Origin of the sequence: Opitutus sp., assembly GCA_024998815.1 — a bacterium.
In the GTDB taxonomy this organism is placed as follows: Bacteria; Verrucomicrobiota; Verrucomicrobiia; order Opitutales; family Opitutaceae; genus Rariglobus.
Genome location: JACEUQ010000003.1, coordinates 173,014 through 230,684, shown reverse-complemented (window position 1 = coordinate 230,684; position 57,671 = coordinate 173,014). Strand labels below are relative to the sequence as shown.

32 protein-coding genes (2 of these 32 only partly in view) are annotated in these 57,671 nt (G+C 60.8%); 26 read left to right on the top strand and 6 right to left on the bottom strand.

The window, feature by feature from the left end:
* From H2170_16105 to H2170_16035, 15 genes are all read left to right on the top strand, one after another.
* A protein-coding gene (locus tag H2170_16105; protein ID MCS6301593.1) for a biopolymer transporter ExbD crosses the window boundary here: on the top strand, positions 1-219 show its 3' portion. 180 nt of this gene lie to the left of the window's left edge; the window shows 219 of its 399 coding nt (coding positions 181-399); its start codon lies off the left edge, out of view; its stop codon occupies positions 217-219.
* 5 nt (positions 220-224) lie between these two features.
* Positions 225-929, top strand: coding sequence for a hypothetical protein (locus H2170_16100; protein MCS6301592.1), 705 nt, complete (start codon positions 225-227; stop codon positions 927-929).
* A 1,353-nt stretch (positions 930-2,282) separates the two neighbouring features.
* Positions 2,283-4,061, top strand: coding sequence for a putative porin (locus H2170_16095; protein MCS6301591.1), 1,779 nt, complete (start codon positions 2,283-2,285; stop codon positions 4,059-4,061).
* 4 nt (positions 4,062-4,065) lie between these two features.
* Positions 4,066-4,725 (top strand): phage major capsid protein, encoded by a 660-nt coding sequence (locus tag H2170_16090; protein ID MCS6301590.1) that lies wholly within the window; start codon positions 4,066-4,068, stop codon positions 4,723-4,725.
* An 87-nt stretch (positions 4,726-4,812) separates the two neighbouring features.
* A complete protein-coding gene (locus H2170_16085) occupies positions 4,813-16,056 on the top strand; it encodes a filamentous hemagglutinin family protein (protein ID MCS6301589.1) in 11,244 nt (3,747 codons plus the stop codon).
* Positions 16,057-16,916: 860 nt separating this feature from the next.
* Positions 16,917-18,203 carry a hypothetical protein gene (locus H2170_16080; GenBank protein MCS6301588.1) on the top strand — a complete coding sequence of 429 codons (1,287 nt, stop codon included), beginning with the start codon at positions 16,917-16,919 and terminating at the stop codon, positions 18,201-18,203.
* Positions 18,204-18,247: 44 nt separating this feature from the next.
* Complete coding sequence (locus H2170_16075; GenBank protein MCS6301587.1) at positions 18,248-18,994, top strand: sugar-binding protein; 747 nt, start codon at positions 18,248-18,250, stop codon at positions 18,992-18,994.
* Between the two features lie 6 nt (positions 18,995-19,000).
* A complete protein-coding gene (locus H2170_16070) occupies positions 19,001-26,668 on the top strand; it encodes a hypothetical protein (protein ID MCS6301586.1) in 7,668 nt (2,555 codons plus the stop codon).
* Positions 26,668-27,510, top strand: a complete 843-nt coding sequence (locus tag H2170_16065) for a hypothetical protein (protein MCS6301585.1) — start codon at positions 26,668-26,670, stop codon at positions 27,508-27,510. The genes H2170_16070 and H2170_16065 overlap by 1 nt, the downstream gene beginning before the upstream one ends.
* Before the next feature lie 90 nt (positions 27,511-27,600).
* On the top strand, positions 27,601-28,221 hold the full coding sequence (locus H2170_16060; protein ID MCS6301584.1) for a transposase: 621 nt from the start codon (positions 27,601-27,603) through the stop codon (positions 28,219-28,221).
* Positions 28,222-28,836: 615 nt separating this feature from the next.
* Positions 28,837-29,196, top strand: coding sequence for a hypothetical protein (locus tag H2170_16055; protein ID MCS6301583.1), 360 nt, complete (start codon positions 28,837-28,839; stop codon positions 29,194-29,196).
* Positions 29,193-30,659 (top strand): IS21 family transposase, encoded by a 1,467-nt coding sequence (locus H2170_16050; GenBank protein ID MCS6301582.1) that lies wholly within the window; start codon positions 29,193-29,195, stop codon positions 30,657-30,659. Before H2170_16055 ends, H2170_16050 begins: the two co-directional genes overlap by 4 nt.
* The gene (locus H2170_16045) at positions 30,656-31,423 is read left to right on the top strand and encodes an ATP-binding protein (protein MCS6301581.1); all 768 of its coding nucleotides are present in this window, start codon (positions 30,656-30,658) and stop codon (positions 31,421-31,423) included. Before H2170_16050 ends, H2170_16045 begins: the two co-directional genes overlap by 4 nt.
* Before the next feature lie 104 nt (positions 31,424-31,527).
* Positions 31,528-31,935: a hypothetical protein gene (locus H2170_16040; protein MCS6301580.1), complete on the top strand. Its 408-nt coding sequence runs from the start codon at positions 31,528-31,530 to the stop codon at positions 31,933-31,935.
* Between the two features lie 4 nt (positions 31,936-31,939).
* Complete coding sequence (locus H2170_16035) at positions 31,940-32,323, top strand: filamentous hemagglutinin family protein (GenBank protein MCS6301579.1); 384 nt, start codon at positions 31,940-31,942, stop codon at positions 32,321-32,323.
* A gap of 428 nt (positions 32,324-32,751) precedes the next feature.
* Here H2170_16035 and H2170_16030 read toward each other — a convergent pair whose 3' ends face one another.
* Positions 32,752-33,444 carry a PRC-barrel domain containing protein gene (locus tag H2170_16030; GenBank protein MCS6301578.1) on the bottom strand — a complete coding sequence of 231 codons (693 nt, stop codon included), beginning with the start codon at positions 33,442-33,444 and terminating at the stop codon, positions 32,752-32,754.
* Positions 33,445-34,086: 642 nt separating this feature from the next.
* Between H2170_16030 and H2170_16025 the strand changes: the two genes are divergently transcribed.
* Together H2170_16025 and H2170_16020 are read left to right on the top strand one after the other, a co-directional pair.
* The gene (locus tag H2170_16025; GenBank protein MCS6301577.1) at positions 34,087-36,144 is read left to right on the top strand and encodes a hypothetical protein; all 2,058 of its coding nucleotides are present in this window, start codon (positions 34,087-34,089) and stop codon (positions 36,142-36,144) included.
* Positions 36,145-36,340: 196 nt separating this feature from the next.
* Entirely contained in the window at positions 36,341-37,129 is a 789-nt protein-coding gene (locus H2170_16020; GenBank protein MCS6301576.1) for a hypothetical protein, read from the top strand.
* A gap of 553 nt (positions 37,130-37,682) precedes the next feature.
* Here H2170_16020 and H2170_16015 read toward each other — a convergent pair.
* Positions 37,683-43,661 (bottom strand): M36 family metallopeptidase, encoded by a 5,979-nt coding sequence (locus tag H2170_16015; protein ID MCS6301575.1) that lies wholly within the window; start codon positions 43,659-43,661, stop codon positions 37,683-37,685.
* 658 nt (positions 43,662-44,319) lie between these two features.
* Positions 44,320-45,075 carry a hypothetical protein gene (locus tag H2170_16010; GenBank protein MCS6301574.1) on the bottom strand — a complete coding sequence of 252 codons (756 nt, stop codon included), beginning with the start codon at positions 45,073-45,075 and terminating at the stop codon, positions 44,320-44,322.
* A 135-nt stretch (positions 45,076-45,210) separates the two neighbouring features.
* On the opposite strand from H2170_16010, the gene mutM reads away from it, so the two are divergent.
* The 6 genes from mutM to ftsY all read left to right on the top strand — a co-directional run bounded on the left by mutM (position 45,211) and on the right by ftsY (position 49,642).
* Positions 45,211-46,026: a bifunctional DNA-formamidopyrimidine glycosylase/DNA-(apurinic or apyrimidinic site) lyase gene (gene mutM, locus H2170_16005; GenBank protein ID MCS6301573.1), complete on the top strand. Its 816-nt coding sequence runs from the start codon at positions 45,211-45,213 to the stop codon at positions 46,024-46,026.
* 202 nt (positions 46,027-46,228) lie between these two features.
* Positions 46,229-46,459 (top strand): hypothetical protein, encoded by a 231-nt coding sequence (locus tag H2170_16000; GenBank protein MCS6301572.1) that lies wholly within the window; start codon positions 46,229-46,231, stop codon positions 46,457-46,459.
* A gap of 50 nt (positions 46,460-46,509) precedes the next feature.
* The gene (locus H2170_15995) at positions 46,510-47,499 is read left to right on the top strand and encodes an alpha/beta hydrolase (protein MCS6301571.1); all 990 of its coding nucleotides are present in this window, start codon (positions 46,510-46,512) and stop codon (positions 47,497-47,499) included.
* 245 nt (positions 47,500-47,744) lie between these two features.
* Positions 47,745-48,218, top strand: coding sequence for a 6,7-dimethyl-8-ribityllumazine synthase (locus H2170_15990; GenBank protein MCS6301570.1), 474 nt, complete (start codon positions 47,745-47,747; stop codon positions 48,216-48,218).
* Complete coding sequence (gene nusB / locus H2170_15985) at positions 48,215-48,673, top strand: transcription antitermination factor NusB (GenBank protein MCS6301569.1); 459 nt, start codon at positions 48,215-48,217, stop codon at positions 48,671-48,673. The genes H2170_15990 and nusB overlap by 4 nt, the downstream gene beginning before the upstream one ends.
* A gap of 51 nt (positions 48,674-48,724) precedes the next feature.
* A complete protein-coding gene (gene ftsY / locus H2170_15980; protein MCS6301568.1) occupies positions 48,725-49,642 on the top strand; it encodes a signal recognition particle-docking protein FtsY in 918 nt (305 codons plus the stop codon).
* A 132-nt stretch (positions 49,643-49,774) separates the two neighbouring features.
* Here the strand turns inward: ftsY and zwf are convergent, their stop codons facing one another.
* Together zwf and recA are read right to left on the bottom strand one after the other, a co-directional pair.
* A complete protein-coding gene (gene zwf, locus H2170_15975) occupies positions 49,775-51,709 on the bottom strand; it encodes a glucose-6-phosphate dehydrogenase (GenBank protein ID MCS6301567.1) in 1,935 nt (644 codons plus the stop codon).
* 337 nt (positions 51,710-52,046) lie between these two features.
* A complete protein-coding gene (recA, locus tag H2170_15970; GenBank protein MCS6301566.1) occupies positions 52,047-53,132 on the bottom strand; it encodes a recombinase RecA in 1,086 nt (361 codons plus the stop codon).
* 1,058 nt (positions 53,133-54,190) lie between these two features.
* Between recA and H2170_15965 the strand changes: the two genes are divergently transcribed.
* From H2170_15965 to H2170_15955, 3 genes are all read left to right on the top strand, one after another.
* Positions 54,191-55,147: an SPFH domain-containing protein gene (locus H2170_15965; GenBank protein MCS6301565.1), complete on the top strand. Its 957-nt coding sequence runs from the start codon at positions 54,191-54,193 to the stop codon at positions 55,145-55,147.
* A gap of 19 nt (positions 55,148-55,166) precedes the next feature.
* Positions 55,167-56,039: an SPFH/Band 7/PHB domain protein gene (locus H2170_15960; protein ID MCS6301564.1), complete on the top strand. Its 873-nt coding sequence runs from the start codon at positions 55,167-55,169 to the stop codon at positions 56,037-56,039.
* 491 nt (positions 56,040-56,530) lie between these two features.
* The gene (locus H2170_15955; GenBank protein ID MCS6301563.1) at positions 56,531-57,541 is read left to right on the top strand and encodes a hypothetical protein; all 1,011 of its coding nucleotides are present in this window, start codon (positions 56,531-56,533) and stop codon (positions 57,539-57,541) included.
* On the opposite strand, the gene H2170_15950 is transcribed toward H2170_15955, so the two are convergent.
* Positions 57,499-57,671 carry the end of an ATP-binding protein gene (locus tag H2170_15950; protein ID MCS6301562.1) on the bottom strand. It continues 595 nt past the right edge of the window, so only the last 173 of its 768 coding nucleotides appear in the window; its start codon lies beyond the right edge, outside the window; its stop codon occupies positions 57,499-57,501. The genes H2170_15955 and H2170_15950 overlap by 43 nt on opposite strands.

Below are 57,671 nucleotides of genomic sequence, written 5' to 3'. Positions count from 1 at the left end.
ACGGTGAACAACGAGGGTAAAATCTTCCTGGATACCGTGCCGGTGACGCTCGAGCAGCTCGAACAAAACCTGAACGCGCACAAGACCAAGAGCCCGGATTTCCCTGTGGTCGTGCGAGGCGACCGTGGAACTCAATACCAGGGTATCATGGACGTGCTCGACGTGCTCGGTCGCGTTGGCGTCACCCAAATCGGTCTGGCCACCCAGCCGCCCAAATAACCGCAATGGCGACTGTCTCAAAGAAACGCAAAGGCTCCACCTCCCCGCTCCAGCGCGGGCTGATGGTGGCGGGCGGCTGCGTACTCGTCGGCGGCTTGGTTTACCTCGTTGCCGGTAAAAGCGACGGCGGCAAACGCCGTGCGCCCGCGCCGCAAGTGGTGAATATCACGGTGCCACCGCCTCCGCCACCACCGCCGCCTCCTCCGCGCCCGAAGCCCCCGGAGACGACCCCGCTGCCGGAAACCGCCCAGCAGATGGTTGCCGAGACCGCCGAAGAGCCCACGCCCGCGCCTGCAGCCGCGCCGAGTAACGACGGCCCGCTGGGCACCGGAATCAAAGGCGATGGCGCCGCCGATGGCTTCGGCTTGGGCACCGGCCCGGGCGGCGGCGGCGGCGGGACTGGCACGCGTTTGGCGGCCTCCGGCGGCGGCACGCGCTGGGCGGGGTATTCGGGCACGGTCAAAAAGCGCATCAGCGATGCCATCAGCGCCGACCCGCGCACCCGTTTCGCCGACGGGCGTGTTGAGTTGGGGCTGTGGTTTGATGCGGGCGGCCGCATCACCCGGGTGGCGCTGCGCAAATCCACCCTCGAAGCCGAGGTGGAAGAGGCGATGAAAGCCGACGTGTTGGTGGGCCTGCAAATCCAGCCCCCGCCGAGCGACATGCCCCAGCCCATCTGGATGAGCACCACCCTGCGCCGCGCCAACTGATGTGATGCCCATGAAACGGATAAACCAACAGAAGGCCTGGGCCGACGCCGCATGCATTGGAAGTAGCGCAGACTTCCAGTCTGCATTGGCTTGGGAGAGTAGCGCAGACTTCCAGTCTGCTCCGAAACAACCAACACCGTTTAGCCGCGAAAGAAAGCAAGGAACGCAAAGACCGATCCGACTGTTTTCTATGCGTTCTCTGCGCTCTTTCGCGGCCAAAAGGATCGCTGCTGAGACTGAATACACCGAGGCAGACTTCCAGTCTGCATTGGCTTGGGAGAGTAGCGCAGACTTCCAGTCTGCTCCGAAACAACCAAGGCAGTTTAGCCGCGAAAGAACGCAAGGAACGCAAAGAGACCAATCCGCCTGTATTGCTATGCGTTCTCTGCGCTCTTTCGCGGGCAAAGGGATCGCTGCTGAGACTGAATACACCGAGGCAGACTGGAAGTCTGCGCTACTTTCTGCTCCGAAACAACCAAGGCCGTTTAGCCGCGAAAGAACGCAAGGAACGCAAAGAGACCAATCCGCCTGTATTGCTATGCGTTCTCTGCGCTCTTTCGCGGCCAAAAGGATCGCTGCTGAGACTAAATACACCGAGGCAGACTGGAAGTCTGCGCTACTTTCTGCTCCGAAACAACCAAGGCAGTTTAGCCGCGAAAGAACGCAAGGAACGCAAAGAGACCAATCCGCCTGTATTGCTATGCGTTCTCTGCGCTCTTTCGCGGCCAAAAGGATCGCTGCTGAGACTAAATACACCGAGGCAGACTGGAAGTCTGCGCTACTTTTCGCGCCGAACCAACCAAGGCAGTTTAGCCGCGAAAGAACGCAAGGAACGCAAAGATACCAATCCGCCTGTATTGCTATGCGTTCTCTGCGTTCTTTCGCGGCCAAACGGATCGCTGCTGAGACTGAATACACCGAGGCAGACTGGAAGTCTGCGCTACTTTCTGCTCCGAACCAACCAACACCGTTTAGCCGCGAAAGAACGCAAGGAACGCAAAGAGACCAATCCGCCTGTATTGCTATGCGTTCTCTGCGCTCTTTCGCGGCCAAACGGATCGCTGCTGAGACGGAAGTCACCGAGGCAGACTGGAAGTCTGCGCTACTTTCTGCTCCGAAACAACCAAGGCAGTTTAGCCGCAAAAGAACGCAAGGAGCGCAAAGAGACCAATCCGCCTGTATTGCTATGCGTTCTCTGCGTTCTTTCGCGGCCAAACGGATCGCTGCTGAGACTGAATACACCGAGGCAGACTGGAAGTCTGCGATACTTTTCGCGCCGAGACAGTCCGCACGCAGGTGAATTCTTTCTCGGCCGTTTAAATCAATTTTTTAGCTCAATTTTTTCAACGAACCATGTCCGCATCTCTTAAAAATAAACGCCGCCGCTCGGTAGCTTCTTTGGCCGCCGTCTGCTGCACGCTGGCGGCAACGGCCGCCCTGCACGGCCAGACCGCCGAATCGCAGCCCGCCCCGCTGCCGGGAATCCCGACGGCACCCACGGCCAACGTGACGATTAACCTGATCCGCCTGATGGTGGAGCAGAAGCTGTTGCCCGCCGAGGCCGCCGCGAAGTTGATCGCCCAAGCCGAGGCCGAGGCCGCGCAGGCCAGCGCCGCCCTCGCCGCCGCTGCCGCGCCCAAACCCGCCCCGGCCGCCAGCGAGCTCGCCGCGTCGGCTCCGGCGGGCGCTCCCGGCACGGTGCGTGTGACCTACATCCCGCCGCACGTGCGCCGCCAGATGGTCGAGGAAGTCCGCGCCGAAGTGATGAGCCAAGCCGTCGACGAACGCTGGGCCGACCCGCAGGCGCTGCCCGAGTGGGCCACCCGCTGGAAGTTCAACGGTGACATTCGCCTGCGTTATGAGGCCGTCGCCTTCCCCTCGGGCAACGACACCTCGGGCACTTTTTTGAACTTCACCTCGCTCAATAACGGTAAGGGATTCCAGTCCAATACCTCCGCCACCCCAGACGAGCTGGTTCCTTTTCTCAACGTGGACCAAGACCGTGAACGGCCGCGCCTGCGTGCCCGTTTCGGCACCGACGTGAACTTGGAGGAGGGTTTCACCACCGGAATCCGGCTGGCCACGGGTGAAAGCAATTCACCGATCTCCCAGAACCAAACCCTCGGCGGTGGCACCGGCAATTTCAGTAAGTACTCGGTGTGGATTGATCGCGCCTACCTGCGCCACGACGCCACGGTATCCGATACCCTGCTGACCACCTCCTTGGGCCGATTGAACAATCCGTTCTTCGGCACCCCGATGATCTGGTCCAACGACCTCGGTTTCGACGGCGCGATGGTTCAAGCGCGCCACCGGGCCAGCGAGAGCTTCACGCATTTCGGCACCGCTGGCCTGTTCCCGGTTTACAACACCGCTTTCGACCTCTCCACCAACCAGTCCACTAAAACTGCCAGTGCTGACAAGTGGCTCTACGCCGTCCAGGGCGGCACCGAGTGGAAGATCAACAAGGACTTCGAAGCCAAGTTCGGCCTCGCTTACTACCACTTCCAAAATATCGAGGGTAAAGTTTCCAGCCCGACTAACGGAGAAGCCAACAGCGCCGGTGACACCGATGGCAGTCGCACGCTCTTCACGCAAAAGGGCAATACCATGATGGAGGTGCGCAACCTCACAGCCCCTTCTGTCAGCACGAACAAGCAGTACCAGTACTACGGTCTAGCCACGCCCTTTCGCGAGATCGCCCTCACTGGGCGCCTTGACTACAACCATTTCGATCCGATCCAGATCTCGTTGATTGGCGAGGTGGTGAAAAACATCGCCTTGGATAAGGCCGAGGCAGCGGCCTTAGACTTGGAAACTTCCAATCAATTCAAAGGCGGCGATCTTGGTTTCTACACCGCAGTTCAGGTCGGCCACGCCGCCCTAGCCCAGCGCTGGGATTGGAATGTGAGCCTCGGCTACCGCTATGTGCAGACCGACGCGGTGGTGGACGGGTTTGCCGACTCCGACTTCGGCGGCGGCGGCACCAACGTCAAGGGCTTCACGCTCGGTGGTAATTTTGCACTCTCCAGCCGCGTTTGGATCGGCGCACGCCTGATGAGTTCCGACCAGGTCGATGGACCGACCTACAAAAACGAAACCCTGCAATTCGACATCAACGGCCGCTTCTAATCCCATGACACGTTTCCTTTCACTCACCTTGTTGGCCGGGCTTGTGGCCACGGTTGGCAGCCTCAGCGCTCAAGAAGCCGCCTCACCCGAGGCCCGCCTGCGCGAGACGCTCCGCGCCACCACGCTGCAACTGCGCACCGCCCAGAACGACCTCTCCGCCGCGCAAGCCGCCCGCGATGCCCTCGCCAGCGAAAAAACTGCGGTCGAAGCGGAGTTGGCTAAACTCCAAAAGCAGCTCGTCGCCGATCGCCTCGATAACGACAAAACCATCGCGGGTCAAAAAGCTGTCGCCGCCGCCCAGGCTGCGGATCTCAGCGCCACCCGCGCCGAGCTGGAAAAGACCCGCGCCTCCCTCGCCAAGGTCGTTGACTATGCCCGCAAAACCGAGACCGAGCGCAACGCGCTGACCTCCCGGGTCGCACAGTTGGAAACTCAAGGAGAGGACCAGATCAGCCGTAACATCGCCTTGTACGAGTTGAGCAACGAGATCCTGAACCGCTACGCCAAGTTCGGGCTCGGCCAGGCCATCATCGCCCGCGAGCCGTTCATCGGCACCACGCGCGTGAAATTGGAAAACCAGGTGCAGGACTACGGTGATAGGATCCGCGCCATGCGTATCAAGACGGCCGCCGTCGCTCCCGTGGAAACCACCGCCAATCCGTAAACCACCGTTCGCCTCCTTCCCACGCCGACACCCGTCTGCCGTGCTCCGCCTCCCTCGATCTAGCCGTCTGTTTTAACTGCTTCCGCCATGTCTCGTTCGCTTCCCATGCCGTCCACCGCTCGTTTTGTCCTCACGTCGATCACGGCGGCGGCGGTTTTTTATGCCCCCACCACGGCCTTCGCCGGGTCTTCGGGCGGTACGCGTGCAGCGGTGCAGCACTACATCGCGATTCAGGGCAGCGCGGGGGCTGCAACCGGTACTGAGGCTGGAACGGCCGCATCCAGCGCCGGTTCGCAGGCAGGGGTGCTTGCGACCCAGGCTCGCTCCAGCGTTGCCCGCTATCTCGAGCAGCGTCAGTCCATGCAGGCGCTCCAATCCGCCGCGCGTGCAGCAGCCCAGGCAGCAGCTTCCAATGTGCCCAACGGTCTTGGCGCAGGCGGCCTGTTGGTCGCCCCCGGCGCCACCGTCGGCTCGGCGTTGTGGACCGGTGCCCAGTTGCCCACTCAACAGGTGGCGGTCGGCCTCACCACCGTGACCGTCGAACAGAATGACGCCAAGGCGATGCTCACCTGGCAGAACTTCAACATCGGCCGCGAAACCAAACTGCGTTTTAACCAAGGCGGCGGCGACTGGATCGCGTTTAACCAAATCGTCGATCCGTCGGCCAACCCAACCCGCATCCTCGGCTCCATCGAGGCGCCCGGTCAGGTTTATGTCATCAACCCCAACGGCGTGATTTTTCACGGTACCGCGCAGGTGAACACCCGCACGCTGGTCGCCTCCTCGCTGCCGCTTAACACCAGCTTGGTCGCCCGCGGTGTAACCAACAATCCCGACGGCCAATTCCTGTTTTCCGGTTTGGCCGCGCCCGCCGGTGCCCAGACCAATGCCTTCACCCCGCCCGCGCCGCTGGCCGCAAACAACCGCTACGGCGATGTGCTGGTCGAGGCGGGCGCGATCCTCAACTCGCCCACCAGTGCCGACAAATCCGGTGGCCGCGTCGCCCTCATCGGGCCCAATGTCACCCACGCCGGTTCGATCTCCACGCCTGATGGCCAAACGATCATCGCCGCCGGTCTGCAGGTCGGTTTGGAGGCCAGCGCGGACGCGTCCTTGCGCGGTTTGCTGCCGAGTGTCGGCTCGGTGGGCGATTATGCCGGCACCGTTCTCAACACCGGCCAAATCGACGCGCCCCGGGGTGCCGTGACCGTGATCGGCAAAAACATTAACCAATCCGGCCTGATCGGGTCGACGACCTCGGTTTCGCGTAACGGCCGCATCGACCTGCTCGCCCAGTATGACGCGGTGCCGGTCGGTGATTTCGCCGCATTGCCCGACTTTTTCGCCTCGTCCACGGGTCTGGTAACGTTGGGTGCGGGTAGCAGCACTTCGATTCTGCCCGAGACCAGTAGCAGCGAAAAGGCTGTGGGTGCCGCGCTCGGGATCGGCTCCCAGATCAACTTGCGCGGTCTCGCTCTCCACATGGAGTCCGATGCTTCGGTTTTCGCTCCGTCTGCCGCCGTGAATTTTGACGCCGGGCGCTGGAAGCCCGGCCACATCGGGCTCGGTTCCGCTCAGGCCAAGGCCTTGTTCGTGTATCCGGACGGCCAGATCTATTTGGACTCCGGCGCGTCGATCAACGTCGCCGGTTCCACCGGAGTGACCGCTTCGGTGGCCGACAACATCATCGAGGCCAAACTTATGGGGTCTGAGTTAGCCGATTCGCCGCTCCAGCGCCTCGGCAGCCTCAAGGGCGAAACCATCCGCTTCGATGTGCTGCAGACGGGTACCTTTAACGGTGTGAACTGGGTGGGCACGCCGCTCGCCGATGTCTCTGAATATGTGAACAACATCCAGCGCACCGTGGGCCAGCTCACCACGGGCGGCGGCACGGTCAACTTCACAGCGGGCGATTCCGTAGTGGTGCGCTCCGGTGCATCCATCGACGTCTCGGGCGGTTACATCGACTATGCCGGGGCCAAGGTTGAAACGACCAAGGTGATTTATAAGGGGCGTTACGTGGACATTGCGCAGGCAACACCGGACCTCGTTTACGAAGGCATCTACAACGGCGTGTTCACCCCCGTCACCAATACGGCCAAATGGGGTGAGGCGGCGGCTACCTCGCAGCAGAGCCGCAGCCGGCTTTTTACCGAGCGCTTCGAGCCCGGATACATTCAGGGCGGCGATGCCGGTACGCTCAACATTCAGGCCGCCTCGGTTGCGCTGGATGGCACGTTGACGGGTAAATCGGTCAGTGGCGTGCGCCAGCGGACCACCCCGGCCCAGTCGGGCGGGTTCTCGCTGAGTTTCCAAAACCAAGTGGCCAATGCGGAGGCCACCAATGGGTTTCTTGCCCAGACACCGCGCCCACCCGCGTTGACCTTTACGAAGGCTGCGGGCGCAGGCGCGCCGCCGGCGTTTTCAATCGATGCCACGGGATTGCCCGCCGACATCGGCACCGAGCGCATGTCCAGCGTGGTGCTCTCACCCGAGCTGGTGAGCAAATCCGGCTTTGGCCGTATCACGGTCGACAACCGTGATGGCAATGTGGTGGTCGCTGCCGATGGCGGTCTGGCGCTGCCCGCAGGCGGACAGCTTACCTTAACCGGTAAAAACGTGCTCGTGCTGGCCGACCTGTCGGCGCCGGGCGGCAAGATCGCGCTCACCGCCAACGGGGTTTCCCACGACGAGAGTAACACCTCGGACTTGTTGGGCACCGCACCGGTGTTGGGCGAGAATCGCGGCCTGTTACACGTGGCCTCCGGGGTTACGGTGAGTGCGGCCGGTGTGATCCAAAACGATGCAGTGGGCAGCGCCGAAGATCCGCTGGTGACCAAAGGCGGCACGGTTACGCTGACGGGGTTTGGCTTGGATTTGGAGAGCGGCTCCACGCTCGATGTCTCGGGCGGGGTGTATGCCACGTCGGGGGCGCGTTTGGCCTATGGCAACGGCGGCACGCTGAGCCTGTTCTCGGGCCGCGATGCGACCGAACCCACGGTTCTCGGAGGTTACCTCAATCTAGGCGCAACGCTGAAGGGTTTTTCCGGTGCCAAGGGCGGCTCGCTGGTGCTGATGGCACCCGCGTTGCACATTGGCGGAGGCACGGCGGCGTCCAACGCCACGGTGCTGGACCCTGAATTCTTCCAAACGGGCGGGTTTACCTCGTTTGACCTGCGAGGAATCGGTGGCGTGGCTGATGCTGCCCTGGATCAATACACTTCGGCGGTGCGGGTGAGCGCAGGCACGGTGATCGCGCCCCGGGCTTCGTCCTACTTCGTGCAGGCTGATGCTAATTCAACCGAGCGACTCGGCTTTGGCGTGGGCCTTCTCGACGTCGGCCAGCGCAGCCCCACCAGCCTGAGCCTGACGGCACTGGGCAGTCGCGATGCGTTTAATCTGCATCCGATTCGGGGCGACCTGGCGGTGCGCGGCGACCTCGTTGTTGAGGCGGGCGCTTCGATCACGACCGATCCTGCGGCGAAAATTTCGCTCAGCGGCGACACCGTTTATCTACAAGGCAGTTTGGTGGCCCGCGGTGGGGTGATTAGCTTAAAGGCGGGTAGCGATTCCAATAAGCTGTTCCCCGTGACGAATGACTTACAGCCGCAGACCACGCTCTTCGTGGACTCCGGCGCCCGCATCGACGCCTCGGGTGTGACCGTGCGCCAACCCGACAGCAGCGGGCGCGGCCTGCGTCTCGGCAAGGTGTTGGCCGGTGGCACCGTCAGTCTCACGGGCAACATTGCGGCCGCGCCCGGCGCAGTCATCGACGTGTCCGGTGCAAGCGATACGCTCGATTTGAACCCGGTGTTTTCCGGCCGCGCCTCCCGTTTGGGTGGATTTTCGACCACCCCGACTCAAGTCGACTCAGCCGGCGGCACGCTCACGCTGAGCGGCGGCCAACTATTGATCACCGAAGCCACTTTGCGCGGAGCGTCGGGCGGGGCTTCGGCCGAGGGCGGTAAACTGGTGGTAGGCTCGGGCATTTATCGGTCACCACTGGACACCAACGCGGTGACTCCCGATGAAGTCAGCCTGATCGTGACCCAGTCGACGCCCGCGGAGGATGATTATGATACCGGTCGAGGTAACTTTGCGGTAGATGATTTCACGGCGGGTGGTTTCGATTCGTTGTACCTGCGCGGCGTGGTGCGCTTTGACGGTCCGGTTTCGATCAGCGCCGCCCGCGAATTGAGCGTGGCCAGCGGCGGTGTGTTGTACGGTGACGCAGCGGTGGTCCTCAGTGCCGCCCGTGTGTCGCTCGGCACCGATTTGGTTAAACCGAAGCTCGCCGAGCAGGATGAGCTCCGGGCGTTTAATCTAAACAATGATCCCTACGACGTTGCGCCGGTTTTTGGTACGGGCCGTCTTACGATCAACGCCAGCCAGCTCATCGACGTGGGTAACCTGTCGTTACAGAGCTTCGGTGTGGCAGAGCTGCTTGCGCCCAAGGGCGATATTCGGGGCAGCGGTACGCTCGATGTGGCGGGTTCGCTCAACCTGACTGCGGCGCAAATTTATCCGCCCACCGCCTCCGTGTTTTCGCTGCACGCCTATAATTATGCGGGCGGCACGGGCTCGATCACGGTATCGGCCGGCGCCACGGCACCCGCGCTCCCTCTTTCGGCCGGCGGTACGCTCAACCTGCACGCCAACACCATCAACCAAAACGGCGTGCTGCGCGTGCCCCTCGGTGTGATCAATTTGGGTTGGAACGGCACCGGCACCGCGCCGGTTGATTTAATGACCGGCCAAGCTGTACCGGTGGCCAGCCAGGTTTCGCTCGGCGCGGGCAGCGAGACGTCGGTGTCGGCCATCGACGCCCGCACCGGCCAAGCGGTGATCGTGCCCTACGGCGCGTACGCCAACGGTATTTCGTGGGTGGACCCGCAAGGCCGCGACGTGAGCACCTTGGGGCCGGTGGCCAAACAGGTGAACCTATCCGCCGCCACGGTCAGCAGCGCGGCGGGCGCGCAGGTGGATCTGAACGGCGGCGGCGACCTCCAGGTGGCGAATTTTAAAAAGGGCAACGGCGGCCACACCGACCACCTGGCCTCGACCGGCAGTTTCGCCTTGATGCCCAGTTACAAGGCGGAATTCGCGCCCTTTGCGGCCTACAACGACAGCACCTTTGGCCAGGCGTTGTTGGGCAGCGACATGGGCTACGTTAACTCGACCCTCGCGCTCGGTGATCGCATCTACCTCGACGGCGGATCAGGTCTCGCCGCCGGCTCGTACACCCTGCTGCCCGCACGTTACGCGACGCTGCCGGGAGCTTTTCTGGTGACCCCCAAGTCCGGCTCGCCGTTCGCAACCGCTGCGGTGCAACCCGACCAGTCGGTGCTGGTGTCGGGTTTCCGGTTCAACTCCAACGGCACGACCTCCTCGGCGACTCCCTTGCGCAGCCTGTTCGAGGTCGCGGCTTCCGATGTGGTGGCCAAACGCGCTTTTTATAATACCGCCCTGGGCTCCGAATTTTTCAAAGCCAGTGCGGCGCGTAACTCCGCCTCAGTGCCGCGTCTCTCGCTCGATGCCGGTCAACTGGTGTTCAGCGCCACGCTGGCGATGAATTTGCAGGGTAGCATCACGGCGTTGGCCGCCACCGGCGGACGAGGTGGTCAGGTCGATATCAACAGCCCCGTGGACATCCGTATCGGCGGCGCCTCAACCTCAGCGCTGCCCGGCGAGCTTTTGCTTGATGCCAGCCGCTTGAGTGCGTTTTCCGGAGCCAGTTTGTTGGTTGGTGGTAAACGTGAAACCACGGCAAAGGGTACGCAAATCGAGGTGGCCACGGGGGTAATCACGGTCGACAACGCCGGGACGCCGCTCGCGGGGGCCGAGATCATTCTTGCGGCCAAGAACAACCTGACGGTTGGCGCGGGGGCGGTTATCCGCCAAGAAGGCACCCTTGGGGCTGCGGGAGCGCAGGATTTGGTGCTCGGTGATGCAGCGGTTGTCGGCAGTGGCGACGGCGCGCTGGTGCGCGTGACCAGCGATAGCCAAGCGGGTGTGACCCGCGCCGGCGTGAGCGCCGCTTCAACGGCGAGTTTGGTGATCGCTGCGGGCGCGAGCCTCGACGGCGGAGCCGGTCTGACGCTGGATACCACGGGCACCAATCAGATCGACTCGACGGCGGGCCTGCGGGCCGAGGCTCTCGCGCTGAGCAGTGGGCGCATCAGCCTGCAACTCGACGAGCCCGGTACGCTCGCGGCTAACCCTGGTTTGGTGCTCACCAGCGGCGTACTGGATGGGTTGCAGGTTTCCAGCAACCGCTTGGCCCTGTTGAGCTATTCCAGCATCGATATTTACGGCACGGGCCGGGTCGGTTCCGACACCTTTTCCCAGCTCACTTTGCGCGCACCTGCGCTGCGTGGCTTTAACAACGGCGGAGGCACCGCGACGTTCCAGGCCCAATCGATCCAGCTCGATGGTGGCGCGGGTGGAACGGCACCGGCCGCCGTGGCCGCCGACAGTGGAACCCTGGTGTTCGACGCCCGCTCGCTGCGCCTCGACGCGGGCCAGATGAACGTTTCGCAGTTCGGGCAACTCACTTTATCCGCCAGCGACCGCCTGCTCATGGCCGGCCAAGGCGGCCTCACCGCCACCGGCTCGGTTACGGTGGAAACCCCGCTCATCACCGCCGAAACCGCCGCTGTGCAGCAACTCAACGCGGGCGGTCGTCTCACGTTGGCCAACCCGACCTCGGGCGTGGCGAGCACTCCGGCCTCGGGCTTAGGAGCAAAATTATCCTTCACCGGCGGCACGGGCGTTACGGTGGACACGGCTATTAAGCTTCCGAGCGGCGCACTCGCGCTGCAAGCCACCACGGGCGATCTGGTCATCGGTGAAAGCGGCGCGGCCCGCCTCGACGTGGGTGGCACCAGCCTGAGCCTGCTCAATACGCTGCATTACACCGACGCCGGTTCTATCCGGCTCGGCGCGGGTTCGGGCGATGTACGTATCGGCAGCCAGGGCATCATTGCCGTCTCGGCTGCGGCCGCTGCCGGTGACGCCGGAAGTATCGAAGTATCGGCTGCTAATGGCCGTTTCACCTCCACCGGTTCGCTCTTGGGCGCAGCCGGGGCGAAGGGGCTCGGCGGGCGTTTTTCGGATGATGTTGGCAGTCTGGCGGGCGGCAGTCTCGCGGCGTTGGACCAGATCTTGAATGCGGGAGGCTTTGACGTTTCTCGCACTCACCGCATCCGCACGGGCGACGTGGAGCTCGACGGTCTGGCGGTTGCCCGTTCCTATAAAGTGATCGCCGACACCGGCGCGCTCACCGTGACCGGCACCGTGGACGCCTCCGGGAAAACGGGCGGGTTAATTAACCTCTCTGCTAACGGTGATCTGACTGTGGCCAACGGTGCGCTACTCGATGTTTCGGCTGAAACGTTCGACAGCGCCGGTAAGGGCGGCTCGATCAAGCTGGCGGCCGGTTCTTCGCAGGCTGGCGTGGCCAACACCGCCGCCTCGCTCACCTTGGCGGCGGGGGCGACCTTGGACCTCTCGGTTGACGCCTCAAATGAGCTAACCGACGCCGGCTTGGGCCGCGCCACGGGCGCGCTCCACCTGCGCGCCCCGCGCACGCTGGCCGGCACGGATCTGGCGGTGAACCCGCTGGCTGCGACGATTGTCGATGCCTCCCGCGTCACCCTCGAAGGTTTTAAAGTGCGCGACCTCACGCCGGGCTCCGGCACCAGCGCGACCATCACCAGCACGGTGCGCACCTCGGTGCTGGCCGAGGCGACGACCTTCGGCGACGCCACCGCCGCGATTCTGGCCCGCGTCAGCGGCACGGCGGAAGCCGGCACGGTGCATGTGTTACCCGGCATCGAGATTGTTAATCGCACGGGTGACCTGACGCTCGACGGCATTTGGGATTTGTCGACGTCCCGCTTTGGCCCCGCCACGAGCTTCGCCCAGCGCGAGCCAGGCGTGCTGACGCTGCGCGCTCAAGGCAACATCAGCCTGCCCTACGTTAGCTCGGCCTCCGCCTCGTTGAGCGACGGTTTCGGCACCGGCACCAGTGCGCTTACCACCACGACCGCGCTCTGGAACGCCCCGCTGCTGGCGGCCGGCAGCCGCTCGTGGAGTTACAACCTCGTAGCCGGTTCCGACCTCGGCTCGGCCGGCCTGCTAACGGTGCTCGCCGCCGATACGGCCAGCCCGACGAAGGGATCGTTCCTGTTGGGCGCAGGTGCACCGGCATTTGCGACTACGATCGACACCCGCCAGGCGACCAACGGCGTGACGCAGTTTTACCAAGTCGTGCGCACCGGCACCGGCGATATCGACATCGCCGCGCGCGGTGACATCGAGCTGCGCAACAACCTGGCGACGATCTACACCGTCGGCACCCAGGCTGCTGCGATGGCTGATTTCGATGTGCCCAACGCCAGTTACAACACCGCGTCCACGGACCTGGGCGCGCGGCAGTACTCCACCGCCGCCGGCTACGTTGCCCACTACAGCCACAGCGGCGGCAACGTCGGGCTGTTTGCCCAGAACGATATTTTCCGCACGGTCGCCGGGCTCATCGACTCCAGCAAGCAGATGCCCACCTCGTGGCTCTCGCGGCGCGGCAACGTTGATCAAACCACCGGTGGATTCTCCGCCTATGAGAATTCCACGGCCAACGGCCCCAGGACCCAGCGTAACTCGACGAGCTGGTGGGTGGATTTCAACAACTTCTTCGAGGGCGTCGGTGCCCTCGGTGGCGGCAATGTGAACGTCACCGCCGGTTCCGATGTGGTGAACATCGACGCGGTCGCCCCGACCAATGCGCGCATGCCCTTCGGCACGCCCGATGCCAGCAAGCTGCTCGAACTCGGTGGCGGCGACGTCGAGGTACGTGCGGGCGGTAATATTGATGGCGGTGTGTATTATGTGGAGCGCGGTCGCGGCACGCTCGCGGCGGGCGGCGACATCACCACCAACCACACCCGCACCAGCCTCAAGGTGGCCGACTACACCAGCACCACCTCGACCGCTAGCTCGACCTGGCTGCCGACCACCCTGTTCCTCGGCAAGGGTACCTTCGACCTCAGCGCGGGTGGCGACCTCACCCTCGGCAATGTGGCCAACCCCTTCCTGCTGCCCGGCGGCATCAACAACAGCTACTTCCTGAAGAGCTATTTCAGTACCTACGCGGCCGACAGCGGCGTCGATGCCTTTGCGCTCACTGGCGACCTCACGTTGCGCTCGCGCAACCCGTCCATCGACGGCGGCTCGCTCTACGATTGGTACAACAACGTCCTGCGCCGTAACAAAGCCATCCCGGTATCAACTCTCGCGGGCAAAAACCAGCCGTGGCTGCGCCTCTACGAAACCGATATGACCGAGTTTGCCACCGTAGCCACCCTGATGCCGGGGCGTCTCGATGCCTTCGCCGCCAACGGCGACATTAACCTCGTCGGTGTGTTTAACTTCCTGCCGTCCGCCCAAGGCGGATTGCAACTGACCGCCGCCGAATCGCTCAACGGCCTTCAAGCCGTGGGTTATAACCGCAACACGCGGCTCAACGAATGGGCCAGCGCCGTGGTTAACTTCTCCGACGCCAACCCGGCTCTGTTGCCTTCGGTTGCCACACCCTTGTCGGTGTCCTTCGCCGGCATTTCCAACAGCGCGCTGGTTAACACCGTCACCCGTACCACCGCCGATTTATCGCTCGTGAATGCAGTGTTCGCCGAGTCCGGTTCCTACACCGGTGATGTGTATGGACGCATCCAGACCAAACAAAACCTGCACGCCACCCACTCCGTTCACGCCCTAGCCACGGAGCCGGTGCGGTTCACCGCCGGCAGCGGCGACATCTCGGGGCTCACGCTGTTCTCCGCGAAAAAAAGCGAGGTTCGGGCCGGCCGCGACATTTCCGATGTTGCCCTGTACCTGCAAAATCTGGCGACCACCGACGTGAGTGTGGTGTCGGCTGGCCGCGACCTGTTGCTCTACAACCCGTCGTCGCAGTTGCGGACGCTTGCGGTGACGGCGGGCAACAGCCTGCTTGGCACCAGTGCACGCGGCCCGGTGCCTGCCAGTGGCAATCCCACGGCGGGTGACCTGCAAATCGGCGGCGGCGGCACGCTCTCGGTGCAGGCCGGGCGCGATATCGATTTCGGTGCCACCTTGCCGGCTGACGACGGCATCAGCGGCGGACTCAAATCGCCCGGTGACGGCACTGCGGTCGGTCTCACCAGCATCGGTAACGCCCGCAACCTGAACCTGCCCGACGCGGGGGCCGATGTGGTGATCGGCGTGGGTGTGGGCGACGGCTCGCGGATCGACCGCGCCGCCTTCGACACCGCCTTCCTTAACCCGGCGACTGCCGGGGCCAACGCCACGCGTTACCTGCCGGTGCTCGCCGGGCTCCTCGGCCTGACCGGGGCCGACGACGCCACGGTGTTCGCGGCTTATTCCAATTTCCCGTCCGATGTTCGTGCACAGGTAACCTCGGCCATGTTCAACCAGGTGTTGCGCGACGCCGGACGGGATCACAATGACTCCAGCTCCGCTGGTTTTGGCAGCTACGACGCCGGTTTTGCCGCCATCGCGGCGCTCTTCCCGGGCACCGCGTGGCAGGGCGACCTGCGGTTGTCTTCGCGGGTGTTAACCACCTCCGCCGGTGGTGACATCACGGTGTTCGCCCCGGGTGGCGGCATTAATTTGGGCAACGAAATCACCGCCTCGCAGACCCCGCCCGGTATCATCACCGAGCGCGGTGGCGACATCTCGCTGTTTACTCACAACGACGTGGACATCGGTTCGCAGCGCATTTTCACCCTGCGCGGCGGCGACATTATGATCTGGTCGTCCACCGGTGACATCGCGGCGGGTTCGTCCTCGACCACGGTGCAATCCGCCTCGCCCACCCGCGTTCTCATCGACCCTCAGACGGGTGACGTGAAGACCGACCTCGCCGGTTTGGCCACGGGCGGTGGCATCGGCGTGTTGGCGGCGGTTGAAGGGGTGGCGGCTGGCGACGTGGACCTGATCGCGCCGGTGGGCACGATTGACGCGGGCGACGCCGGTATCCGCTCGTTGGGCAACATCAGCATTGCGGCGCTCACGGTGTTAAATGCCGCAAACATATCCGCCGGTGGCACGACCAGCGGAACGCCGCCGGCGGCGGCGCCTGCGGTTTCGGTCGGAACGGCCACGGCCTCGCCGGATACGGGGGCGAGTTCCACTGTTGCAGAGGTAGCGCAAGCGGGCAGGGGGGCGGCCCAAGTGGCGAAGACCCCGTCCTTTGTTAACATTGAAGTGATGGGTTACGGCGGCGGTGACGGTGAGCAGGATAAGGAGAAGGACAAAACCGCCGACGGCGTCTGAGTGCCGAAAAAGTAGCGCAGACTTCCAGTCTGCTCCGAGACAGGCCAAGGCAGGTTAGCCGCAAAGGAACGCAAAGAGCGCAAAGACCGATCCGATCTGATTTTCTATGCGATCTCTGCGATCTTTCGCGGCCAAACTGCCCGGGTTACGGCCGGAAAAAGTAGCGCAGACTTCCAGTCTGCTCCGAGACAGGCCAAGGCAGTTTGCCGCAAAGGAACGCAAAGAGCGCAAAGCCCGATCCGATCTGATTTTCTATGCGATCTCTGCGATCTTTCGCGGCTAAAATGCCTGGGTTACGGCCGAAAAAGTAGCGCAGACTTCCAGTCTGCTCCGAGACAGGCCAAGGCAGTTTGCCGCAAAGGAACGCAAAGGAGCGCAAAAGCCCGATCCGATCTGATTTTCTATGCGATCTCTGCGATCATTCGCGGCCAAAACTCCTGGATTACGGCCGGAAAAAGTAGCGCAGACTTCCAGTCTGCTCCGGACCCTTTGGCGGCAAATTGCCTTGGGGCGTTTAAGGGAAGGTGTCGTGAAGCCGCCTGTGGTTTTTGTTAAGATCATGTTACGGAGTGAATAAAGGTTGGCCCACGCAGGCACTTGACTGCATCCACCACCACAAACGTCTCCGGTCAATTCACTTTTGGTTTACTCAAACGCACATGAACTTACGTCCATTCCCCCTTTATTTCAGCCTCCTGGTGGGAGCCTGCTCACTCGCCGCGATCGCTTCTGGGCAAGCCCATGCAGCTGCCGCCAGCTTCGGCATCAACCACCCTAATCCTAGCTAACTACGACCAGCCCCTTTAACATTCGGAGTCTATAAATGACTTCCTTAAAGTACACCATTGGACACCAATAATATGACCGCCCTGATTAATCCTCGCGCACACGTTAGTCTACAGCACCCGCCATTTCTTTCCCGGCGCGCCTTTGCTTTTGCCGCTATCGCTCAACTCCTGCTTTTAGGTGCGCACGCCGATGTCACCTTCTCCGGCCCCAACGCTAGCCCAAGCCTGACCGGCAGCAGCCAAACCTTCTCAGGTGAGACCATATTTAGTCAGACCCTTAGTTTTCGATACGAGGACGATAGTACTTCTGAGGTTGGTTATTGGGATGGGGAATCCTTAAGCGGGACCTATAGTTATTTTGGGGATGGGGATTTTTCTAGGGGGTTTTTGCTCAACACAGAGGGTCTTTTCGGGAGCAAGGACGATCTCTATAGAGCTAATGTTGACCTTATTTACAGAGTTTCTGCGGATGGATATTTAGTCGGTTCACTACCAAACGGATTAGATTCTTCCAGTGCCGGTTTATACGGGTCCGGTTCAAGTGCAGGCACATGGTATTCTATTGCTGCATACGATCCGTTTTCGTTCTCACTTTCCGCTCGATCGGATTCGGGGTCGTCGGGAGCAGATTGGATTTTTAGAACCCAACTTAATACCTCAACTACATTACCCGGGGTTAGTTTTTATGTTGATGCCAGTACGGGGGTAGCCTCGGGCACAATCGCTGTTTCGCCGCCTTTCTACACGTGGTACAAATCTACCTCGCTACCCAGCACCAGTAAAACTAGGCGAATAAATCGGCTAAGCACTTTGCAGACCCGTAGCATCCCTGCGATGAGCCTAGGTGGGAGCAGCAATGTCCTCGCGCTTTATGGTACCGCATCTACCACCGTTCCAACCATTGAGCTGAATCCCACAGCTGGCACCATCAAGCTTAAAAACGTCACCATTCAACCCTCCGGCACCGCCAGCCGTACCTTCACCCTGCCCGATAATACAGGTACTATTCTCACCACAAGTTCCTCACTCGACGTCAACAAGCTGTCAAGTGTAGTGCCCACAACTAAACTGCCCACCACCGTCACTTACTTGGGGGCAACAGTAGAACTGAATTCATCCGAGGTGTCCGGCAACCTGCCTTGGTCGAGACTTTCTAGTACCCCGACCACCATCGCTGGCTATGGCATCTACGATGCCGCGATTCCAGGTGCCGCGACGGTTCAGGGCCCTACTACGTTGAAAGGCGCGGTCACCATGACCGCACCCGTTACCGTGAGCAATGTCCTGCGTATTGCACCCGCAGGAGACCTCGACATGGGGGATTTTAAGACAGGTACAGCCGTTGTTTATATACCGTAGTTCTTGTTCAAATTCCGTCGACTCGCCCGCACTCGTCTCTACACGTGAAATCTATCTGTTTGTTGCACGGTTCTCTTTTGGTGGTGCTCGGCCTATCCCAGCATCTAGAGCTTCAGGCCGGACCTGTTCCGGCCAACAAACCCGCCGCCTATCCGGCTTGGTGGTTCGAGCGCGACGTCATTAAACGCCTCCCTGCCGCCGCCAACAAATCCGTCACTGATTGGCTGACGGATTACCCTAAGGCCGACGACTATGCCGCTGTTAATCAAGGTCAGCTTAAAAATATCGCCAAACGTGCTTATGAGGAAATGGGCACCGGTCTTCCTGGCGGGGCGGGCTCTACTTTAGAAGCAATCTGGGCTGATCCTGCTGCCAGCACCGACGATTACCGTGCTCTCAACCTCGGCCAACTGAAGGCCTTGGCTAAACCCTTTTACGCACGCCTCATTAGCCTAGGCCTCACGACTAAGCCTGTATGGTTCGACGGCAATGCCAGCGTGGACAACTATGCTTTAGCCAACATCGGACAGGCTAAAAACCTTTTTTCTTGGGATATAACCGTTTTACCCAATATCAATCGCAATGGCATCCCTGATGCGTGGGAGTATAACTATTTGGGTAAAATGGTGGATGACTCCAAGTTTGATTCAAATAGTAACGGAATGAGTAATATTGCGGAATATATACTCGGCATGCGACCGGATAAGGGAGCAACCATCACCACGGTCGAATCGCTCGCCGACGCCACCCAGGCTAATTCCGCAATTGATGTATTAATTTTTACGCCTTAAAAGTCGATGAACCGTTCGCTTGCCATCTTTCTGTCTGTTCTGAGTTCTTTTGTTTGTTTAATCGTGCCCCATTTCCAGCAGCTTCACGCTGCGGTCGCGGATCAGCCCATTAACGTACCGGTTAAATTTGCTGCTCAGGCAAACGTGCCTGTGGATACGCGGCCTGTTCAAGTTGCCGTAGCGTTCTATTCGTGGACAAATCTCTGTAGGGAATCGAATGGTTATAATAGCATCTTCTACACTGCGTGCAGCATTGAGGCTTCGATAAATGGCAAAAACTCGGGGTTTATTTCCCCGGCTGGAACTACTCGAGTGGGTGATGACATTATGAAAATCATTTCAGGCGGCCCTGTAAATGTAACCTTAAATGCTGGCCAGACTTATGACCTTGTTTTAGATAAAAAGATAGGTTATAGTTATCCGCAATATCGTCTATACAATCCAAGTTCGCAATATGGCGAATATGGAGTTGTTTTTTCTGCTCCGCCAGTTGGGTATCGAATTTTAATAAATGATGTGGAGGCCACTGAGTATAGAGCGCCAAACCTCACTGGGGACTATAAGGGTCGCCCGGCGTCAGTCGCGTCGCAACAAATCGTAACAATAAAGGTACGCCTTGAGCAAATAAACTTTGCCCAAACTAGTGTAACGGTTCCTTTTTATGCGAAAAGCACCCTGCAGACCAAAAACTCGGAACTTCCTTGGGTGGATGGGGATTCGCGTTCCAGAATGGCTTTATTATCACGATTGTCTTTTCAGGGTGCCGCAGGATTTGCCGCCTGTAATAATAGTGTGACGTTGGCGGGGCTAACTACGAATTTATCCATTCCTTCCACCACTAGTCTTAGTGGAGAGCGCGTTTACGTAAGCGCAGCTCAGTCGCCGGCACTGAATGTAAATACTGATTACGTGTTGAGCCTGGCTTCAAGTACTCCGGGCAATACATATTATCCGGGAAGTCATAGCGTGGTATTTACACCACCCCTAGGTTACCGAATTCTAATCAATGGTGTTGCTCAAAACTCGATTAATTATGAAAACACAGCTGGATCGTCCTATACCGTTCGCGTTGAACGAATAAACTTTCTGCAGCCCACCGTAATCGTTCCTTTTTTCGCGCAAAGCACCCTGCAATACAAAAGCTCGGCAGTGCCAACCGCAGGAGGTAGTCCGTCGGGGCGTTCAAGATTAGCCTCACAATTATCTTTCGAAAGACAGTCAGGATTTGCCGCCTGTAATAATAGCGTCTCGCTGGCAGGGCTAACTGCTAACCTATCCATTCCTTCCACCACTAGTACTAGTGTTACTCTCGATTGCGTGAGCCCATCCCAGTCGCCGGCTCTTAATATTAATACTGATTACGTGTTAAACGTGGCTTCAAGTACCCCGGGTAATACTTATTATCCGGGAAATCATTTCGCGGTTTTTACCCCGCCCATAGGTTACCGAATTCTCATCAATGGTGTTACACAAAACTCGATTAATTATGGAAACACCGCAGGATCTTCCTATACAGTGCGCGTGGAGCCTACATCAGGCGAAATTCCCACCCCGTATTACGAGGGCGCGCTCTCCGCTACTTTAAATGGTGTTACCGTGAATGCCGGTGGCAAGACTTCCTCTATAGCCACGGACATGGGCAGTAGCTTTGTCGAAATCGGTCGGCGCTATACATTTAGTTTGGCAGGCACCTCTATCACCGGGGGCGAGGCGCTTCTTTCTCCTCCGCCGGGTTATCGTTTGCAGGTCGACGGTGTTTTGCGTAACGCCATCACCTTCACCGGCACCACTAAGACGGCAACCATCGTTGTCTTACCTCCCGAGGATGGTTTCAGTGGTGCGGCTGGCACCTGCTCCAGCATTCTCGGTGGTCAGGTTAAGTGGAGTATGGCACTGGGTTCGCAAAAAAATGGCACCAGTGCAGGTGCGCTCTCACTCATTGGCGCTGGGCTGAGTGATTGGGCGTATCTCTATACACCCGATGCCCTCTACTACGATCCCGTTGATTCCCAAGAATTGCAGGTGTACCGACCCAATGGCATCACACCCCGGCAGATTCAGGTTAACGAGGCCTTCGTGGACATCGTCACCACCACCGCAACCTCCTATGAAGTCCGCGTATATAGCCCCGCACAGGTGCTGGGAGCGAACTTCCCTAAAACTTTTTCCGGGCAGCCTTTTGTCCTGTATCGAGTAGCGCAGGAGGCGGGGTCCTCCACCAAGCTCAAGATCACTAAAGAGACGCGTGAGTCCGCCACTTCCGTGGAGCCCTGCCGAACCGAATATACCACGATCGAACGCACCGGTACGACGACCACTAACTTTCGTTGGACGGTGACCGACTGGACGCAGGTCGCGCCAGGGATTGTCCCCCTACGGGTAGAAACGCGCCAATGGGGCAGTGATACGAGCAACTCCACGGTGGGCCACACGGAAACGATCGAGACCAAGGATGAGAAAGGAAAAATCGTAGCCTCGGCCAGCCGCGTTCACACCCAGTTCCCTTGGGGGGATACGCCTACCAGCACGACCCTGGGTGATACAGCACCGATCACCACCACGTTTGAATATAATAACTTGTTGCAGTCTCCGGGGAGTTACGGCTTTGCCAGCTCCAAAGTCGTGAGCGGGGGCAACTGGGAATCTTATGCCTATTTCCCGACGACTGATTATAAGCGGGTGGGCACGATTAAGCAGGTATTCAGGCCTTTCGGGGATGCTCCGGCCACGCCAATACAGGATGCTACGCTCTGCTCCGTCACCACCTACGACTATGATGCAGATGCCTTTGGTATGCTAAGGCGGCTTAAGTCTGAGGAAACACGCGTGGCCGGAAATCTTTTGTCCAAATCTTCGGTGGCCTATGCGACGAGTGCCGCCAATGGGATGACGCTCGTCACCGCCACGCGCAGCGCTTGGGCGGACAGTGCGGGGGCAAACCTCGTGAGCGTGACTAAGTATTATCAAGAAGATGTGGCAGACACCTTTTTCCGCAGCCAACCCCATGCCGTGATAAGTCCTGACGGGAGCAAGCAAGCCTACCTGCGGCAGCTCGGTGACTACACCTCGGGTACCTTTACTGCCGGAGGCGGCAAGACCGCCTCCCGGATCGGTGTCATTAACGGTATGAATCAGGCTGTGAGCGGCGGGGCTTTGCTCACCGACTGCTTTGGTTATACCATCGATCCGATTTATGTAGTGACCGACAAAAGCACCCTTTCGCTGACGGTGCGAGATGCCTACGCCCGTGTGGTAAGGGAAGAGACGTACGTCTGGCACGATGGGGGCTGGCAGCTGGTGACTCACCAGACGGTTGAGTACGATTGGGCCAATAAAGTAAAAACGGTTACCAGTAGTAACGGCGAACTGACTGAAGTTCAGTTCCTAGGTGACCTACGGCAATGGGAACGCGATGCCACCGGTATTAAACAAAACTTCAGCTACGATGGGGCCAGCCGCCTGCAAAAGGTGACCAAGGAAAGCGTGGGCGGTCGGGCTAATATCATCACCGAGTATGGTTACGATGCGCTTAATCACGTCACGACGCAGAAAGTCTATGCCCAAGGCAAGTCGGAGGCCGTCACCGCCAGTTGGAGCTATGATCGGGCCGGGCGCCTATCCTCGTCCACGCCTCCCCGCCAGGGCACGACCTTTTACCGCTACGATCCCGCCCAGAGGCAGACCACCACTGAACTCCCCGATCACGCCACGCAGATCGAGACCCGTTATCTGGATGGCAGTCTGAAAAGCATCACCGGCACGGCAGTTGTGGGGAAATTTTATTCTTACGCCGTCCCAGCTACAGGAGGTTTTACTTCCGTTGAACGCATCGCCTCGGCCGATTCGCTGCGGTATACCAAATCCACCGCCGATTTGCTCGGCCGCACGCTCACCGTTGAGCGTCCCGGCCCGCCCAATCAGCCCGTGCAAGTGCTGACCCATTCATACGACAGCAGCACCGGCAAACTGTTTAAAACCGTTACGCCCGGGCAGGCTCCTACCCTGTACACCTACGATGAGCTGGGCGCGCCCGCGCTGAAAGGCCTCGACGTTGACCGCAACGGACAACTCACCGCCGCCAGCACCGACCGCATCTCTGGCGCACGCTCCCGCTTTCAACTGGATGGCGGCAGCTGGTGGGTCGAATCCACGCAGTATGCCTATCTCAAGGCAAGCGACGCCACCGAAGCCATGCTCCAACGTCAGCGCCAGCGGCTGACGGGTTTCCCGGCTGATGGCACGCGTACGCAAAGCGAGAGCTATGACGTGGAGGGTAATAAAACGACCTCCGTCGTTAAGGTAAACCGCGCTACCCAAGAGGTCACCACCACCACCACTCAGGACGGTCTGAGCAATTCCGCCACCACGCTTTACCGCAATGGTTTGCGTATTTCCAGCACAGGCATTGACCAGCTCACCACCACCCTGGGCTATGATGACCTAGAGCGGTTACAGACTGTGACCGACCCCCGCACCGGCAGCACCACGACCACGTATTATGATAATTCTACGCAGGTAAAAGACGTCACAGATGCGGCCAACTATAAAACCTCGTTTGGTTACGACGATCAGGGGCGGCGCAGCTGGACCCAGAATCCCAAGCAGCTCTACACCCGCCAAGACTACACCCCACGCGGCGAAGTATGGCGCCAGTGGGGCGACAGCACCAATCCGGTCGCCTTTGGCTATGATGATTATGGCCAGCAATCGACCCTCACCACGTACCGGGCTGAGCTGGGCTGGACGGCAGCGCAGTGGCCAGCGGGCCCGCTTGCCAGCGGCGATCAGACCTCGTGGAACTTTGACCCTGCCTCTGGCGTCCTCTTGAAAAAGACGGATGCCAAGGGAGTCTTCGTGGAGTTTGATTATGACGCGAATGGCGCCCTCTGGCACCGCTACAGTCCGCGCACCCTGCCCAACTCCACCACCCGCGTACAGACCACCTACGGCTATGATGCCGACACCGGGGAGATTCGCTCCCGCTCCTACAATGACAGCCTGACCACCGCACTGGCCTACACTTATTACCGCACGGGAGAATTGGCCACCGTCACGGATGCCACAGGCCAGCGCACTTTTGGCGATGGCGCTAACACCCCCTGGCGCGAGACCTACGAGGATTTACCGGCATATTACCAAAGCCGCCGCCTCACCGCCCTCTACGAGGAGGCGACTGCCACCGCCACGTCCACCATGAAGGGACGCTCGGCTGGTTTCTCCCTCGGCACCTCCGCATCCCCGGCCTCATTGCTCACGCAGAGCTACAAATTTAATTCTTACGCACGGCTGGAGCAGGTGGGCCTCGCGACAGGCACGGCTGCCGCTCAATGGCTCAAGTATCAGTATGAGCCGAAAAGCCCCATGATCCGCTCCGTACAGGCGGTGGGTACGGACTACACTCACACCCGCACCTATGAACCGAATCGCGACCTGTTGGCCAGCATCACCACGCAGTGGGGCGCCGCCACTCGGACCAAGCACAGTTATGCCAACAACTCCCTCGGCCAACGCGACTCCGTGCTGCAAGACGGCGATGCCTTTGCCGATTATGGCGCGACCACCCACCGTGATTTCAAGTACGGCGACCGCGGCGAGCTGAAAAGCGCCACCGACTACCTAGGCGCGCTCACCGATCTCTCCCGCCCCTTCTCCGCCCGCAAGTTTTCCTACGAGCACGATGCCGCCGGCAACCGCACCGCCGATCAACGCACGGCCGATGCCAGCACCCGCTCTAACTACCAAGTTAACTCGCTCAACCAGCTCGATCAACGCACCACACCCGGCCTCGCCTACCTCAGCGGTACGGCCGCTCTCGGGGCACCGCTCGTCCTCGGCGATACCGCCCCGATGCGCCAGGGCCGCTACTGGGAGGGACTGTTCCCCCTCGCTAATCAAAGCGGACCGGTTGTCACCACGGTGCCCGTGCGCACCGCTCAGATCGGCCAAGCTGTTGGGGGCGGGGACCTCGTCACCGTGCAAAACAAAGCGGTGTCCCTCGCGCCCGCCGCCGAGGTCATTCAGTACGACGCCGCAGGCAATCTCTGGTCCGACGGTCGATGGGACTACACTTGGGATGCCGAGGACCGGCTTGCAGCTCAGCAGACCAACACCCTCTGGGCACTAGCTGCGGGCGGGGCGGCCACCCGGCTGGAATACACCTATGATTATCAAAGCCGCCGAGTCGGGAAAAAGGTCTACCGCCGTGCCTCCAGTAGCGCGGTCTGGCAGCTCACCCGCGAACTGCGCTTCATTTATTTGGGATGGAAACTGGTAGCCGAAACTGACGCCGCCGGGGCGCTGCAACGCAGCTATGGCTGGGGACTAGATTTCAGTGCATCCCTCGCCGATGGTGGCCCGGGCGCACTCCTGCAGATCACCGATCACACCACCGCCCAGCCACGCGCTTATCTACCCGCCCATGACGGCAATGGCAACGTGAGCGCCCTCCTCGCTCGCGACGATGGCAGCGTTGCCGCCTCCTATGAGTACAGCCCGGCGGGTGGGCTCGAACGCGCCACCGGCAGCTATGCGCTGAGTAACCCCTTCCGTTTCGCAGGGCAATACATGGATGACGAGACCGGCCTGCTTTACTACGGCTATCGCTACTACGACAGCCGTAACGGACGCTTTATCAACCGCGACCCCGCAGGTGAGGCGGGCGGCTTAAATCTCCATGGCATTGCTGGCGGAGACACCGTTAATGGCGGCGACAGCCTCGGACTGGCAGGTTGGTACCCTTCGACCGTTACTCTTCCCCCTTTATACATCAATGCGAAACCTCTACCGTTCTATATACCACCACCACCACCGCGGCCGACCTATACTTACAAGCCGTACATTCCCAATATATCTAACGCACTGGCCAACCAGAACCGCCCGGCAGCGGCTAGCGGTGGAGGTACAGGACTCGGCTCACTCGTCACGAATGGGGCCAGTGTATCCTCAGCAAATGCTTCAACTGCAGCGGTGGCCCCCGCCACTCCAGCCCAGCCCTACACCCAGACGGCCCAAGCTCCGCAGACTATAGATACATCGAGCGGCCAGCTGGGTTCTGCCCCAAACAATTTTTCGGATCATAATGCGTTTGGCAACTCTCCCGTTCACCATACTTATCACTCGTTATTGATTGAAGACTCCGATGGTCGAGGCTCTCGAATGGCCTCGAGGTTGTTTCAGGCTTTGCGAACATTTGAGTTTTTTAATAAAGGTGATATCGCTAAAGTAGCGCTAAATGCTAGCGGTAGCCGCGCCTTTTTTTCTCCTAACGGCACCTTAAAAGAATTTGGGTTGAAGCTAGGGGGCAAGCTAGGGGGCTTTGGTGCGGTATCACCAGTTAGTCTTTCGGTCGATTCTGACTCGATGAGCATTCGGGCTGAAACCCAGAATGGGCATTTCTTGGTTGGTGTTAGGCATTGGGGGGTCGAAGTTCTAAATGAGCGTTCTCCCGCCAGGGTTCGAATTTATAGCGAGGCATACGAGCAAATCATGTTTCCTGCATCTTTTATGGAAGGTGCTTTCAAAAAAGATCAAATGGCAGTATGGAGAGACTATCTTATAAATACTGCGATAGGTTCTGGTTTCGGACCTAATTTGTTTTCATCTCAAGGTGTCGCGCAACAACACGAAATAGAGGGGTCTGGCCTAAATCCATTCTTTGCCAGAGGCGATCAATAATGAAAATTTATTTCTTTCTTTTACTTTGTCTTGCTCTTGTAGAGACTGCGTGTTCCGACGAGAAAAAAATGGCTCCACAAATGCACTCTGTAGCACAAATAAAATCGCTACGCGAAACCTACGTTCTAACCGGTGACGCGACATATCTCGAAGCTATTTTGAATGCGGTCAAGTCTGATAATAAAGAGGCCGTGTTCGAGGCGCTCTTTTCACTTCAAATTCTTGCTCCGAAACATCGTGATAAAATTGGAAATGAGGTTATTATAGTGATCGGACCATTTTTGAAGACGGATGATGCGGCACTACTCCATAGTGTGACAGCCACGGTAAAAGCATATGGCCCCTTTGCCTTGCCTGTATTGAATGACTTGGTTGCAATCATTAAGCGTGATGCGTCCGGGGCGGCCGCTTTCTCAGCCGAAACTATTGGTGAGATTGGCGTTAAAGCTAATGCGGCTCAAGATGTATTGGTTGATGCTCTATATGCGAGCACGTTGACAAAAGAAGCTGCAATTAAATCACTGAGCGAAGTTGGGAAGCTCAGTCCGAATAACATTGATCGATTACGGGAACTTATTCGCTCCTCCCAAGAGGAGCTTAACTTTAAATTAAGAGTTGCTAAAGCACTATTAAAAAATGAGTCGAATAATTCAGAGGCAAAAAAAATACTTGAGGTTGCATTTAGAGACGTGCGTTCATTAGTAAAATTCGAGGCGCTTCATATCATTGAGGATTTGGGATTGGCCAAATTTCCGTGGGCTATTCCACTCGTTGAGAATCTCGCACTTGCTGACGCAGATCGAAATGTTAGAGCCGCTGCTGCGGGATTGCTTGATAAATAAAGTCGGGCCGGAGAGCGATCCGAAGGGGTCAGGCCGCTGATTGTTGATTTTTGGCTTGAGTGAAGCCGGCCCGAAAACCTTGCTGCGCATATGGCCAGAAAACTTCGCGTGCAGTTCCCGGGGGCACTTTACCATGTCGTTAATCGAGGTAATTACCGGAGGGATGTGTTTGAATCGGCCGGAGCAGCCCAGGCATTTGTCACCGCGCTGGAAGAGGCCACCCCGGCGTTCGGTTGGCGGGTGCATGCGTATGTCGTGATGCGCAATCACTATCACTTCGTAGTCGAAACGCCCAAGCCGAACCTGGTTTCAGGCATGCACTGGCTACAATCGACCCTCGCCACGCGCTTTAATCGACTCCGCACCGAGCGCGGGCACCTGTTTCAGGGGCGGTATCATGCAGGGCTGATCGAAGATTTTCGCGTCCTCGAACACGTGGTTGACTATGTCCACCTTAACCCGGTGCGCGCAGGCATCGTGCCCGTCGAGAATGCCGCGCAGTTTCGCTGGAGCAGTCTCGGGCGACTTATTCGCGGATCTCCTTTCACCGGACTGGTTGCTGGGGACTGGCTGCAGGCTCGCTTTGGATCGGATGCGGCGGCGGCCTGGCCCCGGTATCTGGAGCATTTGGCTGTGAGCGGCGAGCGGGAAAGCGTCTATTTCTGGCGGTTAGGAATGCACTTCTTCTTCGGTGGATCTTCTTCCCCTTAAAAAGAGTAATACTCTTCTTCCGTGGGTGGGTTTTCTTCCCTGTCCGGCTGGGGATATGAGGGGTGCGAATGGGTGGAGATTGAACCGGCGGGACGCTTGGCGGATGCACAGCGATGCATCCAACCGGTTCACGCAAGTGTTTGCACTGTGTCGATTTCTTTCTGCCCGACGCGCATAACCGCGAGCGTCAGCGCTACTGCGGGAAGCCGGGATGCCGACGGGCGAGCCGGGCGGCCAGTCAGGCCAAATGGTTGGCGAAGCCGGAGAACCTCGACCACTGGAAAGGCCCAGAAAATGTCCAACGGGTGCAGGAGTGGCGGAAGGCCAATCCGGGGTACTCAAGGCGGAGGGGGCCGCGACGGCGGGTGGCGTTACAAGACATCCCAACTACGCAATCCGTTGTGCACCAGCCTAAAGCCGAGCCGGTCGCCGAGGTGGCGTTACCGAATCCCTGCGTGCCGTTACAAGACAGATGGGAGTCGCAAAACCCTGTGCTCGTGGGGCTTATCGCGCAGTTCGCCGGAGTGACGTTACAAGAGGACCTCGAACCCATGCTGCGACACCTGCAATCCCGGGGGCGGGTGATCCTGGGCATCGACGTCCAGCCGCCCGATTATGCAAAAACAACCGATCGATCGCGAACAACTCCGGCGCACGCCGGCCCAGTTTAGCTGGCTGGACCACCGGCTGGTGCGGGGCAATTACCTGGGGCGGGCCAGTGCCCCCGCCTGGGGCCTCTATCTGGTCCTGGTCACCGTGGGCGACGCCGACGGGCTGAGTTACTACGCCACGCGCACCCTGGCCCGGCTGCTCACGCTCAGCGAGGACGGCCTGGTCGAGGCGCGCCGGCAGTTAATCGAGGCCGGGGTGATCGCCTACGCCGCGCCACTTTACCAGGTGCTCTCCTTGGACCGGGGCAGGCCAACGCACACGCTGGCGGCAACGCCGCCGCCGAGCCGGGAGGTGGGCGCGTGATCGATTACGAACTGTATTGCCGGATAAAACAGGCGGAGGCGGCCGGTCACAGTGCGCCGCAAATCGCCCGCTCGCTCCAGTTGCACGTGCAGACGGTGAGGCGCTGGCAGGCGCAGGAAAAGTACGTGCGCAGCCAGGCCGCGCAGGTGCCTAGGCCAAGCAAGCTCGACGTGCACAAGCCGGCGATCGCGCGCTGGCTGGAGGCCCATCCGTTCACCGCCATGCAGCTCTGGCAAAAGGTGCGCGAGCGGGGGTACACGGGCGGGTATTCAATTTTGAAAGACTACGTGCGGCGGGTGCGGCCGAGGAACCTGGAGGCGTTTCTTACCCTCAAGTTTGCCCCCGGCCAGACCGCGCAGGTGGACTGGGGCAGTTTTGGCGCGGTGGAGGTGGACGGCACCCGGCGGGCTTTAAGTTTTTTCGTCATGGTTTTGGGGTACAGCCGGTTCCTGCATGTGGAATTTACCCTCGGGCAGGGCCAGGAGTGGTGGCTGGGCTGTCACCGGCGCGCCTTTGAAAAACTCGGCGGGGTGCCGCGCGAGGTGATGGTGGACAACTGCAAGACGGCCGTCCTCTCGCATGTGCCCGGGACCGACCCGGTGTACAACGCCCAGTACCTGGACTTTGCCCGGCACTACGGGTTTACGATAAAAGCGTGCGGGCCGGGGCATCCGCAGTCCAAGGGCATGGTGGAAAACGCGGTGGGTTACGTGAAAAAAAGCTTCCTTGGCGGGCGGCAGATGAACGGGTTTACCGAGCTGGGGCCGGCCGCCAGCTTGTGGCTGGAAACGGTGGCCAACGTGCGCGTTCACGCTGAAACCCAGGGCCGGCCGGTGGACCGGCTGCCCGAGGAGCGCGCTGCGCTCCTGCCGCTTAACCCGGTGGCCAGTCCGGCGGTGCGCACCTTAAGCGTGCGGGCGTCGCGGCGGTGCCGGGTGAGTATCGAAACGAACCGCTACTCGGTGCCCACGAAGTTTGCCGGGGCGCTACTCACCGCGCAGATCGAGGGGGCGCAGGTGAGGTTTTATGCGGACCGCACCCTGGTGGCCGAGCATGCCCGCAGTTTTGCCCGCCGCGCCGATGTGGAAAACCCCGAGCATGTGCGCGAACTCGAGGAGCGCAAACGGCAGGGGGCGCGGCAGCGCCTGCGGCTACGGTTTTTGGAACTGAGCCCGGCGGCACCCGCCTACCAACGGGGGCTGGAGGAGCGCCGGCTCAACGCGGGACACCACCTGGCGACTATCGTGGGTTTGGTGGCCCTGTATGGAACGGAGGCAGTCGGCCGGGCGATCGAAAGCGCCCATGAACTCGGCGCCTACTCCAGCGATTACATCCTCAACTTGCTCGAACAACGCGCGCGGGCCTTGCCGCAAGCCGGGCCGATCCACCTCACCCGCGCCGACGCGTTGGCCGCACTGGAACTCGAACTGCGTCCCCCGGATTTAAGCCCCTATACCCAATGAAAACAGAACCCGAAAAACCCGATTTATTAAAAGACCAGCTCAAGTATCTGAAACTCGGTTACCTGTTGCGTCACCACGGCGAACTGACCGCCGAGGCGGCCAAGGCGCGCTGTTCGCACGCCGAATTTTTACGCCGACTGGTGCAGGCCGAGACCCAGGACCGCCAGATCCGGGCGCTGGAGCGGCGTATCCAGGCGGCGCGCTTCCCGGTCAAGAAAACCGTCGACCAGTTCCAGTGGGACTGGCCCAAGGAGTTGAACGAAGCGCAGGTGCGGCACCTCTTCGAACTGGGCTTTGTCAAGGAGCGCACCAACGCGGTGTTTTGCGGTGGTGTGGGGCTTGGGAAGACACATCTCGCGAGCGCGTTGGGCTACGCGGCCTGCCAGGCGGGTTACACGGTGCTGTTTACGACGGCGGTGGACGCGATCAACGCTTTGGTCACCGCCCAGTCCCTGCACCGGTTGCAAGCCGAGTTGAAGCGTTACATGACCCCTGCGGTGCTCGTGCTCGATGAGGTCGGCTACCTGCCGCTCGACAAGTCGGGGGCCGACCTGCTCTTCCAGATCGTCAGCCAACGCTACGAACGCGGCTCGCTGATCGTCACCACCAACAAGGCCTACAAACACTGGGCAGGGATCTTTAACAACGACGCTGGCATCACCGCGGCGATCCTGGACCGCCTGCTGCACCGCGCTCAGACCGTCGTCATCGAGGGCAAATCCTACCGCATGAAAGACCGCCTGGCCGACGAACCTGCAAGCTGACCGGGCCTGATGATCGGCCCCTGGCGGGGCCGGTCATCGGCTTTTACGACAGGTGATTTTGTAACCGCCAGAAATAGACGGTGTTCGCGCCGCCGCTCACACATTTGGCCGAACTGTTCGGCAATCTCGAAGAACAAAAACGGCTGGGCTGGGAGGGTTTTTCATGTGGCTGGGCTTTGGGTTCTGCGGAATGGAGCCGCGCCGTCGCCAAAGACCACACTCAACTCACCCTCGCGCCGGGCATCGAAGCCGCCGCCGCACGGGCTTTGCGTGAGGCGGAATGGAATAACCAACTTGATGCCGCGCTTACCCTTCTCAAGCGTTCACGAGAGGACCTTTTGAGTGAACGCAAGGGGCGGCCATGGAAGGTCAAACTCGCCGTCCAGCTCCAACGTGATCACGGGGCCGCAGTCGCTTGGCTTGCGTACAACCTTCACCTGGGCACCCCAAGCGCGGCGCGTAGCCTGATCTGCCGCTCTAAATCCATAGAAAATCAACATTCAGCGGCCTGACCCCTTGGCTCCCCTTGTTGAAGGGGTGGCGGCTGGCGACGTGGATCTGATCGCGCCGGTGGGCACGATTGACGCGGGCGACGCGGGCATTCGTTCGTTGGGCAACATCAGCATTGCGGCGCTCACGGTGTTGAATTCGGCAAACATATCCGCCGGTGGCACGACCAGCGGAACGCCGCCGGCGGCGGCGCCTGCGGTTTCGGTCGGAACGGCCACGGCCTCGCCGGATACGGGGGCGAGTTCCACTGTTGCAGAGGTAGCGCAAGCGGGCAGGGGGGCGGCCCAAGTGGCGAAGACCCCGTCCTTTGTTAACATTGAGGTGATGGGTTACGGCGGCGGTGACGGTGAGCAGGATAAGGAGAAGGACAAAACCGCCGACGGCGTCTGAGTGCCGAAAAAGTAGCGCAGACTTCCAGTCTGCTCCGAGACAGGCCAAGGCAGGTTAGCCGCAAAGGAACGCAAAGAGCGCAAAGACCGATCCGATCTGATTTTCTATGCGATCTGTGCGATCATTCGCGGCCAAACTGCCTGGGTTACGGCCGAAAAAGTAGCGCAGACTTCCAGTCTGCTCCGAGACAGGCCAAGGCAGGTTAGCCGCAAAGGAACGCAAAGAGCGCAAAGACCGATCCGATCTGATTTTCTATGCGATCTCTGCGATCTTTCGCGGCCAAACTGCCTGGGTTACGGCCGGAAAAAGTAGCGCAGACTTCCAGTCTGCTTTGGGTGGGCTTGTCTTCGGTCCGAGCAGACTGGAAGTCTGCGCTACTTCCCGCGCCTCAAACCGCCCAGACCGACTGGGCGGTGGTAACGGCGATTTTACGCACCGGCATGCACGACACCGTGCTCAGCGGTTTTACGGATGTCTTCCTTGCTGACGCGCACGAAGACCTTGGATTCCTCGTAGTTGATCCGATCCACCTCTTGCGGGGAGATCAGTACTTCCTTGCCCGAATACCAATGGCCGGCTTCGACGATGATTTCGTTTATAGCCCAGCTGCGATCATCGACCATGAAATCGGCCACATGGCCGAGCGGGCCGTCCAGCGCTTCGATGTGGAAGTCGGTCACGGCCTTTGCGCTGCGTAGATCCGCATCGTTGGGGTGGACGAAATCCATGCGGTCTTCGAACTGCTCCGGCGCCGGTACTAGGGCCGGGGTGCCGCCCATACCCCAGAGGCCGCCACCGCTCCAATAAGGCGGATATCCGTAGTAGGTGTAGTAATCGGTTTCGAATTGGCGGGTAACCGGTTTAGCCGAGTCGATCGAGGGACTCATCTCGATTTGATTTTTGGAGAGCCTAACCGTGATGCTTTTTTCATCATCGTCGATGGACCCAACCGCGTGCGGCGAGATCAGCAGAAGCCGGCCGGTAAGCCATGAGCCGGTGTCCACCACCAGGTAACGAACACCCCAGGAGTGGTCGTCGAACAAGAAATCTTTGACATAGCCGATATCGCCATCCGAGGCAGCGAGGGTGTAGCCGTGGAGTTTTTTTAGGTTATGATTCATAGCCGATTTTCTTTGATGTTTTTCGGTTCACCAAGGGAGGGAGCGTTAAGCTCGTGGTGGGTGCCGACTGCACAGCGGTGGCTGATCGCCCACAGTTTACGCCCAACCCGAGCGTACGGCTATGGAGTCAAACCCGCGAAGTGCAGGGGCGGGGCAGGTGGTGAAGGGCAAAATAGCCGACGGCGTTTGAGGGCCAAAAAAGTAGCGCAGACTTCCAGTCTGCTCCTAAACGCGAAATCCGAAGTTCAAACCAACCACAGATTACACAGATCGCACAGATACAATCCCGTGTGAGCCACCCAAAACAGGCTTCATCCCCCGTTTTTATTCTCACCTAAACTTCAGTAACATTCTGATATTTATGCGCATCCGTGCAATCTGTGTTTTAAACTTAGGCGTTCAGGCTAAATACCCAAAGCAGTTTAGCCGCAAAGGAACGCAAGGAGCGCAAAGATACCAATCCGCCTGAATTTCTCTGCGTTCTCTGCGTTCTTTCGCGGCAAAACGGATCGCTGCTGAGAAGAATCAACAAAGCAGACTAGAAGTCTGCGCTACTTTCCTCACCCGGCGGCTTACATCGTCACCTAATCGTAATGTAGCCCCCCTCGACGGAGCTAGGCGGCGGCTTAGATTAGGCGCTTCATGGCAACTGCAGCGCCTCAATCGATTTCTCCTTCTGCCGCCTCGGCTCGTTTGAGCTTTGTTTGGGGGCTGCCGCGTTTCGTTCCCACACCGTGGCGGCTCGGTTTGTTCTGTTTTTACCGCCGGGCAAAATCCAGTTCCACGGGCGAATACTATGTGCCTGTCAGCGACGTCGCCGGGAACTACCCGTTTTGTATTATGCTCAGCGTGCGCGGGGTTCTGTGCTGGAGCCTCGCGCTGCTGTTAACCGCCCACTTTTCCGTTACCGGGGTCATCTATTCGCTTTACCAAAAAAAGCCCCACAACCAGGTCCAGTACGCCGATCTGGCGCTGCCCTGGCGCTGGTCAGGGATCTCCGCGTTGCGCGGCCAGGCGGTGCTCATCCAGGCCAAAGCCGATTTCGCGGCGCGTAATTTTGCCGACGCCTACGGGGCTTTGCGTGCGGGGTTAAACCGCTATCCGCGCGATACCACCGCACGCATTCAGCTGGCCACCTTGTACCTGGCCGGTTCGCGACGGAATCAGTCGGACCGTTTGTTGCTTGATGCGCTTAACTACGGCGATCCGGGGCTCGATTTTAACCGGGTGGCGGTCGCTTACATCAAGGATTCCGACCGGCCGGAGCGTGTGCTGGAGTTTGTTCGCCGCGCCCGGGAGCTCGTCGCCGACGATAAAACCCGCGACGAGCACCTCCGGTTTTTGGCTAACGCCGAGGCGGAAACGCTTCTGGAGTTGGCGCGTCCGGCCGAGGCGATCGCGGTGGTCGAGGCGGTGCGCCCGCCGCAAGCCGAGCTCACCTCCCGCATCCGCACCCAGGCGGTGTTGAAGTCGAAGGGGGCTGCGGCGGCCATTCCCGAGGTGTTAACCTGGCTGGCGGTTGCGCCTCAATCCGAGGTGCCCGTGGCGATGGCGGTGGCGCTGTATCGGCAGGCCGGCCAGTTTACGCAAATGGACGCTACGCTGAAGCGTCTTAAGGACCGAAATCCCACCAACCCGAGTTTCGCCACGATGGGCGTCGTGCAAAACTTACTCGCCAACCGCACCGAGGCGGCACGGGTCGCGTTCGACGACTGCATTCAGCGTTTTGACAGTGATGCCGCGACTCTGGAAACCCTGGCGCGCGACATCGGACGCACGGGGCGGTTGGAGCTGCTCGTCCCCTTGGAGAGGGTCATGCGCGAGCATGGTTTTGATACCCAGATGCTCCTGTTTAGTCGGCTTTTGGGTCAGCTGGACAACGCCAATTGGGCCGGTGCCAAAATCACCCAGCAGGCCCTGGCCGCCCGCACCAAAACCCTGATTTCTGACGTGCGCGTTTTTAATGAAACCGCCGAGCCGTTGATCGCCCTGTGCAGCCAAGATGTGGCCGCATCCCGCGTGGCGCTGCTGGACCGGGTGAGCCGCTACGGCGGGCGTTTGAAGCTCTACAACCAGTTTTTCGACTGCCTGTTCGCCGCCCAGCAGTGGTCGGTTGCTAACGACGTGCTGACGTTGGCCGAAGGGGCGTTTCCGCGCAGCGTGCAACTGGAGGAACAGCGCGTGCGGCTGGCTCCCCACCTCGCCGCAATCTCTGCGGTGGAGGCGGCCGCGAGCGAGGCGGCCAAACGCGTTCGCCAGGCCAGTTCCGCCGACCCGTTCCCCGATGCGGCGAGCTTCTTCGAGGCGTTCAAAAAAGAAAAGGATGCCGGGCAGGGGCAGGCGGCCCTGCGGCTCGTTCAGGCGTTGCGCCGCAGCGAGCCGTCCTGGTTGCCGGGCTCAGCGGAGCAAGTTGACCTGCTGGAGCTCGAAGGGGTGTTAAGTTTGGACGACCGCTTGCAGCTGCAGTCGGTGTTGCGCACGTACCTGCGTTTTGACCGTTCGACCCGTAATGAGCGCGTGTGCGACCTCGCCGAGAAGGCGTATGCGGCCGGTCGGCTTGAAGTGGCCGAGCTGCTGGTGCGCGAGGTCCTGCGGCGTGCGCCTGAAGACGCTGCGGCATTGGCTTTACGCAAAGCGTGGGCACCGAAGTCGGCCGCACCTGCGCCTACGGTACAGCCTAAACCGCAGGTTAATCCCTAGGCAGTAACCTTCGAGTTGTCGCATCTGCCGTCCCTTCCAACATCAGTCATATCATTCGATCCTTTTAGCCGCAAAAGAACGCATAGAACGCATAGAAATACAGGGGTTGTTCTTTGTGATCCTTGCGATCTTTCGCGGCAAAACTGCATTGGTTTAATCTCACACTTTAAATGTTACTGCCCAAGAAACCTAAATCATGAGCTCAAGACGGTCGCTTTCACTGATCCTGCCGCTGGGCTTGTTGTTAACCGGATGCGCGCCGTCCGAGCCGTCCGCTGCACCGAGTTCCAACGAAGAGCGCCCCACTCGCGTCGCCGGTGCTGCGGAGGTGGCACGCGGCGAAGCACTCACGGCAAGTCCGGCATCATCGCGCCTTGTGGCGGTGGCCGAATCGAGCAAGCGCGCAGGTCGTGAGCACGTTGCTCAGCCGGTACTGCGGCAATCCCGGCTGGAGGGGGCTACGCTCGCCGCCGAAGGTGAGCATTTTGGGCACGATGGCCGTTCTGCTGTGGCGGCGGTTCAGGAGGCCTCGCCGACGACAGCGCAACGCTCCCGGTTGGCTGAAGGTAGCGCCCCCAACGAGGCGGGGTTGCCTTTGCGCGTGTCGACTGGCGGACGGACGAACACGGCTGCTGTCGCGGCGGCCGTCGCAGCGGTTGGCGCGCCGGCTGCGGCGATCGCTCGCGAGCAATCTCCGCCTTTGCCGCTGGCGGTGGTGGCCGCGGCGCATGCGCAGTCCTTCACGCCCGAACAGATGCGGGCGCTGGTGCAACTCGGGGAAAGTTTTTTGACCGAGACTTCGCCAACCTCGCCAAACGCGGTGACCGCCGTAGTCGCGAGCCCTGATCTGACGCCTGCGGAACGCTGGGAAATCAGTGCAAACGCCAGTGACGAACGGTTTAAGGCGATGTTCGGTTACCAGGCGTTTAACTCGATGCAGTTGCAGCGCGCCCGCGAAGCCTACGCCGAGGCGAAAGCGAAGTAGGGCGAAAACGTAGCGTAGACGACCAGTCTGCCTCTGGAGTTTAGCCCCAAAACGAGTTGAGATCTGTCCACCCAGCTAAGGTAGAAGCGTACCGCAGGTAACAACGGCATGAGTTTCGATGAGTTCGTTGACGTGAGGGTGGCTGTTGCGAAGTCAGCGAAACTCCCCGGAGTGATCAGCTCAGATCGCCATACATGATGCGCAGCACCTGTGTGGTTCTTGGCACGAGTTAGACGGCCAAACACCAGACCTTGAGCTCACGCTCAAGGCCACAAGGAGTGTGTTCGCGAATCATGTGGCCTTGAGCGTGAGCTCAAGGATTCGGCTGATCTGCGTTCGACTAGTCAGGGGCCAAACCCCCGGAGCAGACTGGAAGTCCGCGCTCCTTTTCGAGTCGTTACTTTTTACGCTTCGTCTGAGCTGCGCCGCAGGGTGTCGCTGAAACTGCCGAGGAACCACCGATGTTAATTTATCCCTTTGCCTGCTCGGCGTAGGCGGCACCCACCAGGGGCGTCCGCCAGCCGGATGCTCCTGGCGTGACGGCCGGTCGGAATCACTGGCCGGTGACTCTCACACGGAAGAACACTTTGGGCGGTGTACTCACGGCGGAGGGGAGGGGAACGGTGACGGCTTCTATTTCGCTGTCCTGCGCGATCACCGTCGGCGTGTTGGTACTCACATTCCACACCGTTAAATTTTCGCTGAATTCAACGGCGTAAGTGAGCCCGACCGTGCCGGCGTCCTTGCGGCGACCGAACAGCGCGAACAGGGAAACTCCACCGAGCCCATCCGGCACCGCAAGTACCGTGGGCGCACCGTGCGCGTTGAGTACCCCGGCATTCACTTGGATTGGCTCGCCTGCGCCGGAGGATGGATTGGTTCCAAAGGCCCACTCTTGGAGGTTCTTTATCCCGTCGGTGTCGGCATCCCCGTTCGGATCAAGGTTCGCGCCGCTTAGGCCGAGACCGGTAGCCCAATCCTGATAGGGAGTTCTCCGGGTGGTTACGACGGCGTAGGTCTTCGTCGTCACGGTATCCTGCGCGGTCACAAGCACCTCGACGGTGTTGGCGCCTAGGGTGAGGGCGAGCGGACCACTCGGCGCTCCCGAAGCGACGGCTGCGTAGGAGCCGCCATTCACGCGGACCTGGATTGTTGCGTAGGCGTTCGTCGCGACCGGGGTGATGGTCATGGCGGCGGTGGCCGTTGATGCACTGCTGGTGTAGTTCGTGGTCGCGCTGGTGAATGCCGGCGCGAGCGTGCCGCTGCCCGGGACGAGGTTGGCCAGGCTCGCGTCGGTGCTGGCAAGCACGGCGAAGCCATTGCTGTCCCCCGTGTGCCCGACGCCGTCGTCGGCACGCAGATTTACAGCCGCCGCAAGTTGCGCGACCGCGATCGCGCCAGTCCAGGTGCCGCCGGAGAAGCTCCCTGTCACAGACGGGCTGATGGGAAGCGTTCGATCCATCTGCAGCTGCAAGTTCGGCAGGATCGTGCTCGTTGCAGGTGTAGGATTCGTTGTTCCTGACCACGTCAGTGGGTCGCCGTACCAGCTGTCGGCGTAATAATGGATCGTCCGCGTCGTGCTCGTCGTAGTGCAGGTGACTCCCCCTGCGCTAGTGAATGAAGCATTGTTGAAGCTGAAATCCACCATCAGGTTACTCGCCCCGTCGTACACAAAGGGCGTCGTGAACGTGAAGGTAGTCAGGCCGGTGGTGCTGATCGTCTGGTTGGCCTGGTACACCGTGGTCCAGCCCGTGCTCTCCCAGGTAGCGGTCGCGTAGCTTGCGAGCGAGGTGTGCTTCATCCGGATGGTCCAGTTGTTCATCGTCTGGCCCGGTAGCGTGGTGACGTTGAGCGACAGTCCTTTGATCGTCCCGGCGGCCCCGATTTCGCTTTGCAGGTAGATGATCTGTGAGCGCTGGTCGTGGTAGTAGGTATAAAGCGGCAACGTCCCCGTCGTCGTAGTGCCTGTGCCCACCACCTTGGTCGGCTGTCCGCAATTGAGTGCGGCGCTGCCGGTGAAACTGGTCACGGTGTTGTTCCCCGCATCCTGGGCGGTTAACGTGGCGCTTACGGGCGTGTTCGCCGTCCGTGTCGCTGGCTGCGTACTCCAGACGAAGTGATGCAGCGCGCCGGTGCCCACGTTAAACGCCGTGCTCGCTCCCGTGTGCCCGGCACCGTCGCTGACGGTCAGCACGACGTTTGAGTCGAAGGTGTTCACCGTCACGTTCCCCGTCCAAATGCCGGCGGTGAACGCGCCCGTCGTAGCGGGCGTCAGCGCCACAGGTCCGCCCACGCCGCTGGCGGTAAGCCCTGCCGCCGTCGTGTAACTGGAGATCGTTACATTGTTCAGATCCTTGGCGGTGATCGTCACCGCGAACGGTGCGCCACGCGTTTGCGCCGAGGCGAGAGCGGCGAAGGTGTAGTGGTGCACGTCATTATCCAACACGGTCGTGGTCCCAGATGCATTTGTGAATCCGGCTGCCGTCGCGGAAATCAGCGTAGCCGCACTGCCATCGGTCAACGTGTTGTTCACGGTGGTGAGTGTGAATGTCGCCGAGGTCGTTCCCGCCGCGAGAGTGACCGTGGCCGGGACCGTCAGTCGCGATGGGGTGTTGGAGGCAAGCGCAACCACCAGCGCAGTCGGCAGTGAGCCGGAGAGGGTGACCGTGCCCGTTCCCGTTGCCCCTTCGGCAACCGTCGCCGGAACGGAAACCGAGAGGGCCGACATTTCGTTATCCAGAACCGCGATCGACGCGGTGCCGTCGCTCCATGCCTGCACATGCGCGGTGAGGGTCGCCGTCTGCGTCCCGTCGATTTTGTTGTCGTCCACGACCGTGATCGTAAACGGAGTCGATGTCTGGCCCGCAGGAATCACCACCCCGGCGGGCACCTGCACCGCAGTGGCGTCGCTGGAACTCAGCCCCACCGTCACCGGCACGGTGAGAGCTGCGCTGATCGTCACCGTTCCCTGAACGGTGCCGACTCCTTCCGTGGCACTTGGGGGAGCCGTGACCATGAGTGTCGCGGTGCCGTCATTGTCCTGCACCGAGATGGCTCCCGCTGCCGAACCCAATCCGGCGGCCGTCGCGCTGATGATGGCCGTCTGGGTCCCGTCCAGGACCGAGTCATCCACGATCGTCACATCGAACGTCGTGCTCAACTGCCCGGCCAGAATCGTCACTGACGACGGGACCGTCACTTCACCCGTGTTCAGGGAAGCGAGGGTCACGACCACGGCCGTTGCCTGCACGGCAGGCAGCGTCACCGCGCCTTGCCCGACCCGTACGCCGTCACCCTCGGTGGCGACCACAGGCACCGATAATCGAAACGACTGGGGCACGGTAGCGCCGTAGTTACTGAAGTTGCTGCTGACGAAATTCGCCGGCACGCCCAAGCCCTGCGACAAACCAATCAGGCCTCCGGTGTTGCTGATACCCAGGCAGGTGATGCGAATTTGCCCGTCGTAGAACAGCTCGATCTGAAAGCTGTTTGGGCTGCCGCTAACGCCGAAGGTCTGGACGTTCTGGTAGCTCACCGCGATGCGATCTGCGAGCTGCTTCCACGTCACAGATCCGCCGCTGGCAGTGGGCAAGAGGTCAGCGAACAAGGCCGCGACTCGGGGCAGGTTGAAGTGGCCAGCGAGTGATGCGCTCAGGGATGTATCACCGGAACCGAAGGTCACGTAGCCGTTGCTGCCGACGTAAAACGTACTGTAGGCCGTGCCGTAGAGCTTCACCGTCGCACCACCCGTTGGGGTCACCTGAACAAAACTGTCATCGCTCAGCACCAGCGGCGTGCCACCGGTGGGGTCGGTGGGAAACGCAGACACCGATGCCGTGCGCTGCACGCCGTAAAATTTGGACGAGGCATTCGGCGTGAACAGCCAGCTTTGATTGTCCGTGTCGTTCGCCGAGGTGAAGAGTTCGGTGAAATAATCCACGCCGGTGCCGATGGTGAGGTTCACCCCGCGCGATAAGGCCGCGGAACTGGTAAGGTTGGTGAAAATCAACGTGCCGTTATAGCTCCCACTCGCCAGCGAGGCGGAGGCGCTATTGAACGCCATCGAGACGGTCGTGGACGCACCGGCGGCCAGCGTGCCGCCAGCAGGAGCGACACTCATCCAGGGGGCATTGGCTGCGGCGGTCCACGAAAGCGGGGTGGTCGTGGAGGTGTTGGCCAGCGTGTAAGACTGTAATGCAGGGGTGAACGGTCCGCCCACCGGCCCCGTCGCTGCCAATGCGAGGGAGGGCGTCACGCTCAGCGCGTCCGGAAAATCGAAGGCTTCCACTACGCCGGTGGTGGTGCTGCTCGGCGGGGCACTCGCCCCGGCGCCCATTCCGCGCTTGGCAAAGGCGGCCCACAGCTGGGCTGCATCCGCGCCGCCCGTGCTCACGAGGTCGGCCTGGATGATCGCATCGCGAGATTGCAGTAGATTCGGGTTTGCCGGGCACAGCTTCATCCCGTCGGTGACCAGCTGGAGGATTTTTTGGTTTCCCGCCGTGCCACCATATTTGGCGATCAAATTGGCGCGGCACTCCCAGAGAACCATACACCACACTTCGCCGACATTGTGGACCTCGGATGGGTTGCTGTTCGAGGCGCCCATCCAGGGGCTGAGAGGGACCCCCGTGTGCGGGCTGGCTTGGGTCGGATCAATGTCCCGAAAGGTCAGCGGGTTTTTCGCCATGTCCGTCGAATACGGATACCGGCGGATACCGAAGTAATAATTCGTCGTCATTCCAAAGAGGTCCCGGGTCGCATAGGAACCGCCGGGATAGACCGCGTTGGGGTCGGATGCCGGATCGGCCAGCAGCGCGAGGCCGTAGAAATCCGACCAGCCCTCGCCCATTCCTCCTGTGGCCAAGGCACTGATGCCCACCCCGCCGCCGACGAGTCGGTTGCTCAGGCCATGCACGTATTCATGCACCACAATCACTCCATCGAAATCCCCGTCCCGGTCCGGCGTCGGCCCGGTGAAAATGTACATCTGCATGCGCGGGGAGCTGCCGTCGGGCGGTGTGGACATGTTGGCGTTGTTCGTGCCGCTGCCGTCCTGTGCATCGGCTTGCACCGGATCATTGCCAAGGCCGCCACGGCCGAAGTTGTTAGTCTGGAAATTGCCCGCGCCCTCGGTGAAACCGAGGCTGTAAAGCTGATCATGAATCCAGTTGTTCAGGTAAAATAGGTGCACCACGGCGGCGGGTTTGTAGGTGCTCGGCACCTGGGTGGTGTCCAAAGGGAAATCAAACACCCGCGTGGCCGAGGTCGGTCGCGGTAGGTCGGCGGCGTTATCCGCATTCGTGTCGGTGTGAGCGTCCACGTTGTTACCGAGCGTTTCGAAGACTCCGTCGTTGATCCACCCGTTCGGCGAGGCCGTGGGGTTGACCGATTGAAGCGTCACCAATTGGCGCGGCACCTCGGCGGCCTGAGCGCCGCTGGGCGTCGGGGTGCCCGGCAACATCGGGTTGGGGCTGTCGAAGGGCTTTTTCGTGGTCGCATCGGCATGCACGCGGAAGCTCGCATTGCTCACGTCGTTGGTGAGCGAGGTACGCAGGAGCACCTCGCCGGTCACCGCATCCACCACTACGCGGAACATGGCTTGCTGCTGGAGGCTAACCAGGGTCACATCCCAGGTCAGCTTGGCCGAATCAGCGCCCACCGGCAGCCACGCTAGTTGGACGAGCGTGTCGGAAAGGAGAGGTGCGGAAAAGCGCTGCCTGCGCTCCGCGCCCTCGGGAGGCGAGGTCTCTCGCGCCTGCTCCGGTGCGACGGTGTCACCTAGGTTCGCCGCCGCGAGCGACACCGCTTTGCGTGCGTCCACTGGCGGCTGGGCGGCCAAGGCCGCGCGTTGGGTCGCGTCCAGGCCGGTGGACGCCGGCGCATCGCTCAGGTAGTGGCTGCCTAGCGTCACCAGTGCGCCGTCCCGGGTGAGGTTCGCCTTCAGCACCGTGTTGTAAACGGGGATACCGTCGACCTGCTGCTGCCACACCACCGTGCGCATGCCATTGTGCGCGGTCACATCCTCGCGCGTCATCCGGCTGTCGTTGATGGTGGTGGCGTCGTGGCCGAAGAGGTCCGCGTGCTCATTCACAAACCCGCGTACGGAGGCGTAAACATCGCCCGGCTGCGCTGGCGCCGGCTGGAGGAACCGCCCGGGTGCCATGATGTAATTGGGCGCGCCGGTGACCGGATCAAACTGCACCTCTACCCCGCGGATCTTAGTGCGCAATGCCGCGAGCGCGCGCTGGCGTTGGGCTTCGCCCCGGACTGCGGTTGCGATCCGCGTGTCGAGATTCGGGAGCTCCTTGTGATGGTCATCATGCTTGCACGCCACCGCAGCCGATGGCGCGCCCGCAGCCCCGGCCGCACCCTTGGCGGCACTCGCCGGGTCTTTTGGCTCAGGCACGGCCACGGATTTTTGCGAGCCGGTGGCAGCCGTGTTGGTCACCGTGGACGGCTGCGGGTTGCGCAGCCAAAGGCGTCCAATCACGAAGAAGCCGGCAGCGGCCACGATGAGGGCCACTGCACTCATCCATCTCCTGTGCGGACTCCTGAAGGTATCCATAATCCCGTTCTGTAAGAACTAAGCGGGGTTTTTGGCGAATGGATAATGCGCAATGTAGGGATCGACCCCAGAGAGCGTTTACCCGTTTAAAGCCGAGCGTCGTGCCGTCGTCCCAACGCACATCGCGATGCTGGCGCGAGTTGGGGCGGCGTGCGGCCGGCCGCAAAGGCGCTGAAGCCGCCGGGGTGAAACGCACCCCATTGGCGCCGGGGTAGTTAGGCGGCGGGGTTTAACCCAATGCCTGTAAGGCATAGAAAAAGTAGATTTAATTATCTCTCAATTAATCCCATGGGCGAGACGCCCATGCCACGTTACGGGCCGATGAAAGGGCGGGACGCTCAAGGCACTCGGCCCCGTCCGGACGTAGCATGGGCGTCCCGCCCATGGGGTTGGTGCTGTGGCGGTTGTGATACTTTAAGGACGCCCTACAGGCATTGGGTTTTGAAAGTAGCGCAGACTTCCAGTCTGCCTTCGAAAAACTCCAAGCCGTTTAGCCGCGAAAGAAAGCAGAGAACGCAAAGAAATACCGGGGATTGTTCTTTGCGATCCTTGCGATCTTTTGCGGCTAAACTGCCGTAGTTTAGCCGGAGCAGACTGGAAGTCCGCGCTACTTTTTCTCGGACGCTTACGGAGCGGCCAAAATGGCGGCGGCCTTTTTAAGGATGTCGCGCTGGGCGGTTATCCGCTCAAGGTCGCATTTCAGGCGTTCGTTGACCACGCGCAGCACGTCGATCTCGGCCTCCATTGCGGCTTGCGAATGGCCATGGTGCAGAGTCCCGGTGCGGCTCCGTGCATTCCGCTGGGTGAATTGAAGTGTAGCCGTTTGACCTGAAGTGGCAGGCGCGTGTGCGGTCTGGCTCACTAGCTCTGGAGAAGGCGGCGTGGGCGCGGGCGCAATCTGTTCGAGGCGCGCCATAATCAGCGCTTTGTTTTCCTCGCTGAGAATACTGTCCGTAGGAGACGCTGCGGCGGCGGTGGGTTCGGCGCTGAGAATCGCCGGGGCGCTGGATTGCTCTACGGCGGGTTGCGCTTCGGTTTTGGCTTTAGTTTTGAGCTGCTCGCGCACGATCTGGCGCACGCGGTTTGTACTCACACGCAGGCGCAGTAAGCCCCGTAAAAGGGTGCGCTTATTCCAAGGATCCACGTGGAACTCGTCCACCGATTGGCTGTAGTCGCTATAATGCCGCAAACAGCCGATATCATTGACGAAGTCGAAATCAGGCCTGAAGAAGTTTTTGTTTAGAAGCGTGACCAGTGGAAATTTACGGAACACACGGGCGTGTAGCGGGAGGGCTTTTTGCAGCAGGTGTTCAACGTAGTCGGCTTCGTTAATGCCATTATGCGAGCAGTAGATTTGACGGAAATCAGACGAGGTAGCCATAGGAACCCCAGACTATCAGTCGTGTGTGACAACGCTGCGTCGATGCGGTGACAATCAGGCGAATTTGCGCCCAGCGTGCTTTGGCCTGCGCGTACGCGCTTGAGCCGCACACCCACACGCCCTAGCGCTTTGGCTATGCCTGAATTGCCGGAAGTCGAAACGACGTTGCGCGGGGTCTCCCCCTATTTGCTCGGCCACCGCATCGTCGCCGTCACCGTGCGCGAACGCCGCCTGCGTTGGCCGATTCCGGAGTCGGTGGATGCGTTGGCGGGAGTCACCATCGAGATCGCCCGCCGGCGCGCCAAATACCTGCTGTTTGGCACCGCCGCCGGCACGCTTTTGATTCACCTGGGCATGTCGGGCGGCCTGCGCATCGTCGATCCCACCTCGGAATGGAAAAAACACGACCACGTCGGCATTTTGCTCTCGTCGGGCAAACAACTGCGTTATCACGATCCGCGCCGTTTTGGGTGCATCTTGCTGGCCGATGCAGCAACGCCGGAGCGGCACCCGCTGCTTGCCGATCTCGGCCCCGAACCGCTTGAGGCGGGCTTCACCGCCGAGCACCTGCTTGCGTTGTCGCGCGAAAAAACCTCGGCGGTAAAACCCTTTATCATGGATGCCTCGGTGGTGGTCGGGGTGGGCAACATCTATGCGAGCGAGGCGCTGTTTATGGCGGGCATCCGGCCGACGCGGGCGGCCGGTAAGGTAACGCGCGCCGAGTTCGTCCGGCTGGTGGAGGCGATCCAGCGCGTGCTGGCGGCTTCGATCGAATCGGGCGGCACGACGCTGCGCGATTTTTTGCGCGAGGACGGGGCGCCGGGATATTTTAAGCAGAGCTTGCGGGTGTATGACCGCGAGGGGGCGGGCTGCGTGAGGTGCGCCGGAGTGGTGAAGCGCAGCGTGCTCGGGCAACGGGCGACCTACTTTTGCCCGCAGTGCCAGCGCTGAGTGGGGGGCATGGAAATGCCGTTGTGCGTGCAGCGGCCAAACACCCTGAGCTCACGCTCAAGGCCACGGGGAGTGATGGTTGCGAGGGCTGGAGGGTGGCCCAGAGCGTGAGCGCAGGGTGGGCTGCAAGCCCGATTGTGCGTACTGGGGCTGCTGAGCTTTGGTGTTGGCGGCGCACGGGGTTGCCGGTGGGGTGGGGCCAATGATGAGTGTGATCGGTTTAATGTTGGCGCTGGGGCTGCTGGCGGCGGCGCGGTTTTGCGTGCGGCCGGCGCGGACGTATCGCGCTTGGTGGGTAGCCCTGGTGGCCACCGAGCTGGGGCATGTCGGGGTGGTGCTGGCGCTGGGGCTGGCGATTGGCGCATGGCGGTGCTGGCGTCGCACGCGGCAGCGGGGTGGGGGATGGGGCTGGCTGCGGGTGCTGCGGGAATAGCGTGGGTCGCGGCGGGGTTGTTTGCGCGGCCCGCTTGGTCGGCGTGGCACATGAGTCGGTGCGTGGAGAAGGAGGTTGCGGCTACGTTCGGCTCAGGCGGAGCGAACCCAGGCGCGGACGCGGTATCCACGGAAACACTCTGGTCGTGGCGCCGGCTCTGGCGTTGGCCCAACCGGGTGGAGCGCGGAGTGGTGGAGACCTTTGCGCTGGAAACGGGCGCGGCGGGCGAAGCGAACGGGGCTGGCGGGGCAAACGGGGCGGGTTTACCGGTTGATTTTTATCGGGCGCGGGGGGCGGCGGGCGTGGCTGTGTCGACGTCGGGTGGGCGCAGGGCTGCGGCGGTGTGTGTGGTGGTGGTGCATGGGGGCGGCTGGGACAGCGGCGACCGGGGGCAATTGGCGGCCTTTAACCACTGGCTGGCGGCGCGCGGGGTGGCGGTGGCGGCGGTGAGTTACCGGCTGGCGCCGACACACCGTTGGCCGGCGCAACGCGACGATGTTCGGGCGGCGGTGTCCTGGGTGCGCGCCAACGCACCGCGGCTCGGCGTCGATCCGGAGCGGCTGGTGTTGCTCGGGCGCAGCGCGGGCGCGCAGATCGCGGCGGCCACGGCTTATGGCGAAGCGTTGCCGGGTGTGCGCGCGGTGGTGGCGTTGTACGGGTGTTACGACTTGGAGTTCGTGTGGTCGATTCGCTCAGCGACGGATTCGCTCAACTCGGATAAGTTGATGCAGCAGTTCATGGGCGGCGGGCCCGAGGTGGCGGGTGCGGCGGAGATTTATCGCAGTGGCAGCGCGGAAAAGCTGGTGCACGCGGGTGTGCCGCCGACGCTGATCCTGCACGGGGCGCTCGATCAGTTGGTGTGGTGCCGACACAGCGAGCGGCTGGCGGCGGCGCTGGCGCGGGCGGGGGTGCGGCACGCGTTCGTGCGGCTGCCGTGGGCGACCCACGCGGGCGAAGCGAACCTGCATGGGCCGTCGGGACAACTCATCACCGGAGCGGTGCTACGGGTGGCGTTATCTTTTACGGAGCCGGGGCGCTAGCAGGGCAGTCGGCCGCAGTGACTGAGAGAACGAGTAGGAGTAGGAGAACGAGAACGATTGCGGAGGGACGGCCTCCGTGTCGTCCGGTATCGGAAAAAAGTAGCGCAGACTTCCAGTCTGCTCCGATTCAGATCTGGAACGCCCCCGAGGGCAGACTGGGAAGTCTGCGCTACTTCCGGAGCCGGGAGGAAAATAGGTTGCCGCAGGCGGGCGGGCTTCGCACACCTTTCCTTTCCTTCTTTCACATGAGTCTCGACGCTCCTTCGCTCCAGCCCGTTAACGGCGCCACTTTTTCCATCGGTATCGTAGCCTCACGCTACAATCCGACCCTCGTCGATGCCCTCGTGAACCAGGTTCAGGCCCACCTGATCGAGGCCGGCGTAAAGCCCAAAAAAATCACCGTCATCCGCGTGCCCGGCGCCAACGAGCTGCCCAGCGCCGCCCAGCTCCTGCTCGCCGCCAAAAAACTCGACGTGGTCGTCGCCCTCGGCGTCATCATCCGCGGCGACACCATTCACTACCAGCTCGTCGCCGAGTCCTCGCAGCAGGGCCTCCAGCGCGTGTCGCTCGACTCGTTCACGCCGATCATCAACGGCGTGGTCACCGCCGAAAACCAGAAGCAGGCCGACGACCGCTGCCTGGGCAAAATCAACCGCGGCGCCGAGTTCGCCCGCGCCGCCCTCGCCATGGCCGACCTCAACAAATCCCTTTCCAAATGAGCAGTAACAAAGCCCTTTTTGCCCAGCGTCGCGATGGTCGCGTGGCCGCCCTCCAGTACCTTTTCGCCTGGAGCATCAACAAGCCCACGAACCTCTCGGACGACATCTGCACCTTCCTGCAAACCCAGGAAAAGCCGCGCGAGCACTACGCCTTCGGCGAGGAGCTCATCAATGGCGTGGTCGAGAACGCCAACGCCATCGACGAACGTATCCGCGCCTTGGCCCACAACTGGGATTTCGACCGTATTGCCAAGATCGACCTCGCCATCATGCGCCTGGCGATTTTCGAGATGGTTTACCGCAAGGACATCCCGCCGGTTGTCTCCATCAACGAGGCCATCGACCTGTCGAAACTGTTTTCCAACACCGACGCCAAACGCTTCATCAACGGCATCCTCGATCGCCTCAAGGACCAGCTCGGCCGCGATTCCCGCAAGGTCGAGAAGCCGGAATAAGTTAACCGCCGCCCCGCCGCGCGCCCTCCACCAACGTCGAGGCTTCCTCCCATGTTCGGACTTTTTAAGAAATTCAAAGACGGCCTGGCCAAGACGGTCGCGGCGATCAGCGAGACCACGCGCGGGATTTTCGGCGGCCGCTCCATCGACGCATCGTCGCTGGAAACGCTCGAAGAGGCGCTCTACACCGCCGATTTCGGCGTCGCCACGACCGACGAGATTTTGGGCGAGATCAAGGACGCCTACAAAAAGGATAAAGAGCTGCGCGGTCAGCAGGCCGCCGCCATCGGTTCGGCGGTGCTCCGGCGCGTGTTGGCGGGCAGCGAGGGCGAACTGAAGCCGGCCGCCGCCGCCCCCACGGTCATCGTGATGATCGGGGTCAACGGCTCGGGGAAAACCACTTCTTCGGCCAAACTCGCCTGGTTGCTTAAGCAGGACGGTAAGTCGGTGATGCTGGCCGCCTGCGACACCTTCCGTGCCGCCGCCGTCGAGCAGCTGAAGGCGTGGGCCACGCGGCTGGAATTGCCTATCATTGCCAGCCACACCGGCGCCGATGCGGCTGCGGTGGCCTTCGATGCCTGGAAAGCCGCCAAAGCGCGCGGCTGCGACTACCTCATCGTCGATACGGCGGGCCGCTTGCACACCAAGGGGCACCTCATGGACGAGTTGGCGAAAATCCGCCGCGTGTTGCAGAAAAACGACGCCACCGCCCCGCATCATTCCTGGCTGGTGGTCGACGGCTCGCTGGGCACCAATTCAATCGAGCAGGCCAAGGTTTTCCACAAGAGCTTCGGGCTGACCGGGCTGATTGTAACCAAGCTCGACGGCACCAGCCGAGGTGGGGCGATCGCGGGCATCTGGCGCGAGCTAAAGCTGCCTATATACTTTTTGGGATTGGGCGAACAACCCGAGGATTTGCAGCCCTTCAGCGCCGAAAACTACGCCAAAGCGGTTTTCGGCAGCGAGTAATCGCGGCGGCCGGAGTCCGGGGAGGGACGACCTCCGTGTCGTCCGGGATCGAAAAAAGTAGCGCAGACTTCCAGTCTGCTCCGATTCAGCTCGGGAAGCGACTGAAGCAGACTGGAAGTCTGCGCTACTTCGTCAGGTGCTCATCAAATCGGCGCTCGAAACAGCCACATTATAACGCTCCTTGGCGAGTGTGCACAGGGCCTCCGCAAACTGCGGGTTGTCCTGCATGATCCGGTTAAAGTCCGACTTTTCTAATATGAACAGGTCGCATTGGCTGGTGGCCACCACGTTGGCGGTGCGCGGCGAGGTGCGTATCAGGCCGATTTCGCCAAAGTATTCGCCGTCGTAAAGGTGCTTCAGGTGCTTGCCGTTTTTATCCGTCACTTCAACCGCGCCACGGCAGATAATATACATCTCTCCGGCTGTATCGCCTTCCTTTATTATAGTCTGTCCGGCGGTAAATGAACGTGACTTAAAGGCCATGATCACCGCGTTGATTAACATCGGGTCGGTGCCTTTAAATAGCGGGGTTTGCTCCAACAAATCGCGCGTGACGACTTCATACCAACGGCGTCCATCGCGCTCGACCAAGGCGCTCGCCGCAGGCGGGCCCCAGGAGTTGCGGGCGTAATTGGGGAACTCCGCGCCGGCCGGGTTGGCCTGCCAATAATCCAGCAGGGGCTGGGCGATTTCCCACGCCGCCTTGACCAGGTCGCCGCGCGAAAACAGCGTCGCGTCGCCGCGCATGCAGGAATAAAACATCACCTCGTAGCCAGTGTAACGGGATGCCTTAAATACGTTTCCGTAGTTAAAGCTCATGTCGACTTTCTGCAATTGCAGGGTCGGGCCCGGCACCTTGGCTTGAAATAATAACTCAATGCCTTGCTGGGGCTGGATATGAAATACGAGGCGGTTGGGTTCGAGTTTCTCGACGCCGGTACCGCGGAAAACGGCGGCCGGCGCGGTTTTGAAGGTGACGATGATTTCGGTGCCGCGCTTCCAAAGGGCTTTGCCCGAGCGCAAGTAAATTGGGACGCCGCTCCACCGCCAGTTGTCTATATGCAGTTTTATGGCCGCAAAAGTTTCCGTGCTCGAGTCGGCGGCGACATCTTTTTCCTGTCTATAGCCGGGCTTTTTGATTTCGCCGTTGGTGTCATGCGCGGGTCCGTACTGGCCGCGCACCACATAGTTGGGCACTTCCTCGGGCTTATATACCCGTACCGACTCCAGGAGTTTGGCTTTTTCGTTGCGGATGGAGTCGGCCTCGAAGGAACCGGGTGGCTCCATGCACAGGTAGGACAACATCTGAAACATGTGATTCTGAATCATGTCACGCAGGACGCCCGAACTGTCATAGTAACCACCGCGTCCCTGCACATCGACCGACTCGCAGACGTTGAACTGAATATTATCAATGTGGTGACTATTCCACAGCGGCTCGAACATTCCGTTCGAGAAGCGGAACGCCAGTAGGTTTTGTACCGTTTCCTTGCCGAGATAATGATCGACGCGGAAAATCTGGTCCTCGTTCCAATGCCGCAGGATTTCCGCGTTGAGTTGCAGGGCGGATTTCAGGTCGGTGCCAAACGGTTTCTCTACAATGATGCGTTTCCAGCCCGGGCCGTCTTGGAAACCGGCTGCGTGGAGCGTGTCGCACAAGGGGCCGAAAAAGCGCGGGGCCATGGCGAAATAAAACAGTACGTTACCCTGCGCTTTATACTCGGCGTCCAGGGCGCTGACGCGCTCCTTGAGTTGTTTAAAGTCGTCGACCGTGATGCTGGCGGAGGAAAAGTGGAAGCGGTTGATCAGCTTGGCGCTCTGCTCCTTGTCGTATTCTTTACGCGTGTGGAATTTCGGCAGGCCGTCGGTTTCGCCGTTCATCGAGGCGCGGAATTGGGCGTCGGTGATTTCGCTACGGCCCACGCCCAGAACGGCAAAATTATCCGACAGCAGGCCGTCGCAGGCCAAATTATACAGGGATGGCACCAGCAGGCGTTTGGTGAGGTCGCCCGACGCACCAAAGATGATCATTACGCAGGGTTCACTCAGAGCGGCGGCAGTAGTCATGAATTTTTATTATATAAGGTTTTGGCTGCGCCCGAGGGTAGAGGAGGGCGGTGGGCGGAGAGTGCAGAGGCTCGGGCTAAACCGAGTGCAGCTGAAGTGCGGTTGGACTGGGGCGAGCTTTCCGTCGCCGGTTAGTCAGTAAAGGCTTTTCGTGCAGGTTGTAGCTGGTTTTTGGCGGAGGGGGAGTATCCGCTGTTTCAAAGGGCGAGGGCGCCTCCAGGATTATATATAATCGGGCCGCTCCTTGGCGTTGTAACAATAAAAAACCCCGGGCGCATGAACGCTCGGGGTTTTGGGAGGTGCGCGCCAAAGCGCGGTTGCGGAGGTGGGGAAGGGCTTATTCCGCCGCTTCGCCCGCTCCGGTCACTGCCGTGCCACCGATGACGGTGACCTTTTCCATGATCGCGGCGGTGAGTTTGGCGGCCAACTCGGGGTTGGCGCGCACGGCCTGTTTGGCGGCGTCGCGGCCCTGGCCGACCAAGTCGCCCTGGTAGGAGATCCACGAACCCTTTTTCTCCAGAATCTTGTGCTCGATACCGAGGTCGATAAGCGAGCCGGAAGCCGAGATGCCCTCGTCGTACATGATGTCGAATTCGCACTCGGTGAAGGGCGGAGCGACCTTGTTTTTGACCACCTTGAGCTTGGTGCGGTTACCGATGATCTTGCCGTCCGGGGTCTTGATCTGGTCCTTGCGGCGGATGTCGATGCGGATGGACGAGAAGAACTTGAGCGCGCGGCCGCCGGAAGTGGTCTCGGGGCTGCCGAACATGACGCCGATCTTTTCACGGATCTGATTGGTGAAAATACAGATGCACTTGGTCTTGCTGACCACGGCGGTGAGCCGGCGCATGGCTTGGGACATCAGGCGGGCTTGGCTGCCCATGGTCATGTCGCCCATCTGGCCGTCGAGTTCGGCCTTGGTGATGAGGGCGGCGACCGAGTCGAGGATGATGACATCAATCGCGTTGGAGCGAATGAGGGTTTCCATGATGTTGAGCGCGTCTTCGCCGGAGTCGGGCTGGGAGACGAGCAGGTCGTCGAGTTTCACGCCGACGACGCGGGCGTATTTCGGGTCGAGGGCGTGTTCGACGTCGATGAAGGCGGCGAGACCGCCACGGCGCTGGGCTTCGGCGATGACGCTTAAGCAGAAGGTGGTTTTGCCGGAGGATTCCGGCCCGTAAATTTCGATGATACGACCGCGGGGCAGGCCTTTGCCGCCGAGCGTGAGGTCGATGGCGAGTGAACCGGTTGAGACGGTCTCGACGGCCATCTTGTTATTGTCACCTAAACGCATGATCGAGCCTTCGCCGAATTGCTTGGTGATGGCGCTGACCGCGAGGTCAACGTTCTTGCGGGTGGTGGCGTCGGGGGCGAGGACGGCGGGGGCGGACGAGGAGGTCTTGGCGGGAGCGGCTTTAGACATGATACGAGGAGGAGCGGACGGGTGTGTTTTGTGGTTGAGGAAGCGAGGCAATTGCCCCGCTGCTTGGAGAGGGGCAACGTGAAACGCGGGGGCGCGCAGAAGCAAGCCAAGCGTGGCGAAAAATGCGAATTTACCGCCATCCCCAGCGCGAACCCGCGGCCGGATGCCCATCCCCATCCCCCCCTGTCCGCCCCCGCAGTCCCAGGTGCGGCCCCATCGCTCTCGCTCCACCCCCTGGACGGCTCCAGCAAAGTGTCACCTATTAGGTGACACTTTGGCTGGAGTTTGGCCCCAAAACGAGTTGAGATCCGTCCCCCCAGCTAAGGTAGAAGCGTACCGCAGGTAGCAACGGCATGGGTTTCGATGCGTTCGTTGACGTGCGGGTGGCTGTTGCGAAGTCTGCGAAACTCTCCGGAGTGATCAGCTCAGATCGCCATACATGATGCGCAGCACCTGTGTGGTTCTTGGCACGAGTTAAACGGCCAAACTCCAGACCTTGAGCTCACGCTCAAGGCCACGTTCGGGCGGGTGCGGCCTGGAGTGTGCCTTTGCCTGGGTGGCTTTGGCTCGGTGTGGCTTCGTGCGTGAGCACGAGGTGTTTTTTCTGGCTGCGGTGCGCCGAATCCTTGAGCTCACGCTCAAGGCCACAAGGAGTGTGTTCGCGAAGAGTGTGGCCTTGAGCGTGAGCTCAAGGATTCGGCTGATCTGCGTTCGACTAGTCAGGGGCCAAACTCCAGGCAAAGTGTCACCTATTAGGTGACACTTTGGGCCTTCCCCGCAGTGGATGCGGGATCGTGAGTGTCACCTAATAGGTGACACTTTGGTTAGGGGTAACGGGGGGGGCGATGGGGGAGGAGGGGAGCAGGGTGGGGTGGGGCTGGGCGACGACGGGGGGGGGGCAGGGCGTTTTTAGGGGTTTACCGTTGTGCCGCCGCGCGCGCGGCACGATTGGTGGGCGACGTGGTTCTTGTTTTTGGTGAACCAGCTAGCCTGTTTCTCGTTGCCTCGCTCCTTGTCCCTTCGCCCCCCCCCCCTTTCCCTCGCACGCACCTTCTCTTATGGACTACTACTCCCCTATCGAATCCTTGTCCGGTCTGATCCTCGGGGTCGGCCTTGCCGCTTTGCTCACGCTGCTGTTCGGCGTTTATACCATCGGGCCGACCGAACGCGGCGTGCTCACCACCTTCGGCCGCGCCCAGCGCACTCCCGGCTCCACCGCCGAGGATCCCGTGCTCGCACCGCTGCTCACGGACGAGGAAAAGCAGCGCTATAACTATCCGTGCGTGCGCGTCATCCAGCCGGGCGGCCCGTATTTCAAGTGGCCGTGGCAGAAGCTCTACAAGGTCGATATGACCATCCAAACCGTCGACATCACCTGGGATCCGGATGTGCGCCAGGACTCCATCGAGGCCGTCACCAAGGACAACCTCACCGTGCAGATCTCGGGTCAGATCCGGTGGAAACCGTGCGAGCGCAACCTCTACGCCTACCTGTTCGGCATCTCGCGCCCGGCCGCCCACGTGGTCGGGTACTTCATCTCGGTGCTGCGCGACCGCATCGCCACCTTTCACGGCGAGGCCGCCGAGGGCGCAGTCGAGGGCGTTTCCATCAACGACCTGCGGCGCAACCTTTCGCTGATTAACAGCTTTATGGAGGACGCCTGCCGCAAGACCGCTGCCCGCTACGGCATCGATCTCGACGCCGCTCTCATCACCAACATCGACCCGCCGAGCGACGTCGACGAGGCCCTCGCGTCCATCAACACCACGCAGAACCAGGTCGCCGCCTCGATCAGCCAAGCCAAGGCGGACGCCGACCAGCGCCTCAAAATGGCCGAGCAGGCCGTGCAAATCGCCGAGAACCGCGCGCAGGCCGAGGCCGCGCCGCTGCTGGAGCTGGGTAAAACCCTCGCCGCCATGCACGCCGAGGGTGGTAAGCCCGCGCTCGACAGTTATCTGCGCAACGCCCGCCTTCCCTTGCGCGAAAAGGCCGCCCAAACCGTGCTTAAACTCTAACTCCAGCCCCGTCCCCGCCATGTCATTTTTATCGACACTTATCCTGGGTGCTATCGGCACCTTCATCGCCACGCCCATCGTGCTCGCCATCGGCCGCATGTTCCAGCTCTGGCGCGTGCTGCCCGAGCGCACGGTGATCGTTTACACCTTCTTCGGCAAAGTCGTCGGCCAGGTCGACGAGCCCGGCCTGTTTCTGCCCATCATGCACTTCGGCCCGCGCGCGCTGCTGTTCCCGCTGTTCGGCAAGGCCTACGTGGTGAGCACGGTGATTCACCAGGCCTACCTGCGTAACCAGTTAGTGAATTCCGAAGAAGGCGCGCCGATGGGCGTGGGCATCTGGTTCGAGATGTTCGTCAACAACCCCAAGGCGTTCCTGTTTCAAAACTCCGACCCGATCGGCTCACTCAAAGCCAACGTCGCCACCGCCATTGTTAAACAGCTCTCCAACCTGCGCCTCGAGGTGCTGCTGGAAAACCGCGATGCGCTTTCACGCAAGGTGCGCGAAGAGGTTTCGCCCACCTCCTCGCAGTGGGGTTTTAGCCTGGGCTCGACCTACATCCGCAAGGTGGCTTTCCGCGACAAGGGCATGATCGCCGAGATTCAGCGCAAGGTGGTCAACCGCCTGCGCCAAGTGACCGCCGCGATGCGCCAAGCCGGCGACAACGAGGTGGCGATTATCCACTCGGAGGCCGACCGCCAGGCTGCGCAGCGGCTCGGCCAGGCGCAAGCGGTGCGGCCGCAAGTGGTGGGCCGGGCGCTGGCGGAGATCCAGCGCGTGCCGGAGGTGGCCGATGCGTTGTTCGCGCTGCTGGATGTGCAGGCGACGCTGCGCAGTCCGGGGAAACTGACGCTGGCGAGCGGAGATGGGACTGGGTTGTTGCTCAATAGCTGATAGCGGTGCGGATGGATTAGCGGCGGGGACCGCGGACGATAGCGGAGGGACGACCTCCGTGTCGTCCGGGATCGGAAAAAAGTAGCGCAGACTTCCAGTCTGCATCGAAACAACCACGGCAGTTTAGCCGCGAAAGAACGCAAGGAACGCAAAGATACCAATCAGCCTGTATTGCTCTGCGTTCTTTCGCGGCCAAAAGGAACGCTGCTGAGACGGAATCTAGCGGAGCAGACTGGGAAGTCTGCGCTACTTTTCCCGAGCCAGCCCACACGGAGGTGGGCCCTCCCCGCAGACGCCGAGGAAAACGGCGGCGGAAGAGAGAATGAGTAGGAGTAAGAGAACGAGAACGATTTCGGGGGGGGGGCGATCTCCGTGTCGTCCGTGCCGGAAGTCGATGCGCACGAAGGGCTGCCTTAAATGTTAAAAAAATGTAATAAGGGCCATTGCGTTTGCTTATGGGCGGGGCAGTTTCGGGCATACCCCCTGTTTCTGTGCTTACCCACGCCGACTATCACATTTTGGTGACCGAAAAGGCGCCTGTTGGTGAATCGGCTTTGGCGCTGTTACTCGGCCCCATCGGCTATCGAATTACCTGCGTGCAGACCAGTATCGAGGCGGTGGCGGTCTTAAGGGCGGATCCTGCCGATGTGATTTTGGTCGATTTGGTGGCGGGCGATGCAGTCGAACTGGGCCTGCTGGTCATGCTGCGGAAGTTTTTCCCCGATTTGCCGCTGGTGCTTTGTGTGGGGGGCCACAGCGAGGCTCAGGGGGCGCAGTACCGCCAGCTGGGAGTGGTTGATATTTGGGTGAAACCAGTGGACCCGCGCGCCATGGTGGAGCAAATCGAACTCGCGCTGCCGAAGCGCGGACTGCAGCCCGGAAAAGCCGCCGTTTGCGCCACCGCCGCCGATTGGCTGGCGAGCGCGACCAAAGCGCCGGAAGCAGGCGCTGAGTGGGGCGAAGGAGCGAGGGGCGTGCCACTTCGTCTGGGGTGCTCGGCGCAAGCGCGTGAGTTAAACAAAGATTTTGCGCGGCTGAGGGGCTTTGGCTCTTTGGCGGTGGTGCAGAGTCACCTCGGTTTTGGTGTGCTCGACCTGGCGGTGGACCTCGTGCGACCGCAGAATTCCTTGCTGGTGGCGTGCCTTGCCGGGTGGATCGACCGGGCGGTGCTCATGGAATTACTGGCCCCGGCGCAGGATAATGACCGTCCGGTGGTGCTGGTGGTGCTGGAAAGTGAGAATCTGGATACGCAAAAGCAGATGTTGGTGGAGGGCTTGTTGGTCCGGCACCCAGGGGATCCACTCAGTGAGCGTTTTGCTGGGCGCGTGCGGGTGTTGCTCTGCGGGAGCGAGTCGTTGTGTGAGCGGCGGCGCGAACACCGTCTATTTCTGGCGGTTACAAAATCACCTGTCGTAAAAGCCGATGACCGGCCCCGCCAGGGGCCGATCATCAGGCCCGGTCAGCTTGCAGGTTCGTCGGCTAGGCGGTCTTTCATGCGGTAGGATTTGCCCTCGATGACGACGGTCTGGGCCCGGTGCAGCAGGCGGTCCAGGATCGCCGCGGTGATGCCAGCGTCGTTGTTAAAGATCCCTGCCCAGTGTTTGTAGGCCTTGTTGGTGGTGACGATCAGCG

What these genes read in the sequence shown, in the direction of transcription:
- H2170_16000 (MCS6301572.1), top strand. Translation starts at nt 46,229, where the DNA reads ATGATGAGTGTGATCGGTTTAATGTTGGCGCTGGGGCTGCTGGCGGCG.
- mutM (MCS6301573.1), top strand. Translation starts at nt 45,211, where the DNA reads ATGCCTGAATTGCCGGAAGTCGAAACGACGTTGCGCGGGGTCTCCCCC.
- H2170_16085 (MCS6301589.1), top strand. Translation starts at nt 4,813, where the DNA reads ATGTCTCGTTCGCTTCCCATGCCGTCCACCGCTCGTTTTGTCCTCACG.
- H2170_16100 (MCS6301592.1), top strand. Translation starts at nt 225, where the DNA reads ATGGCGACTGTCTCAAAGAAACGCAAAGGCTCCACCTCCCCGCTCCAG.
- H2170_16025 (MCS6301577.1), top strand. Translation starts at nt 34,087, where the DNA reads ATGGCAACTGCAGCGCCTCAATCGATTTCTCCTTCTGCCGCCTCGGCT.
- H2170_15960 (MCS6301564.1), top strand. Translation starts at nt 55,167, where the DNA reads ATGTCATTTTTATCGACACTTATCCTGGGTGCTATCGGCACCTTCATC.
- H2170_16030 (MCS6301578.1), bottom strand. Translation starts at nt 33,444, where the DNA reads ATGAATCATAACCTAAAAAAACTCCACGGCTACACCCTCGCTGCCTCG.
- ftsY (MCS6301568.1), top strand. Translation starts at nt 48,725, where the DNA reads ATGTTCGGACTTTTTAAGAAATTCAAAGACGGCCTGGCCAAGACGGTC.
- H2170_16065 (MCS6301585.1), top strand. Translation starts at nt 26,668, where the DNA reads ATGAAAATTTATTTCTTTCTTTTACTTTGTCTTGCTCTTGTAGAGACT.
- H2170_15990 (MCS6301570.1), top strand. Translation starts at nt 47,745, where the DNA reads ATGAGTCTCGACGCTCCTTCGCTCCAGCCCGTTAACGGCGCCACTTTT.
- H2170_16080 (MCS6301588.1), top strand. Translation starts at nt 16,917, where the DNA reads ATGACCGCCCTGATTAATCCTCGCGCACACGTTAGTCTACAGCACCCG.
- recA (MCS6301566.1), bottom strand. Translation starts at nt 53,132, where the DNA reads ATGTCTAAAGCCGCTCCCGCCAAGACCTCCTCGTCCGCCCCCGCCGTC.
- H2170_16045 (MCS6301581.1), top strand. Translation starts at nt 30,656, where the DNA reads ATGAAAACAGAACCCGAAAAACCCGATTTATTAAAAGACCAGCTCAAG.
- H2170_15965 (MCS6301565.1), top strand. Translation starts at nt 54,191, where the DNA reads ATGGACTACTACTCCCCTATCGAATCCTTGTCCGGTCTGATCCTCGGG.
- H2170_16015 (MCS6301575.1), bottom strand. Translation starts at nt 43,661, where the DNA reads ATGAGTGCAGTGGCCCTCATCGTGGCCGCTGCCGGCTTCTTCGTGATT.
- nusB (MCS6301569.1), top strand. Translation starts at nt 48,215, where the DNA reads ATGAGCAGTAACAAAGCCCTTTTTGCCCAGCGTCGCGATGGTCGCGTG.
- H2170_16090 (MCS6301590.1), top strand. Translation starts at nt 4,066, where the DNA reads ATGACACGTTTCCTTTCACTCACCTTGTTGGCCGGGCTTGTGGCCACG.
- H2170_16060 (MCS6301584.1), top strand. Translation starts at nt 27,601, where the DNA reads ATGGCCAGAAAACTTCGCGTGCAGTTCCCGGGGGCACTTTACCATGTC.
- H2170_16010 (MCS6301574.1), bottom strand. Translation starts at nt 45,075, where the DNA reads ATGGCTACCTCGTCTGATTTCCGTCAAATCTACTGCTCGCATAATGGC.
- H2170_16055 (MCS6301583.1), top strand. Translation starts at nt 28,837, where the DNA reads ATGCAAAAACAACCGATCGATCGCGAACAACTCCGGCGCACGCCGGCC.
- H2170_16020 (MCS6301576.1), top strand. Translation starts at nt 36,341, where the DNA reads ATGAGCTCAAGACGGTCGCTTTCACTGATCCTGCCGCTGGGCTTGTTG.
- zwf (MCS6301567.1), bottom strand. Translation starts at nt 51,709, where the DNA reads ATGACTACTGCCGCCGCTCTGAGTGAACCCTGCGTAATGATCATCTTT.
- H2170_15995 (MCS6301571.1), top strand. Translation starts at nt 46,510, where the DNA reads ATGAGTCGGTGCGTGGAGAAGGAGGTTGCGGCTACGTTCGGCTCAGGC.
- H2170_16095 (MCS6301591.1), top strand. Translation starts at nt 2,283, where the DNA reads ATGTCCGCATCTCTTAAAAATAAACGCCGCCGCTCGGTAGCTTCTTTG.
- H2170_16070 (MCS6301586.1), top strand. Translation starts at nt 19,001, where the DNA reads ATGAACCGTTCGCTTGCCATCTTTCTGTCTGTTCTGAGTTCTTTTGTT.